52 protein-coding genes, 1 tRNA gene and 1 other annotated feature (1 of these 54 running past the window's edge) are annotated in these 57,671 nt (G+C 32.4%); of the genes, 45 read left to right on the top strand and 8 right to left on the bottom strand.

Annotated elements, in window-relative coordinates; translation table 11 throughout:
* The 4 genes from recF to dnaA form a co-directional block, all read right to left on the bottom strand.
* Positions 1-999, bottom strand: partial view of a DNA replication/repair protein RecF gene (recF, locus tag BM305_RS17000; protein ID WP_092563645.1) — the 5' portion only. Its footprint begins 102 nt before the window's first position; the window shows 999 of its 1,101 coding nt (coding positions 1-999); its start codon is at positions 997-999; its stop codon lies beyond the left edge, outside the window.
* Positions 1,000-1,015: 16 nt separating this feature from the next.
* Complete coding sequence (locus BM305_RS16995) at positions 1,016-1,228, bottom strand: RNA-binding S4 domain-containing protein (protein WP_092563642.1); 213 nt, start codon at positions 1,226-1,228, stop codon at positions 1,016-1,018.
* Position 1,229: 1 nt separating this feature from the next.
* Positions 1,230-2,342, bottom strand: a complete 1,113-nt coding sequence (gene dnaN, locus BM305_RS16990; protein ID WP_092563639.1) for a DNA polymerase III subunit beta — start codon at positions 2,340-2,342, stop codon at positions 1,230-1,232.
* 237 nt (positions 2,343-2,579) lie between these two features.
* Complete coding sequence (gene dnaA / locus BM305_RS16985) at positions 2,580-3,953, bottom strand: chromosomal replication initiator protein DnaA (RefSeq protein WP_092563636.1); 1,374 nt, start codon at positions 3,951-3,953, stop codon at positions 2,580-2,582.
* A 532-nt stretch (positions 3,954-4,485) separates the two neighbouring features.
* Between dnaA and rpmH the strand changes: the two genes are divergently transcribed.
* From rpmH to rsmG, 8 genes are all read left to right on the top strand, one after another.
* Entirely contained in the window at positions 4,486-4,620 is a 135-nt protein-coding gene (rpmH, locus tag BM305_RS16980; RefSeq protein WP_092563633.1) for a 50S ribosomal protein L34, read from the top strand.
* 46 nt (positions 4,621-4,666) lie between these two features.
* Entirely contained in the window at positions 4,667-5,020 is a 354-nt protein-coding gene (rnpA, locus tag BM305_RS16975) for a ribonuclease P protein component (RefSeq protein WP_092563630.1), read from the top strand.
* Positions 5,021-5,022: 2 nt separating this feature from the next.
* Complete coding sequence (gene yidD / locus BM305_RS16970; RefSeq protein WP_177214783.1) at positions 5,023-5,235, top strand: membrane protein insertion efficiency factor YidD; 213 nt, start codon at positions 5,023-5,025, stop codon at positions 5,233-5,235.
* 83 nt (positions 5,236-5,318) lie between these two features.
* Entirely contained in the window at positions 5,319-6,581 is a 1,263-nt protein-coding gene (locus BM305_RS16965; RefSeq protein ID WP_092563627.1) for a YidC/Oxa1 family membrane protein insertase, read from the top strand.
* Positions 6,582-6,583: 2 nt separating this feature from the next.
* On the top strand, positions 6,584-7,435 hold the full coding sequence (gene jag / locus BM305_RS16960; protein ID WP_092563624.1) for an RNA-binding cell elongation regulator Jag/EloR: 852 nt from the start codon (positions 6,584-6,586) through the stop codon (positions 7,433-7,435).
* 103 nt (positions 7,436-7,538) lie between these two features.
* Positions 7,539-8,918, top strand: coding sequence for a tRNA uridine-5-carboxymethylaminomethyl(34) synthesis GTPase MnmE (gene mnmE, locus BM305_RS16955; RefSeq protein ID WP_092563621.1), 1,380 nt, complete (start codon positions 7,539-7,541; stop codon positions 8,916-8,918).
* Positions 8,919-8,941: 23 nt separating this feature from the next.
* Positions 8,942-10,846: a tRNA uridine-5-carboxymethylaminomethyl(34) synthesis enzyme MnmG gene (mnmG, locus tag BM305_RS16950; RefSeq protein WP_092563618.1), complete on the top strand. Its 1,905-nt coding sequence runs from the start codon at positions 8,942-8,944 to the stop codon at positions 10,844-10,846.
* Entirely contained in the window at positions 10,847-11,560 is a 714-nt protein-coding gene (gene rsmG, locus BM305_RS16945; protein WP_092563615.1) for a 16S rRNA (guanine(527)-N(7))-methyltransferase RsmG, read from the top strand.
* 45 nt (positions 11,561-11,605) lie between these two features.
* Here rsmG and BM305_RS16940 read toward each other — a convergent pair whose 3' ends face one another.
* Positions 11,606-12,556, bottom strand: coding sequence for an alpha/beta fold hydrolase (locus BM305_RS16940; protein ID WP_092563612.1), 951 nt, complete (start codon positions 12,554-12,556; stop codon positions 11,606-11,608).
* Positions 12,557-12,736: 180 nt separating this feature from the next.
* On the opposite strand from BM305_RS16940, the gene BM305_RS16935 reads away from it, so the two are divergent.
* The 8 genes from BM305_RS16935 to BM305_RS16900 all read left to right on the top strand — a co-directional run bounded on the left by BM305_RS16935 (position 12,737) and on the right by BM305_RS16900 (position 21,525).
* On the top strand, positions 12,737-13,516 hold the full coding sequence (locus BM305_RS16935) for a sensor histidine kinase (protein WP_092563609.1): 780 nt from the start codon (positions 12,737-12,739) through the stop codon (positions 13,514-13,516).
* Entirely contained in the window at positions 13,513-14,148 is a 636-nt protein-coding gene (locus BM305_RS16930) for a response regulator (protein WP_092563606.1), read from the top strand. Before BM305_RS16935 ends, BM305_RS16930 begins: the two co-directional genes overlap by 4 nt.
* A 122-nt stretch (positions 14,149-14,270) precedes the next feature.
* Positions 14,271-15,038 carry a ParA family protein gene (locus tag BM305_RS16925; protein ID WP_092563603.1) on the top strand — a complete coding sequence of 256 codons (768 nt, stop codon included), beginning with the start codon at positions 14,271-14,273 and terminating at the stop codon, positions 15,036-15,038.
* A complete protein-coding gene (locus BM305_RS16920; RefSeq protein ID WP_092563600.1) occupies positions 15,038-15,937 on the top strand; it encodes a ParB/RepB/Spo0J family partition protein in 900 nt (299 codons plus the stop codon). Before BM305_RS16925 ends, BM305_RS16920 begins: the two co-directional genes overlap by 1 nt.
* 15 nt (positions 15,938-15,952) lie before the next feature.
* Positions 15,953-16,465 (top strand): DUF4446 family protein, encoded by a 513-nt coding sequence (locus BM305_RS16915; RefSeq protein WP_092563597.1) that lies wholly within the window; start codon positions 15,953-15,955, stop codon positions 16,463-16,465.
* Between the two features lie 20 nt (positions 16,466-16,485).
* Positions 16,486-17,541: an HD-GYP domain-containing protein gene (locus BM305_RS16910; protein WP_092563594.1), complete on the top strand. Its 1,056-nt coding sequence runs from the start codon at positions 16,486-16,488 to the stop codon at positions 17,539-17,541.
* Between the two features lie 62 nt (positions 17,542-17,603).
* Positions 17,604-17,814 (top strand) — a binding site (T-box leader).
* 71 nt (positions 17,815-17,885) lie between these two features.
* Complete coding sequence (gene serS, locus BM305_RS16905) at positions 17,886-19,160, top strand: serine--tRNA ligase (RefSeq protein ID WP_092563591.1); 1,275 nt, start codon at positions 17,886-17,888, stop codon at positions 19,158-19,160.
* 172 nt (positions 19,161-19,332) lie between these two features.
* Positions 19,333-21,525 (top strand): alpha-galactosidase, encoded by a 2,193-nt coding sequence (locus tag BM305_RS16900; RefSeq protein ID WP_092563587.1) that lies wholly within the window; start codon positions 19,333-19,335, stop codon positions 21,523-21,525.
* Here BM305_RS16900 and BM305_RS16895 read toward each other — a convergent pair.
* The gene (locus BM305_RS16895; protein WP_092563584.1) at positions 21,506-22,429 is read right to left on the bottom strand and encodes an AraC family transcriptional regulator; all 924 of its coding nucleotides are present in this window, start codon (positions 22,427-22,429) and stop codon (positions 21,506-21,508) included. The genes BM305_RS16900 and BM305_RS16895 overlap by 20 nt on opposite strands.
* A 125-nt stretch (positions 22,430-22,554) precedes the next feature.
* Here BM305_RS16895 and BM305_RS16890 point away from each other — a divergent pair, with 125 nt between their 5' ends.
* The 12 genes from BM305_RS16890 (at position 22,555) to BM305_RS16835 (ending at position 36,171) form a co-directional block, all read left to right on the top strand.
* The gene (locus tag BM305_RS16890) at positions 22,555-23,571 is read left to right on the top strand and encodes a LacI family DNA-binding transcriptional regulator (RefSeq protein WP_092563581.1); all 1,017 of its coding nucleotides are present in this window, start codon (positions 22,555-22,557) and stop codon (positions 23,569-23,571) included.
* Between the two features lie 416 nt (positions 23,572-23,987).
* Entirely contained in the window at positions 23,988-25,370 is a 1,383-nt protein-coding gene (locus BM305_RS16885; protein ID WP_092563578.1) for an ABC transporter substrate-binding protein, read from the top strand.
* Between the two features lie 73 nt (positions 25,371-25,443).
* A complete protein-coding gene (locus tag BM305_RS16880) occupies positions 25,444-26,439 on the top strand; it encodes a carbohydrate ABC transporter permease (RefSeq protein ID WP_092563575.1) in 996 nt (331 codons plus the stop codon).
* Positions 26,440-26,470: 31 nt separating this feature from the next.
* Positions 26,471-27,274, top strand: coding sequence for a carbohydrate ABC transporter permease (locus tag BM305_RS16875; RefSeq protein WP_242940574.1), 804 nt, complete (start codon positions 26,471-26,473; stop codon positions 27,272-27,274).
* Between the two features lie 35 nt (positions 27,275-27,309).
* The gene (locus tag BM305_RS16870; protein ID WP_092563572.1) at positions 27,310-28,323 is read left to right on the top strand and encodes a glycoside hydrolase family 130 protein; all 1,014 of its coding nucleotides are present in this window, start codon (positions 27,310-27,312) and stop codon (positions 28,321-28,323) included.
* Positions 28,324-28,382: 59 nt separating this feature from the next.
* Positions 28,383-29,567 (top strand): AGE family epimerase/isomerase, encoded by a 1,185-nt coding sequence (locus BM305_RS16865; RefSeq protein ID WP_092563569.1) that lies wholly within the window; start codon positions 28,383-28,385, stop codon positions 29,565-29,567.
* Complete coding sequence (locus tag BM305_RS16860; RefSeq protein ID WP_092563566.1) at positions 29,560-30,735, top strand: glycoside hydrolase family 130 protein; 1,176 nt, start codon at positions 29,560-29,562, stop codon at positions 30,733-30,735. Before BM305_RS16865 ends, BM305_RS16860 begins: the two co-directional genes overlap by 8 nt.
* A gap of 98 nt (positions 30,736-30,833) precedes the next feature.
* Positions 30,834-32,351 (top strand): sialate O-acetylesterase, encoded by a 1,518-nt coding sequence (locus tag BM305_RS16855; RefSeq protein ID WP_177214782.1) that lies wholly within the window; start codon positions 30,834-30,836, stop codon positions 32,349-32,351.
* Between the two features lie 34 nt (positions 32,352-32,385).
* Positions 32,386-34,110, top strand: a complete 1,725-nt coding sequence (locus BM305_RS16850) for a phospho-sugar mutase (RefSeq protein WP_092563559.1) — start codon at positions 32,386-32,388, stop codon at positions 34,108-34,110.
* Positions 34,111-34,309: 199 nt separating this feature from the next.
* Positions 34,310-35,194, top strand: a complete 885-nt coding sequence (locus BM305_RS16845) for a DUF3881 family protein (protein ID WP_092563667.1) — start codon at positions 34,310-34,312, stop codon at positions 35,192-35,194.
* 125 nt (positions 35,195-35,319) lie between these two features.
* A tRNA-Arg gene (locus tag BM305_RS16840) sits at positions 35,320-35,391 on the top strand.
* Positions 35,392-35,433: 42 nt separating this feature from the next.
* Entirely contained in the window at positions 35,434-36,171 is a 738-nt protein-coding gene (locus tag BM305_RS16835) for a hypothetical protein (RefSeq protein WP_092563556.1), read from the top strand.
* 16 nt (positions 36,172-36,187) lie between these two features.
* Here the strand turns inward: BM305_RS16835 and BM305_RS16830 are convergent, their stop codons facing one another.
* On the bottom strand, positions 36,188-37,093 hold the full coding sequence (locus tag BM305_RS16830) for a deoxyribonuclease IV (RefSeq protein WP_092563553.1): 906 nt from the start codon (positions 37,091-37,093) through the stop codon (positions 36,188-36,190).
* Between the two features lie 105 nt (positions 37,094-37,198).
* Between BM305_RS16830 and BM305_RS16825 the strand changes: the two genes are divergently transcribed.
* The 7 genes from BM305_RS16825 (at position 37,199) to rsmI (ending at position 43,250) form a co-directional block, all read left to right on the top strand.
* Positions 37,199-38,617, top strand: coding sequence for an aminotransferase class I/II-fold pyridoxal phosphate-dependent enzyme (locus BM305_RS16825; protein ID WP_092563550.1), 1,419 nt, complete (start codon positions 37,199-37,201; stop codon positions 38,615-38,617).
* A gap of 23 nt (positions 38,618-38,640) precedes the next feature.
* Positions 38,641-39,162 carry a hypothetical protein gene (locus tag BM305_RS16820; protein ID WP_092563547.1) on the top strand — a complete coding sequence of 174 codons (522 nt, stop codon included), beginning with the start codon at positions 38,641-38,643 and terminating at the stop codon, positions 39,160-39,162.
* 90 nt (positions 39,163-39,252) lie between these two features.
* Positions 39,253-39,693 carry a YaaR family protein gene (locus BM305_RS16815; RefSeq protein WP_092563544.1) on the top strand — a complete coding sequence of 147 codons (441 nt, stop codon included), beginning with the start codon at positions 39,253-39,255 and terminating at the stop codon, positions 39,691-39,693.
* Positions 39,694-39,711: 18 nt separating this feature from the next.
* Complete coding sequence (holB, locus tag BM305_RS16810; RefSeq protein ID WP_092563541.1) at positions 39,712-40,713, top strand: DNA polymerase III subunit delta'; 1,002 nt, start codon at positions 39,712-39,714, stop codon at positions 40,711-40,713.
* Complete coding sequence (locus tag BM305_RS16805) at positions 40,706-41,608, top strand: PSP1 domain-containing protein (protein ID WP_092563538.1); 903 nt, start codon at positions 40,706-40,708, stop codon at positions 41,606-41,608. The genes holB and BM305_RS16805 overlap by 8 nt, the downstream gene beginning before the upstream one ends.
* Positions 41,609-41,633: 25 nt before the next feature.
* Positions 41,634-42,374, top strand: a complete 741-nt coding sequence (locus BM305_RS16800) for a tRNA1(Val) (adenine(37)-N6)-methyltransferase (protein WP_092563535.1) — start codon at positions 41,634-41,636, stop codon at positions 42,372-42,374.
* A 27-nt stretch (positions 42,375-42,401) separates the two neighbouring features.
* The gene (gene rsmI, locus BM305_RS16795) at positions 42,402-43,250 is read left to right on the top strand and encodes a 16S rRNA (cytidine(1402)-2'-O)-methyltransferase (protein WP_092563532.1); all 849 of its coding nucleotides are present in this window, start codon (positions 42,402-42,404) and stop codon (positions 43,248-43,250) included.
* A 103-nt stretch (positions 43,251-43,353) separates the two neighbouring features.
* Here rsmI and BM305_RS16790 read toward each other — a convergent pair whose 3' ends face one another.
* Complete coding sequence (locus BM305_RS16790) at positions 43,354-43,611, bottom strand: AbrB/MazE/SpoVT family DNA-binding domain-containing protein (RefSeq protein WP_092563528.1); 258 nt, start codon at positions 43,609-43,611, stop codon at positions 43,354-43,356.
* Between the two features lie 425 nt (positions 43,612-44,036).
* Between BM305_RS16790 and BM305_RS16785 the strand changes: the two genes are divergently transcribed.
* From BM305_RS16785 to BM305_RS16740, 10 genes are all read left to right on the top strand, one after another.
* A complete protein-coding gene (locus tag BM305_RS16785; protein ID WP_092563525.1) occupies positions 44,037-44,621 on the top strand; it encodes a nucleoside recognition domain-containing protein in 585 nt (194 codons plus the stop codon).
* Positions 44,622-44,641: 20 nt separating this feature from the next.
* Entirely contained in the window at positions 44,642-45,166 is a 525-nt protein-coding gene (locus BM305_RS16780) for a spore maturation protein (protein WP_092563522.1), read from the top strand.
* An 80-nt stretch (positions 45,167-45,246) separates the two neighbouring features.
* Positions 45,247-47,859 (top strand): alanine--tRNA ligase, encoded by a 2,613-nt coding sequence (gene alaS, locus BM305_RS16775; protein WP_177214781.1) that lies wholly within the window; start codon positions 45,247-45,249, stop codon positions 47,857-47,859.
* 133 nt (positions 47,860-47,992) lie between these two features.
* Positions 47,993-49,582: a response regulator transcription factor gene (locus BM305_RS16770; protein ID WP_092563517.1), complete on the top strand. Its 1,590-nt coding sequence runs from the start codon at positions 47,993-47,995 to the stop codon at positions 49,580-49,582.
* The gene (locus tag BM305_RS16765; protein WP_092563514.1) at positions 49,582-50,991 is read left to right on the top strand and encodes a sensor histidine kinase; all 1,410 of its coding nucleotides are present in this window, start codon (positions 49,582-49,584) and stop codon (positions 50,989-50,991) included. Before BM305_RS16770 ends, BM305_RS16765 begins: the two co-directional genes overlap by 1 nt.
* 141 nt (positions 50,992-51,132) lie before the next feature.
* Positions 51,133-52,197, top strand: a complete 1,065-nt coding sequence (locus tag BM305_RS16760) for an ABC transporter substrate-binding protein (RefSeq protein WP_242940572.1) — start codon at positions 51,133-51,135, stop codon at positions 52,195-52,197.
* Between the two features lie 145 nt (positions 52,198-52,342).
* Positions 52,343-53,860, top strand: a complete 1,518-nt coding sequence (locus tag BM305_RS16755; protein WP_092563511.1) for a sugar ABC transporter ATP-binding protein — start codon at positions 52,343-52,345, stop codon at positions 53,858-53,860.
* Complete coding sequence (locus BM305_RS16750; RefSeq protein WP_092563508.1) at positions 53,853-54,926, top strand: ABC transporter permease; 1,074 nt, start codon at positions 53,853-53,855, stop codon at positions 54,924-54,926. Before BM305_RS16755 ends, BM305_RS16750 begins: the two co-directional genes overlap by 8 nt.
* 1 nt (position 54,927) lies before the next feature.
* Positions 54,928-55,953, top strand: a complete 1,026-nt coding sequence (locus tag BM305_RS16745) for an ABC transporter permease subunit (protein ID WP_092563505.1) — start codon at positions 54,928-54,930, stop codon at positions 55,951-55,953.
* Between the two features lie 31 nt (positions 55,954-55,984).
* Positions 55,985-57,671: glucuronoarabinoxylan endo-1,4-beta-xylanase XynC (locus BM305_RS16740; protein ID WP_143099207.1), on the top strand; the 1,687-nt coding region annotated here is incomplete at its 3' end.

Raw genomic sequence — 57,671 nt, 5'->3', positions numbered from 1 at the left:
ACAGGTAATAATGGTTTGAATATCATTAATATTATCAAGCAAATAGTTTTGTCTGTTTCTGTCTAGTTCAGATAGAACATCATCTAATAAAAGAACTGGCTTCTCGCCTGTTATCTGCCTAACCATTTCTATTTCAGCAAGTTTTAAAGATAAAGCAGACGTTCTTTGCTGTCCCTGTGATCCATATTTTCTTAAGTCAATATTTTTTATAAGAAACTGTATATCATCTCTGTGGGGTCCAATACTGGTACTTTTCAAAATAAAATCCCTATTTCTATTAGTATTAACTTTACTATAAAATTGATCTTTTTCTACATTGGGTTCATATTGGATTATTAGCTCCTCTTTTTCACCTGACAACCTTTTATGTATATTAAATATTATACTATTTAGTTGTTCAATAAATAAAGACCTTCTTTCAATTATTTGACTTCCAAAATAAACCAATTGTTCATCCCATATACTAAGTGTTTCCAATAATTCTTTCTGTAAACCTATTTGCTTTAACAAATGGTTTCTATGATTTAATACATGATTGTATTTTAATAAATTGTTTAAATATACTTTGTCCAATTGACAAAGCTCCATATCAATAAATCTTCTTCTTTCTCCTGGGCCATTTTTTATTATAGATAAGTCTTCAGGAGAAAAAAAAATTAAATTTATTAATCCTATTAATTGAGATGATTTTTTAATTGGAAGTCCATCTATTGCAATTCCTTTTGTTTTATTTCTTCTCAGATGCATATCTATCTTATGGGGAAATCCTTTCTTTTCAACTAACATCCGAATGTGAGCTTCCGGTTTTTCAATCATAATTAAATCTTTATCTTTACTGCCTTTATGAGACTTCGTAGTCCCTCCTAAATAAACAGACTCTAAAATATTTGTTTTTCCCTGGGCATTATCACCATAAAATATATTAACACATTCTGAAAAGCTGATATTTAAATGATTATAATTACGAAAGTCACTTAACTCTAAAGATTTTATTATCATTTAGCACACCTAAAAACTATTCCTTTATAACTTTTATTTTTTGCCCATTGAATTCAATGATATCTCCAGAAATAATTTTTTTTCCCCTCTGCAATTCCACTTCACCATTTCTTAATACTTTTCCATCTATAATTGCAAATTTTGCCTCAACACCATTTTCAACTAAACCAGCTAATTTTAGCAGCTGTCCTAATTTAATAAAATCATCTTTTATTACTATTTTTTCCATTCTAGTTCACTCCTGCATTAAAATTTACTGGTAAGATCAAGTATATATATGTCTCATCTTTATCCTTTATAAAACATGGTGCCTTTGGGTTAAATAAATAAATTGTTACATCTTCATCATCAATAACCCGTAATGCATCTATTAAGAATTTAGGGTTAAAACCAATTAAAATATCTTTTCCTTCTTTTTTAATATCAATTTCTTCATTCATTGATCCTATAGAAGTATTCATTCTAAGTTCCATTTGAACGCTACTAATATTAATAATAATTGGTTTTTTTTCATTTTCTTTTACTAATAAAGTTGCCCTGTCAATACAATTTAATAGTTCTTTTTTATTTGCAATAATTTTTGTTTCATAGTCATTTGTCAACATTTGATCAATTTTGTAATATTCCCCTTCAATTAATCGGGATACAACAATTGTATTATCAAATTCAAAAATCACATGCTTTTCTGTAAAATACATGTAGACAAGATCATCTGTTCCTCCTGATAATACCTTGTTAATTTCTATTAGTGCTTTTCCTGAAACAATTACTTTTATTGGTTCATAGCTATCTTTAAGCTGTAGTTTGCGAATAGATATTCTATGACCATCTAAGGAAACGACTTTAAATTCTGATTCGCTAATTTCAAATAACTCCCCTGTCATTATTTTATTTGTTTCTGTATCCGAAATAGAAAAAACAGTTTGTCTTATTAAATCCTTTAATGCAAATTGTGATAAAGTAACTTTATTGTTTCGTTTAATTTCTGGTATTCCTGGAAATTCATCTGTTGTCTTTCCCATAATACTAAATTTTGATTTTTCACACTTAATTGTTACTTCATACTTTTCATTTGTAGTGATCACTACTTCACTATCAGGAAGTTTTCTAATAATTTCTAATAATATTTTAGCGTTAATTGCAACTGAACCTTCTTCCTTAATTTCTCCATCCAGTATAGTTTCAATTGCTAATTCCATATCATTTGCAGTTAACTTAATACAATTAGCTTTTGCACTAATTATTAAACACTCTAATATCGTCATTGTTGTCTTAGATGGAACAGCTTTCTGAGCAATATTTACACTGTTTAATAGTGTACTTCTGTTACATATAATTTGCATGTGTTGATAACTCCCTTCAAGTTTAAAAATAAAGATATATATAATAAAACTTAGTAGTAGTAGTAATAGGCGGTGTTAAGTTGTTCATAACCACTCTTAGGCCTTTAAAATCAAGGTGTTTACTTAAGAATAAGTATCTTTATGTTTCATGTATAAGGTGTTAATGAATGTGTATAAATCCACAAAAAAAAATTAATCTGAATTACTTAACAACAAAATCACATAGTTATAAACATATTATTGAGGATTAATTTTCTTTTTAAGTACACCTATTGTATTTTGTAAAGAATCATCAGTTTCAAGATCATTTTGTATTTTCATTATACCATGTAATACGGTTGTATGATCTCGATTCCCAAGCTTTTTACCTATATCTTTCAAAGAAAGATCAGTCAGTTCACGGCATAAATACATACTTATTTGTCTTGGATAAGCTATATTACGGCTTTTCTTACTGGAAACAATATCTGTTGGCTGAATACCAAAGTGCTCTGCAATTATTTCTGAAATAAGCTCAACTGTAATATCTCTTTTATTGTTAGGAGATATAAGATCTTTTAAAGCCTCTTCAGCTAATACAACATCTACATCTTTATTCTTTAACCGGCTTAAAGCAACGATTTTTGTTAAGGCACCTTCCAGTTCACGTATATTTGATTTAATATTTGTTGCAATATATTTCAATACTTCATTATCTATTGATAAACCATCTAGTTCTTCTTTTTTCTTTAAAATAGCCATACGAGTTTCATAATCAGGAGATTGAATATCTACTGGAAGCCCCCATTCAAACCTTGATCTTAAACGTTCCTCTAGCGTTTCAAATTCTTTAGGCGGTTTATCAGATGATATTATAATCTGCTTTTTAGATTCGTGTAATGTATTAAAAGTATGAAAGAACTCTTCCTGGGTACTTTCCTTTCCTATAATAAATTGTATATCATCAATTAAAAGTACATCTATATTTCTGTATTTTTTTCTAAATTCAGCAATAGAAGTGGTGTCTGATCTATTTCTAATTGCTTCGATCAATTCATTTGTAAAGGTTTCACTTGTAACGTATAAAACTTTTGTATTAGGATTTTGTGCTAATATATAATGTGCAATAGAATGCATTAAATGTGTTTTACCTAATCCAACACCACCATAAATGAAAAGTGGATTGTAAACTTCTGCTGGTGCTTCTGCTACAGCTAACGAAGCGGCATGGGCTAAACTATTATTATTACCTACGACAAATGTTTCAAAAGTATATCGAGGATTTAAAAATGGGTATTTTAAATCATTGGATGGCTCTTGCTTAGATTTAACTAATGCGGCAGGAGCAGGCTGACGGTTCTTTAAATCACTTGAAAGTTCAAATTCAATATCAAAACTTTCCCCAATAATTTCTTCAATTGAAACTTTTAGTGGAATACCAAATTTATTAACAATGTATTTTTTGCTATCACCGATCTTACTATCATTAATTGATATCGTTATTAAGTGGTCTACAACAGAAAAAACATCCAGTGCCTGTAGCCAAGTCCTAAAAGAGACATCTGTTATACCGTGTTCTATTTTGAGATACTCCAATATCTCGTCCCATTTTTTTTGAATAATGTCTTCCATTGTAACCTCCCATAAGTAAAAAAACATACATACATATATATTATATCATTTTTCTTAATATTTCAATATTTCATTTAATGAGTTTGTGGATAATTTGGATAAGATCAGTATTTTACTTGATCATTAAGAAAAAAACAAGACCAAAAACACAATATTTTAACAAGTTATACACAGATCAGGATTATATATGCACATGAGTGTGTAATTTTAATTCAATTTATCCACATGATTTAACGTAAACATTTACTCGCAACCAAATAAAAAATAAATAGTTAAAAACAAAATATGTGTAAAGTTATCCACAAGTTATCCACAAAATGTTGATAACTTTATTTTTTTAAATGTTTATATGTGATGTAAAGCGCATAAATGGTTAGTTTTGTGTGTATAAATACGTTTTTTGTATGCAAAAAAATAATTACTTGACGAAACCTTTAATAACTAATATAATTAACTTTGATATTTAAATTAGAATAGATAAAATACGCCTACTTTATTAAATAGAGTTGGCAGTGCAAGGAGGTGTATTGATATGAAAATGACATTCCAACCAAAAAAGAGATCAAGATCAAAAGTACATGGTTTTCGCAACAGAATGAGCAGTGCAAATGGTCGTAAAGTTTTATCTAGAAGAAGAGCAAAGGGAAGAAAGAGATTATCCGCATAGGTCGCAGTTATGTGGCCTTTTCTTCTCTTTAGCAGATTAGGGGATTTTGAAATTGTCAGAATCAATTAAGAAGAATAAGGATTTTCAGATGGTTTACAGGAAAGGAAAATCCTGTGCTAATCATTACTTAGTAATGTATGTATTGAAAAATGATTTTAGTTTTAACAGAGTTGGTATATCAGTTAGCAAGAAAGTCGGTAATAGTGTAGTAAGACACCGAGTTACAAGACTTATTCGAGAAAGCTACAGGCTAAATGGAGAAAAATTTTATAGTGGCTATGATATAGTTGTTATTGCAAGAAATACTGCTAAGGGAAAGGATTATACCGACATTAGCAGTGCTTTGTTGCATTTAGGAAAAATTCATAAGATCTTAAAAAAAGAGATGATTCAGTCGTGATTATGAAGCGATTTTTAATATTGTTACTGAAGTTTTATAGAAAATTTATATCTCCTTTAAAAGGAAGGCCCACTTGTATTTATACGCCTACCTGTTCTTTATATGCAATACAAGCAATTGAAAAGTATGGGGTTTTAAAAGGTGGCTATCTTGCCATAAGGAGAATATTAAGATGTCATCCGTTTCATAAAGGTGGTTATGATCCAGTACCTTAATTTTTCAAAATGCAGTATTATATGAAGAATATATCATTTATTTAAGATTAATAATGAAAGTAGCTTGAAAAGGAGGATATAGATTGGGTATTTTGTTTTTGACACAGGATCAAGGCAAGTTGTTAGGTCCATTTGTATGGCTTTTAGGAGTTGTATTAAATGCATTATTTAATTTTTTAGAAATGTTTCATATAGATAATGCAGCTGTTGCCATTATTTTATTTACATTTTTGGTTAATGCATTAATGATACCTATGACTGTTAAGCAACAAAAATGGTCAAAGCTTCAATCACGAATGTCACCTGAGTTAACTAAGATACAACAAAAATACAAAGGAAAAACTGATGAAGCATCAATGAGGTCACAGCAGGCAGAGACAAAAGCAGTGTATGAAAAGTTTGGGACAAGCCCTACAGGGGGTTGCTTGCCAATGCTGATAACACTTCCAATACTTTTGGCATTATATAGAGTGATTGGAAATATACCTGCATATGTTGATTCAATTAAAGTTGTTTATGAGGGTGCTGCAGAAGCAATTAAAGGCTGTGATGGGTATGTGCAAGTTATGAGTCAGTATGTTGAACAAGTTAAAATTTCAACAAAAAGCTGGGGAGATATTAGTACTGCCTTATCTACAGATGCGAATTCTACAAACTACATTATTGATATATTGGCAAAATTTAAGTCTGATCAATGGAGTGATTTAGCATCACAGTTTCCAGCAATTGGTTCAACTATAACTGAAACAGCAAGTAAGATTAGTCATGTAAATTCATTTTTTGGAATGAATATTGCTGACAGTCCCAAGATTAATTCAATGTCTGTTGTAATACCAATATTTTCGGTTTTGACACAGTTATTGAATACTAGAATGATTATGCCACCAAAGACAGATTCCGTTGATAATCCAGCTGCAGCTTCTATGCAGACAGTAAATAACGTTATGCCGTTTGTATCTGGATTTATGTGTTTTATGTTGCCAATTGGTGTAGGTATTTATTGGGTAGCTGGCTCAGTATTTAGAATTACCCAACAGTTTTTTGTAAACCGCTATATGCGAAAAATTGATGTTGATAGTATTATTGAGAAAAATTTAGAGAAGGCAAATAAGAAAAAAGCTAAATTAGGTAGTGTAAATAGTGAATCCGTACAAAAAGTAGCTATGCAGCGTACCAGTACCATTCAAGATAAGTCTAATGCAGTAAAAAATTCCAATAATAAAGTGGTTAATGAGCCAAAGGAAGTAAAGGATTATAAAAAAGGAGAAACAAATTATGATCCAGGAAGTATATCTTCCATAGCAAATATTTTAAGTGGTAAAAAGGATTCAAGCAAGGGGGAATAGAGATGGATTGGGTTGAGTTCACGGCAAAAACTGTAGATGATGCTATAACAGAAGCCTTAATTAAATTGGAAACAACCAGTGATAAGGTAGAGTGGAAGGTTATCGAAAAAGAAAGCAGAGGAGTTTTGGGATTATTTAGTAGACCTGCAAGAATTACAGTGCGCTTAAAAGCTGAGGAACAGGAAGAAAAGGTTAATGTAGTTGAGAATGTAATTAGTAAAACAGTAGGTAATGCAGTTTCCAATTATGAAGCTGTAGCTAGTGAATTTTTAAAAAATGTATTGAGAGAAATGAAAATTTCGGCTAATGTTGAAACAAAGCTTGTAGATGAGAATCAATTAGATATTAATATTGATGGACAAGACATGGGAGTTCTAATTGGAAAAAGAGGACAAACCTTGGATTCTTTACAATACCTGACTAGTTTAGTAGTGAATAAAGAAAGTTCTGCATATATTAAGGTTAAAATTGATACTGAGAATTATAGAGAGCGCAGAAAAGAGACATTAGAAAATTTGGCAAAGAATATTGCATTTAAAGTTAAAAGAAGTAAACATTCAGTATCACTGGAACCAATGAATCCATATGAAAGAAGAATTATTCATTCGGCGTTACAGCATGACAAATTTGTTGAAACTCATAGCGAGGGTGAAGAGCCTTATCGTAAAGTAGTTGTTACGTTAAAATCAGGTGTTAGAGACAATTCTCATAGAAACAACAGAAAAGGTTATCAAGGTAATTATAATAGTCATAATAATAGTAATCGTGGAAATCGTGACAGTAGAGACAATCGTAGTGGCACATATAGAAAGAATCCTCGAGTGCCAAGAGAAAATAATAATCAGCAGTTATAATTGCTGTTAAGAGCCTGAGCGATTAACGAAAGTATCATAGAGTGATAGACTCTGTTATACTTTCGTTTTTTAATATATTTATAAATTTAGAAAGGAATTTTAAATGAAGACGAATACTATTGCTGCAATTGCAACAGCAGTTAGCAACTCTGGAATTAGTATAATAAGAATTAGTGGTAGTAAAGCAATTGAAATAGCAGATAATATTTTTGTTTCAAAAAGAGGAAAAAATAAAATAGCAGATGCTAAATCACATACTATTTTATATGGATATATTGAAGAACAGGGAGTAACAATTGATGAGGTAATTGTGCTTATTATGAGGGCACCAAATAGCTATACATGTGAAGATGTTGTAGAAATACATTGCCATGGAGGAATTCTTGTTACAAAAAAAATTTTGGAATCTCTTTTTAAAAATGGCGCTATACCAGCTGAACCAGGAGAGTTTACTAAAAGAGCTTTTTTAAATGGAAGAATTGATCTTTCTCAGGCAGAGGCAGTAATGGATTTAATAAAATCAAAAAGTGAATATGCTTTAAAGAGTTCAATCAATCAGTTAAAAGGAAGTGTGTATACAAAAATTAGTAATTTACGTAGAGAAATAATAAGAGATATTGCTTATATTGAAGCTGCGTTAGATGATCCGGAACACATTGATATAAATGGATTTGGAAATGATTTGTACGATAAGACAAAAGAGTATATCAATCAATTGGAAGATTTGCTCAAGTCAGCAAGTCACGGAAAATATATGAAGGAAGGAATTCAGACAGTTATAGTAGGCAAGCCAAATGCGGGAAAATCCTCTTTACTTAATATATTAGTAGGACATGAAAAAGCAATTGTAACTGATATAGAAGGGACAACAAGAGATATTATTGAAGAAACAATACAATTAGATGGTGTGTGTTTAAATATTATTGATACAGCAGGTATAAGAAATACAGAAAATGTAGTAGAGAAAATTGGTGTTGAAAAGGCTAAAAGTTATGTGGAATCAGCTGATCTTGTGTTATTTGTTATGGATGCATCAAGACAGTTAGATGAAAATGATTATGAAATTATTCCATTATTAAAAAATAAAAGGTCAATTATTTTGTTGAATAAAATTGATTTAGATTCTATAATGCTTAGTAAAAGTGAAATTGAAAAAATTACAGAAAAAGATGTAATAGAAATATCTGTAAAAGAGGAACGTGGGGTTGATCTTTTAAAGACATATGTAAAGCAGTTGTTTTTTAATGGTGAGATTGAGTTTAATGATCAGATTTTTATTACAAACGAAAGGCAGAAGAATGCTATTAGGGATAGTGTAGAAAGTTTAAAACAGGTATTGGTATCAATTGAAAATCAAATGCCAGAAGATTTTTACTCTATTGATCTTATGAATGCATATGAAAAATTAGGAGAAATTACTGGTGAATCAGTTGGTGAGGATTTAGTAAATACAATTTTTTCGGAATTTTGTATGGGTAAATAGACGTTTAGAAGGAGACGAAAGAAATGTCGTATGAATATGAGAGTTACGATGTGGTAATTGTAGGTGCAGGTCATGCAGGATGTGAAGCAGCTCTTGCTTGTGCGCGTATGTCACTTAATACTATTATGTTTACTGTTAGTATGGATAGTGTTGCTTTAATGCCATGCAATCCTAATATTGGGGGAAGCTCAAAGGGGCATTTGGTTAGAGAGGTAGATGCTTTAGGCGGCGAAATGGGAAAAGTTATTGATAAAGCTTATATTCAATCTAAAATGTTAAATAAATCCAAGGGTCCTGCTGTGCACTCACTGCGAGCGCAGGCGGATAAACAGGATTATACAAATGAAATGAGAAGGGTATTGGAAAATACACCAAACTTAACGTTAAAGCAAGCTGAGGTTACAAAAATTTTGGCTGAAGATAATACAATTACTGGGATAGAAACGTTATCAGGTGCTATTTATAGATGTAAGGCTGTTGTTCTTTGTACAGGAGTATACTTAAGGGCAAGATGTGTATACGGTGAAGTAAGTAATCATACCGGTCCAAATGGACTGGCAGCTGCTAATCATTTATCAGATAGTTTAAAAGAAATTGGAATAGAATTATATCGTTTTAAAACAGGTACACCTGCAAGAATCGATAAAAGATCAATAGATTTTTCAGTAATGGCAGAGCAAACAGGTGATGAAAAGGTAGTACCATTTTCATTTACTAATAAATCGGAGGATATTGAAAAAGATCAAGTTTCGTGCTGGTTAACTTATACAAATGAGGTGACTCATACTATTATTCGTGAAAATTTGGATCGTTCACCGTTATTTTCAGGATATATAGAAGGTACAGGTCCAAGATATTGTCCTTCTATTGAGGATAAAGTTGTACGCTTTTCTGATAAAGACAGACATCAGGTTTTTATTGAACCTGAAGGAAATTATACAAATGAAATGTATATTGGGGGAATGTCATCATCACTTCCTGAAGATGTACAGTATAAGATGTATCGTTCTGTAAAGGGGCTTGAAAATGCAAAGATAGTAAGAAATGCTTATGCTATAGAATATGATTGCATTAATCCTATGCAGTTAAAACCTACTTTGGAGTTTAAGCAGATAAAAGGATTATTTAGTGCTGGTCAGTTTAATGGTAGTTCCGGCTATGAAGAGGCAGCTGCACAAGGGATTATTGCTGGAATTAATGCAGGGCTAGAAATATTAGAAAAGGAACAGATTGTTCTTGATCGATCTCAAGCTTATATAGGTGTGTTAATTGATGATCTTGTTACAAAAGAAAACTACGAACCATATCGAATGATGACATCAAGAGCAGAGTATCGCTTGATTTTAAGACAAGATAATGCTGATCTTAGACTATCAAAAATAGGATATCAGGTTGGATTAATTTCTCAAGAAAGATATGAACAATTAGTTTTGAAAGAACAAATGATTTATGCAGAAATAGCTAGACTTGAAGAAACTATAGTTGGTGCTACAAAGGAAGTTCAGGAATTATTAATAAAAAATAATAGTACTCCTATTAATTCTGGTGCTACATTAGCTGAATTAGTAAAACGACCTGAACTAAATTATGATTTACTTGAACCAATAGATGTAAAAAGAAAAAAATTACCAAAGGATGTAACGGAGCAGGTTTCAATTAATTTGAAATATGATGGTTATATAAAAAGACAGTTAAGGCAGGTAGAACAATATAAAAAGCTTGAAAATAAAAAAATACCTGAGAATATTAATTATAATGATGTAAATAGTTTAAGAATAGAAGCAAGACAAAAACTTACTAAGATACGACCAATATCTGTTGGACAGGCATCAAGAATATCAGGAGTGTCACCAGCTGATATTTCTGTTTTACTTGTATATTTAGAGCAAAACAGAAGGGTAAAAAATTGTGAAAGGAATATGGAATAAATGAATATAGAATATTTTAGTAGATTAAATGATTTAATTCATATTTCTTTAACAGAGAATCAATATCGCCAGTTTGAAGTATATTATGATTTATTAATTGAAAAAAATAAGGTAATGAATTTAACAGCAATTACGGAAGAAAAAGATTTTATACTAAAACATTTTGTAGATAGTATTTTGTTAGCAAAGTATTATAATCTTAATAATAAGAAAATTATAGATATGGGTACTGGTGCAGGTTTTCCTGGAATTCCATTAAAAATAGTTTTTCCTGATACTGAAATTGTTCTTATGGATTCATTAAATAAAAGAGTTAAATTTTTATCTGAGGTAATTAATATTTTAGAACTAAAAAATATAGAGGCTGTTCATTCCAGAGCAGAAGATCTTGGAAGGGATACTAGATATAGAGAGAAGTTTGATGTATGTGTATCAAGAGCTGTTGCTAATTTATCAACTTTATCAGAGTACTGTATACCATTTATAAAGGTTAATGGTATATTTATTTCTTATAAATCTGGTAACATAAAAGAAGAATTAGATCTATCTAAAAATGCAATCTTAAAGTTAGGTGCTGAAATTGATAAAGTGGAGGAATTAGAGTTACCTGATTCAGATATAAAAAGAACTTTTATATTTTTAAAAAAGAACAGTTCAACATCCAATGTTTATCCAAGATTAGCTGGAAAGCCAGCAAAAGAACCCATAAAATAGGTTGACAGCTTATTGAAATAAATTATTATTTCAATAAGCTGTTTTTTATAAATATATTTCACATATTTTTAAAAATTCACTTGGACATTCTATGTGTGGTAAATGTTTTGTATTTGGTATAACTTCTACTTCAATGGACGAATTCATATTTAAATACGATTCCTGTATTTCTGTCATATTAATTTCATGCTGGCCAAGCAAGATATAAATATTGTTATTAATTTCTTTTAGTGCATGATTAATATTAATATTTGTATAGCGGCTTGACATGCTTGAAAGTAAATATTTTGCGGAAAAACCGTTAAGATGTGCTGCTTCATAGTAGGCGTCAATGATCCTGCTTTTCAACTTTTTACTTGCATAAAAATTATTTTCTAAAAATTCGTTTCTAATTGCAAATTTGTTTGCCTTAGTATTATAAATTAAAGTACCTATAATAGGAGTTTCTATTAAATGCTTCAGTAGTTTGTTCGAATACGTTGGAAACTTGGTTGTATTCGAAATATCTTCTGGATTTACTAATATTATATTTTGAAATAGTTGTGGCTCAATGTAGCAAGTCATTATTACAGCAGGTGAACTGTTGCCTGTAACAATAACAGATGTTTTATGTTTTATTACATTTTTCACAAAATCTGTTATTAACTGAACATATAAATAGTTTGTATATGTCATTTTAGGTTTGTCAGAACGACCACAACCAATTAAATCAATAGTATAGACAGTATGATTTTCTGAAAGTGAATTAATAACTTCTTTCCATTCATAGTCTGAACTCATATAATTTAGTTCGTGTATTAGTAAAAGCGGGTTTCCGTTACCTCTTTTAGTATAATAAATCTTACCAAATCTCCAACTATAAAAATTATTATTATTTGACGGTAGTTTTTCTTTTATTGTTGCAAAAAAGAAAATAATTTTATTTGTAAAATGTATAACTGTAGTACATATTAAAATAATAGTAATTATAATAGATATCTTTTTCTTATTATTCAAACTAATACTCCTTTCATTTTGTACAATCACTAATAATATTATATGTTAAAAGTGGTACAGATACAATTAAAAATTGTAATATTTTTTAATATATTTAGTAAAAAAAAATACCTCTATATTGTTTTACATCAAAGTACATTTAGTATATAATAATAATATATTAATACATTGGGGGTTATTATGGAGAAAAATGCAGATTTGCATAATAAAGTTAATCAAAATGATAAATCTCTATGCAAACAGATAAAAGAAAATGCAAATAATAATTTGGTAAACATGTATTCTGTCAGTAATAATCTAAGCTTATTGCAGGCTCAGGAGAAAGAAAGGGCGAGGGTTGCTAGAGAACTACATGATTCTGTTGTACAAAATTTATCTAGCCTTGTCCATAAAGCAGAATTTTGTATGAGACTAATGGATAGTGATAGTATTAGGGTTAAATTAGAGTTACAAATTATTATTGCAACATTGCAAAGTACAATTAAAGAAATTAGAGATGTTATATATGATTTAAAACCTTATAATCTTGTTGAACAAAATTTGACAGAGTGTATAGAAAAATATATAAGTAGTATAAATTTTTCACAAGGTGAGACGGTTTTTATATTTAAAGTTACAGGAAAAGGTAACTATTTAAAAGATATATATATCTTGACAATATTTCGCATTTTACAAGAGGCATGCAATAATATATTGAAACATGCACATGCAAAAAATGCTTTTATCTATTTGAATTATAATAAAGACAGCATTGAATTAAAGGTTGAAGATGATGGTGTGGGATTTGATTTAGAAGATATGACTAAGCGTGATGAAGTTATTAAAAATTTTGGACTTTCAATTATGAAAGAGCGGATTAATTTATTAAACGGTATATTTGATATTTCTTCTAAAAGGAATGAAGGTACTAGTATTTATGTGAAAATTCCAAAAAAATTATTAAAAGGAGACATGGAATGACACCTATTAAAGTATTGTTAGCTGATGACCACTTAATGGTGCGAGAGGGGCTGCGCCAGATCCTAGAGTTGGAGGAGGATTTAGAAGTAGTTGGTGAAGTTGGAGACGGCATTCAATGTATAGATGAGGTTTACAATTTAACTCCAGATATTTTACTATTGGATATTAATATGCCAAAATTAAACGGGATTGAAGTTCTTAAGATGTTACGTGAGAAAAAAAATGGTACCAAAATAATTGTGCTTACATTTTATAGTGATATAGAAATACTAGAAGAAGCTATTGAATTTGGTGCAAATGGATTTGTTTTAAAGGAGTCAGAATCGTCTTTACTAAAAAAGGCAATTAATGTTGTCTATAATGGAGAAAAATATATTCAGCCATCACTGGCAGCAGTAATGAGAAAAAGGCAGTTTCAAAAAAGCAGTAATCTAAGCATTTTAACAAAAAGAGAACTGCAAGTTTTGAAACTAGTTGTTGAAGGGTTATATAATAAGGAAATTGCATATCAATTAAATATTAGCGAGAAAACGGTAAAAAATCATATTTCTAACATATTTAGAAAAATTGATGTGTCTGATAGAACACAAGCAGCTGTTTATGCTATAAGAAATAATCTCGTTAGTATATAATGTTTCACGTGAAACATTATTGCATTTAAATATTAGTAAAATATAATATAGATTAATTACTATATAAATGTTATAATTACACTGAAGTTTTTTATATGCATTATTTTTAGAAAGGTGATTTAATGAGCCGTATAATAGCAGTATCCAATCAAAAAGGTGGTGTAGGAAAAACAACTACAGCAATAAATTTGTCTGCATGTCTTGCAGAAAAAGGGAAAAAAGTACTAGTTGTGGATGTCGACCCACAGGGAAACACAACAAGTGGATTTGGAGTCGATAAATATAATATTGAATATACAATTTATGAGTTAATGGTTGGAGAATGTACATTAGAGGACTGTATTGTACCTAATGTAATTGAGAACCTTTCACTAATACCTGCAAATGTAAATTTGGCTGGTGCAGAAATTGAATTGATTGACGTGGATGAAAAAGAATATATATTGAAGAAGCAAATTGATAAAATATCAAAGTATTATGACTTTGTTATTATTGATTGCCCACCGTCACTAAATGTATTGACTGTTAATGCAATGACAACGGCAAACACTGTATTAGTTCCAATACAGTGCGAGTATTATGCATTAGAGGGATTATCTCAGCTTATACATACAATTAATTTGGTTAGAGAAAGACTAAATGAAGAACTTGAAATAGAAGGTGTTGTATTTACTATGTACGATGCAAGAACTAATCTTTCTCTGCAAGTTGTTGAAAATGTAAAGGCAAATCTAGAGCAAAATATATATAAGTCAATCATACCTAGAAATGTAAGATTAGCAGAAGCGCCAAGTCATGGGATTCCTATAAATATATATGAGCCAAAGTCAGCAGGAGCAGAAGCATATCGGTATTTAGCTGATGAAGTTATTGAAAGAGAGGAGAACTGATGACAGTTAAAGGAAAACATGGATTAGGTAAAGGTTTAGATTCTATGATTCCAGCTAAAAAAGAAAAAATAGTGGAGACCGTAAACGTAGATAATAATGTTTCACGTGAAACATTAATTGATATTAATAGCGTTGAACCAAATAGGGATCAGCCTAGAAGAAAATTTAATGAAGATAGTTTACATGAGTTAGCAGAATCAATAAAGGAGTTTGGTGTAATACAACCTTTAATTGTTCAAAAAAAAGAAGACTACTACGAAATAATAGCTGGTGAGAGAAGATGGAGAGCGGCAAGAATTGCTGGGATAAAAACGGTTCCAGTAATTATTAAAGACTATTCTCCACAGGAAGTAATAGAAATTGCATTAATAGAAAATATACAACGGGAAGATTTAAATCCAATTGAAGAGGCAATGGCATATAAAAAGCTAATAGATGATTTTTCACTTAGGCAAGACGAAGTTGCTGATAAGGTTTCAAAAAGTAGAGTTTCTATTACAAATTCACTTAGATTATTAAAGTTGGATAAAAATGTACAGCAAATGTTAATAGATGATATGATTTCAAGTGGACATGCCCGCGCATTATTAGCGTTGACTGATTTAAGCTTGCAAAATGAAATTGCTATGACAATTATTGATGAAAAACTAAGTGTTAGAGAAACCGAAAAATTAGTAAAACAAATTTTACAGCCAAAAGAAGTTAAGAAGAAAGTTATTAAAAAACAAGATAATTCAATTTATAGAGATTTGGAAGAAAAACTAAAAAATTCAATAGGTTCAAAAGTCAATATTAATAGAAAGAACAATAATAAAGGCAAAATTGAAATTGAATATTATTCGGAGGAAGATTTAGAAAGAATTGTTGAACTATTCTTTTTATGCAAAAACAATGGGTAACAAGGAGAAATTGAAATGAATATTTTTAATCGTCTTGGACTAGACCTTGAATATGTAACTATTGGTCTGACGGGAATAATGATTTTATTAATAATTCTAGTGCTTGCATTATTTATAGGGTTTTATAAACAAAAACACAGACTAAGCAAGTTTATGCTTGGTTCTGATGCAAGTAGTTTAGAGGAAATTATTAAAAATAAAATTAGTGATGTTGAAAAAATAAAATTAGATATTGATAGTATTAATGGTAAAATTAGCAATATTGATGATATACTATTGTCCACATATAGAAAAATAGGTATAGTAAAGTATGATGCTTTTAAAGAAATGGGAGGAAAACTAAGTTTTGCATTGGCATTACTAAATGACAGAAATGATGGTTTTATTCTTAATTCAATGCATAGTAGTAGAGAAGGTTGTTTTACATATGTAAAACAAATTATTAATGGGGAAGCATTTGTAGTTTTAGCAGAAGAGGAAAAACAAGCGTTAAATGAAGCTATAAACAGTACAAATTATATGGAATAGTTATAAAGTAGGGTTGGTTAATGAGAAAAATATCAGTAGATCTAATTAGAGGAAATGAAGTATTAGCAAGAGATATTTATAGTAGTACAGATACAATTTTAATGGCAGCAGGCACCATTCTCAAAAAAGATTATATTGAAAAATTTTCAATGCTTAACATTAAGTTTGTTTATATAGAAAGCGAAAATAAAGAACTTGATGAAAGTGAAAAAGAGTTTTTAGAATCCAAAATAAAGAAAGAATGTCAGTCTGCTGTAAAAAATATTTTTGAAAAGTATTCGTATTGTGGAAATGCCGAGCTTGAAAGATTAGTGATTATTGCACAACAGTTAATCGAAGATATTCTTCAGAGTAAAGAAGTACTTTATAGTGTTGATGTAGTAAGACAAAAAAGTGAAAGTGTGTATGTTCATTGTTTAAATGTATGTGCACTATCAGTTTTAGTTGCATTAAAAATGAATTTGCCTATGAAAACAATTAATGATATTGCAGTGGGAAGTTTATTACATGATATAGGGTATAGTTTCTTTTTATCTCCAGTGGATGAGATAGTGAATGATAGCGAACTGAATTCAGAAGTTAAAAAGCACGTTGTTTATGGGTATTCAATTGTAGAAAAGGAAATATGGCTTTCAAAAGAAGCTAAAAATGTTATATTATATCACCATGAACGTCTAGATCATACAGGATATCCTTTAAAAATTGGAGATAGCCGAATAGGGCTAGAAACCAGAGTTGTATCTGTTTGTGATGAGTTTGAAAGATATGTTTTTAGAAATAATAAGCCTGTTGTAAAAGTACATGAAGCCATAGAATATATTATTTCTCAAGCAGGAATTAAATTTGATTATAAAGTTGTAATGCTTTTTAAAGAATCAGTTGCTGCATATCCAAATGGAACAATGATTATTACAAATGAAGGGGAAAAGGGAATTGTACTTCGTCAAAACTCTGGATTTCCAACAAGACCAGTTATTAAGTTATTATTTGATAAAAGTAATATAGAGTTAGAGAACCCTATAGAAAAAGATTTAACTAAAGAATTATCTTTATTTATATACGATGTTATTATGTAATGGTAAAAAAATGGACTTGCAATATTGTAATAAATAGTCTATAATATTAGTTAATTAAAAATGAAAAAGCATGAGAAAAATAAAATTATATAAGTTTTTTAGAGAGTTGATGTTTGGTGGAAATCAATAAACTTAATAATTGTTCCAGTTTCTCGCATTAAAATAATGCATGTTCTGTGTAATGACAGAAGGTAGTACCCTTTATCGTACATCAAGAGGAAAAGTTATTTACTTTTCAATTTGGGTGGCAACGCGGAATCTTTCGTCCCATGTAAGTGGGAGGAGAGATTTTTTTTTGTAGTAGAAAAATTATATTTTATAAATACTAATAAAGGAGTGTAAACATGTTAGATATTAAACTATTAAGAAATAATTTTGATGAGGTAAAAGAAAAATTATCAAATCGTAATGAGGAATTTGACTTAAGTCAGTTTAAGTCACTTGATGAAAAGCGTAGAACATTATTGCTAGAAGTTGAAAAATTAAAGAATGAGCAGAATATAGTTTCAAAGCAAGTGCCAATATTAAAAAAAGATGGAAAAGATGTAACGGAGATATTAGCACAAATGAAAGAATTATCTGAGAAAATAAAAGAATTAGATATTCAGGTAAAGGCAGTGGATAGTGAATTGGATAACTGGATGTTAACTATTCCTAATATTCCGAATTCTGAAGTTCCACAAGGTAAAACCGATGAAGATAATGTTGAAATAAGAAAATACGGTGTTCCAACCACGTTTAATTTTGAACCAAAAGCACATTGGGATTTGGGAAGTAATTTAGATATTATTGATCCTGAGACAGCTGCTAAAACAACAGGAGCAAGGTTTACATTTTATAAAGGGTTAGGAGCAAAACTTGAGAGAGCAATTACAAATTTCTTTTTAGATGTCCACGAAAAGCAAGGGTATGAAGAAGTATTTCCACCATTTATGGTAAGTCGTGAAAGCATGACAGGAACTGGTCAACTTCCCAAATTTGAAGAAGATGCTTATAAGGTATCAGGAGATGGAAAAGAGTACTTTTTAGTACCGACAGCAGAAGTACCTGTTACAAATATGTATAGAGAATCAATTTTGGAGGGAACAAAATTACCAATTATGCATTGTGCATATACGGCTTGTTTTAGAGCAGAAGCAGGTTCAGCAGGTCGTGATACTAGAGGTTTAATTAGACAGCACCAATTTAACAAAGTAGAACTGGTAAAATTTACAAAGCCAGAAGATTCTTATGCAGAGTTGGAAAAACTAACATTAGATGCAGAAGAAGTTTTAAAATTATTAGGATTGCCATATCGAGTTGTTAAAATATGCATTGGTGATCTTGGATTTACAGCGGCGTTAAAGTATGATATTGAAGTATGGATGCCAAGTTATAATAGATATGTAGAAATTTCTAGCTGTAGTAATTTTGAAGAGTTTCAGGCAAGACGTGCTAATATTAAATATAAAGATAATATTAAGGATAAAGCTAAATTTGTCCATACACTAAACGGAAGTGGTGTTGCAGTAGGAAGAACTACAGCAGCTATTTTAGAAAATTTTCAACAGGAAGATGGAAGTATTATAATTCCTGAGGCATTACGACCTTATATGGGCGGAAGAGAAATTATAAAATAGTATAAAAACAGACTCTGATTTATTTAGCAAAGTAAATAGAGTCTGTTTTTGATTACATAATAAATAAATTTTGTTGACATTTATTACTGTTTAATATAGACTAAAAATAAGTTACATTTTACTTAATAATCAACTAATTTAATGAAAAATATAAGAGCTTGGAGAGTATAGTATGGGAATAAATTATTATGAAAAAAGTAAAGTATTTAAGTTAGACAGTAATAATACATCTTATATAATTGCTATTGTTGATGAGGAACAGTTTATTGGTCATGTGTATTTTGGAAAACGGATAGTAGATAGTAATTTGAATTACTTATTAAGAACAAATGAACCACCGTTTGTTCCAACTGTTAATGGCAGGGACAGAATATCCTTTATGGACAGTTTTTCATTTGAGTATCCTGGAAATGGACTTGGTGATTTCAGAGAAAGTGCTATAAGTGTTGAAACTGAAAAAGGAAGCCAATGCACTTCATTAACCTATTTATCACATAAGATTTATCAAGAAAAATTTACTTTAAAGGGATTACCAGCCACATTTGGAAAAGAAGAATGTAGTACATTAGAAATAACCTGTATAGATAAACAACTACATCTTGAAGTTGTGTTATTGTATAGTACATTTGAAAATTTGGATGTTATTACAAGAAGCGTACGAGTTAAAAACTTAGGAGAAAGTAGTATATTTATAAATAAAGTGTTATCTGCTTGTGTGGACTTTGATGGAATAGACTATGATTTAATAACACTTCATGGTTCCTGGGCGAGAGAAAGAATTATACAGAGAAGAAAAGTAGGATATGGAAAGTACATTACTTCTTCCAACAGAGGGGCTTCTAGTCATCAAGATCATCCATTTATGGCGCTTTTGGACTCAGATGCAACAGAAGATACAGGCAATGTATATGGCTTTAGCTTTGTTTATTCGGGTAACTTTATGGCATTAGCTGAAGGGGGACAGTTTAATACCACTAGAATAGAAATGGGAATTAACCCTGCATGTTTTAAATGGAAGCTGGAAAAGGACGAAGAATTTGTTGCTCCAGAAGTTGTAATGGTATATTCAGATAAAGGACTTGGAAAAATGAGCCGGACTTTTCACGATTTATATAGAAATCATTTAATACGTGGAAAATATAAAGATTTAAAAAGGCCAATTTTAATAAACAATTGGGAAGCAACCTATTTTGATTTTGATACAGAAAAACTTTTAAATATTGCCAGAGAAGCATCGAAACTTGGCATTGAAATGCTAGTAATGGATGATGGATGGTTTGGAACCAGAAGCAGTGACAACTGTGCACTAGGTGATTGGGTTGTAAATGAAGAAAAGATTAAGGGGGGGCTTAAGTATCTTGTTGATGAAGTAAATAAGATGGGAATGAAGTTTGGTATATGGTTTGAGCCGGAAATGATTTCTCCTGATTCAGATTTATATCGAAAACATCCTGACTGGGCAATTAAGGTTCCAGAGCGAGAAGGAAGCTTATCAAGAAATCAGTATGTATTAGATATATCTCGTCAAGAAATACGTAATCATATTATGGACAAGATGAGAGAGGTTTTACGCAGTGCAAACATTGAATATGTAAAGTGGGATATGAATAGACCATTAAGTGATTTGGGAAGTGTCAATTTACCGGCAGACAGGCAGGGTGAATTATCTCACAAATATGTATTAGGTGTATATGAAATGATGGAGCAATTAACCAAAGAGTTTCCTGATTTATTATTAGAAAATTGTTCTGGTGGCGGGGGAAGATTTGATCCTGGAATGCTGTACTATAGTCCTCAAATCTGGTGTTCAGATGATACGGATGCAGTAGAAAGATTAAAAATTCAACAGGGAACAGCTCTTGTATATCCATTATCTACTATGGGTGCACATGTTAGTGATTGTCCAAATCATACAGTAGGAAGAACGACTCCTTTTGGAACGAGAGGATATGTGGCACTTGCAGGGACATTTGGATATGAATTAGACGTAACAAAAATTTCACAGGCAGACCGAGATATTATTCCAAAGCAGGTGGAGCTGTATCATAAATATAATGATTTAGTGAGAACTGGTGACTATTATAGAATTAATAATTATTTAGATAATGGTGCGTTTGATTGCTGGCAGGTTGTTTCAAAAGATAAAAAGGAAACGCTTATTACTTTTATTCAAGTTTTGGCAAAACCAAATTATCATAGTACAAGAATCAAGGTAAAAGGGCTAAATGAAAGTAAAATGTATAAAAATCTGGAGACTGGCGAGGTTTATTCAGGAGGAGCACTTATGTATGCTGGCATTAATATAACAGGCATACATGGAGATTTCACCGGAAAATTACTTCACTTTAAGGAACATCAGGAGTAGTACAGGTGTTTTTCTGATTGCGGTATTGTAAAGGAGTTAATCCAATACGTTTTTTAAATAAATTAATAAAATGTGTTGGATTATCTATTCCTATATTCAAAGCAATTTCATTTACTGGAAGATCGGTATTTCTCAGTAAATCCTGTGCAACTGATATTCGACGTTGTATTAAATAATCTATGGGTGATGAATGAATATATTTTGAAAACTCTCTTGTCAATGTAAATTTACTTACGTGAAACTGAGCAGATAGCAAGTGCAGGGTATAATTGTCCTGGTATTTTGTATCAAATAGTTCTTTGATTTTCAGAACATAAGCTGGAATTTTTTCATCTACAAGGTATGATGTTTCCTTTTCAAGTATCAAATGTGTTAACAAATTTGTTATTAGCATAGAAGTAATAAGTTCCCCTTCAGTTATTTTTAAGGTTTCAATACTAATTAACTTCTTAATTAGATTTGGTATTTGAGAAAGAGGTTTTAATGAAAAAACAGGATTTGCTTTCTGACAGTACAAATTGAAGTAGGTCTGAATCTGAAACCCATTTAAATATATCCAGTCAAAAGACCAGTTACTTGATTCAAATAACTCAAGTTTAAAGTAGTTAGAACAATTAATAAATAATACAGTGTCAGGATGCAAAATATAAAATTCATTTTTATAAGAAAGTTTACCTTTTCCACTCTTGGTGTAAAGCACTAGGTAAGAATTAAAATGTTCTAGTTCTAATAGAAATGGATATTGAGTATCACGAGTACCAAAGTTTTGCATATAGAAAAGGTTTTGTAATGCAAAACAGGATACGGAAACAAATTTTAATGAAAAAGGAGAATTTTTTGCGGATAATATAGGCTCTCGTTTGGTAATTACTGCATTAAGATATTCTTTTTCAAAGTTTTGCATTAGCTTGTCACCTCAACATTTTTTACAAATTATATATCAACCGAAAAGGAAAATCAAGTTTTAGTAGTGTTTAAAAGACAGAATTCAATGGTTACAAAGGTTTAAATTGAACGGAGGAGAGTAAAATGAAAAAAAACGTTACACTAAAGGACATAGCTGAAAGAGTTGGGGTTAGCGCAGTTACTGTTTCCAAGGCATTATCGGATAAAGATGGTGTAAGTGATGAAATTAGAAAAACAATTAAAGAAGTAGCAAATGAATTAGGATACCGGTATGGAAATAATACAGTACTTCAGTGTGAAAGTGGAAATATTGGTGTTGTAATTGCAAATCGATTTGTTAGAGAAGATGAAAATGCATTTTATTTAAAAATGTATCAGAATCTAGTTCAGGCATTAGCAAGATATAATTTTTATGGAATTATGGAAATTGTGACGTCAAAGGATGAAAAGGAATTAGTTATGCCTAAGCTGCTTGAAAATAATAAAGTAGATGGATTAATTTTGTTAGGACAATTTAGTTCTTCCTATACGGATATGCTAATACATGCTGAACAAAATGTTTTGTTACTTGATTATTATGATAAGAAGCAAAGCGTGGACGCTATTATAAGTGATTCTGTATATGGGAGTTATAAAGCCACTAATTATTTGATTAGCAATGGGCATAAAAGGATTGGTTTTGTTGGAAGCATATTTGCTACCAATAGTATTTTGGATCGATATATTGGTTATTATAAAGCACTTATTGAAAGCAGCCTGGATGTTGAAAAGAAATGGATTCTCGAGGATAGAGATGAAGAAGGTAATTTAATTGAAATATTATTGCCAGATTTAAATGATATGCCAACAGCATTTGTATGCTGCTGTGATAAAGTTTGCTATATTTTAGTAAAAAAATTAAAAGCAATGGGGTATAAAGTACCAGAAGACATATCTGTGGTAGGCTATGACAATTTTATTTTTTCAACACTATCAACTTTAAAGTTTACAACTGTAGATGTAGATATTGAGGCAATGACAGAAGCAGCAGCAGATCTTATTATAAAGAAAGTAAGGGGACAGCATCATACAACAGGAATGAAGATTATAGAGAGTAAATTAATTATTCGAGAAAGTGTTTGTAAAGTCAATAATAAGTAACAGTTATTAGTTAAATATAAGTACTTTAAGGCGTGCTTCTATTAAAAGTAATAGTTAAAATATTATTTTTAAATGAATTCAGGCCTTAATTTATAATTGATGTAAAGTAATTTAGTGAAGCATTAAGTAATATTATTTGCTAATTTAACAAGTTAAATTAAATTACAAAGCTTTTAATGTTAAACATTAACATATAATAACTTTTTGATGAATCATTTCTTTAAAAAATTAACAAAATAGTAAAAATAATATTAAGTTTTATAACTATTAATTACAAATAGTGCAAGATAATATGATTATTAGCAAGATAAATTGATGATTTTTTGAGTAAAATAAGTTAATATATATTTAAGTTAATTAAATGAACTTTTAACCTAAATAACTTAACAATTAATTATGTAATAAGGAGGGCAATTATGAAAAAAACAACAAAAAGATTTTTAAGTCTATTCTTAGTTTTAGTTTTTTCACTATCTATGGTTTCTTGTGGTGAGAAGAAAACAGAAAAAGAAGAAACAACTGATAAGGAAGGAACACCATCTTTTTCTGAACTCAAATTAGGAGAGGATTATACTGACTTATCAGCAGATATTAAGTTTCTTTCTCATAGAACAGATCTGCAAGATACTGTATTTCAAGATTACATTAAGCAGTTTAATGAGCTTTATCCAAATATCAAGATTACGTATGAAACAACAACTACTTATTCTGATGATATGCCAACAAGACTGACAACAGATGACTGGGGCGATATCTGTATGTTACCAACATCAGTAGATAAAAATGAATTTCCAGATTTATTTGTATCTTTTGGTGATAAAGAAACTTTGGATCAAACATATGATTTCTTAAATGATAAATCATATCAAGGACAGGTATATGGTATACCATCTGTAGCTAATGTACAAGGTATTGTATATAATAAAAAAGTATTTGAAGCAGCTGGAATTACAGAAATGCCAAAGACTCCAGATGAGTTTTTAGATGCATTGCAAAAAATTAAAGATAACACAGAAGCAATTCCAATGTATTCTAACTTTGCAGCAGCTTGGACAATGGGTGCGTGGGATGCATATTTAGGTGGTTCTGCAACTGGAGATCCTGATTTTATGAATAATAAATTAGTTCATTCTTCAAATCCATTTTCAAAAAAGGACGATATGACAGGACCTTATGCTGTATATTATGTATTATATGAGGCTGTATCAAGAGGATTAATTGAAGATGACCCAACAACAACTGACTGGGAAGGCTGTAAGGGTATGATTAACAGAGGTGAAATTGGTACAATGGTACTTGGTTCATGGGCTGTAGTACAAATGCAGGATGCAGGTGATAATGCAGATGATATTGGATATATGCCATTCCCTATTTCTGTAGGTGGAAAACAATATGCCAGTGCTGCTCCGGATTATTGCTATGCAATTAATTCAAAAATATCTACTGATGAACAAATTGCATCTATGTTATATATTAAATGGTTGACAGAAAAATCTAATTTTGCTTTTGATCAAGGTGGAGTTCCAATTGTAAAAGGTTCTCAATTACCAGCAGTATTGGATGCATTTGATGGTGTGGAATTAGTAGTAGATAATCCTGCTCCAGAAGGTGAAGAGTCTCTATTTAATGAACTTAACAGAGAGTCAGAAGTAGGTATTAATACAGATAATACGCCAGATTGTCTAATTTTAGAGAATGCATTAAATGGTACAGCTACTCTTGATGAAGTAATGGATGAGTGGAATCAAAAATGGTCTGATGCACAATCATCTTTAGGAATTGAAGTAACTGAGGAATAGAGGATACAATACTTTTTATAAAATAGTGAGCTAGGGGATTTATTCCCTGGCTCATGATTAACAGGAGGTTAACATGGGAGAGAACATTAGTAACACGTCAAAAAGTAAAAAACCTTTTAACCTGTTAAGTTGGTTAAAGAGTGGAAAAGGTCAAAGAGCCACTATAATTATTTTATTTATGGCAGTACCATTATTCCTGTTATTAACTTTTACGTATGTTCCATTTGCCAAAATGGTTCAGTTTAGTTTTTACAAAATGAAATATACAGGTCCAAGAACTTTTGTTGGATTAGATAATTACGTGGACGTTTTTAAAAGAGATGATTGTTTCAGGGCGTTGTGGCTGAGTTTATATTATATGGGAGGAGCTTTTTTACAATTAGCATTGGCATTGTATTTTGCTACTCTGTTAAGTTTTAAAGTAAAGGGAGGAAACTTTTTTAAAGGAGCAATGTTTTTTCCGTACCTTGTTTGTGGGATTGCAGTAGGATTTATTTTTAAATTCTTCTATACAAGAGGATTTGTTTTAGATACTGTACTTAGTTGGCTTGGATTTAATTTGGAAAATTTGCCTTATTGGCTTAAAGATACAAAAATAAATAATTTTTCTCTTGCAGCGTCATCCATATGGAGATATATGGGACAAAGCATGGTGTTATTTATTGGTGCAATAATGTCAGTAGATAGTGAATTATATGAAGCATCATCATTAGATGGTGCAAATAAGTGGCATCAATTTAAATTTATTATTTTGCCATCTATTAAAACAATTGTTGTATTAAATTTAATTCTATCAATTACTGGTGCTCTAAGTGCCTTTGAACCTCCTTATGTAATTACAAATGGTACTTTGGGTACAGCAACTTATTTCTGGGTTATGAATAAAGTAGCGCATACAAACCAGAAGGTAGGATTGGCGTCTGCAATGGCAATTGTATTGTTAGCTATTATATTTATTGCAACTATGATACAAAAGTTTGTAATGTTAAAAGTATTAAACGATGATAATGATAGTGTTTCAAAGAAAACGCATAGAAAACTTGCAAAACGCAACGGGGGGGTGGCATAACGTGATTAAGAAGATATTTTTTAGGATAATTATGTACTTTTCTTTAATAGTAGGAGCTTTTATTTCGGTTTTGCCTGTTGCTAGTTGTGTCATTACTGCTTTTAAAACAGACGATGAGTATTATAACACAAATGTAATGCAGCTTCCAAAGAACTGGCTGAATTTTGATAATTTCATAGCAGTATTTAAAAATGCAGATATGCTTCTGGCGTTTAAGAATTCAGCTATTATTTTGGTTTTTGTATTATTGGGCTCTATACTATTTGGAACAATGCTTGCATATGTATTAAATCGATTTAAGTTTTTAGGAAATGGTTTGATTCGGAATTTGTTTTTATTTGCTACATTAATTCCAGGTATTGCAACCCAAGTAACAGTCTATCAGATTATGTATAGTGTTGGACTTGTAGATAAACTAGTAGGATATATGATTTTGATGATGGGTACAGATATTATATCAATTTATATATTTCTTCAATTTTTTGAAAATATTCCAGTATCAATTGATGAATCAGCAATTATTGATGGAGCAAGTTATTATGGTGTATTTTTTAAAATTCTATTTCCTCTTTTAAAACCAGCAATTGTAACGTGTATGATTTTAAAGGGAGTAGGAACCTACAATGAATACTATATGGCTAATTTGTATTTACAATCAAAAGATAAATTAGTTACAGTAGCAACATCACTGTATAAATTCACAGGGCCAGTTGGAAGCCAGTACAATTTAATCTGTGCAGGTGTTCTTATTACCATGGCACCAGCATTTCTTATATTTATATTTTGTCAAAAGCAAATATATAGTGGATTAACAAATGGTTCTGTAAAGGGCTAGTATAAATATGAAATAAAAGAAGAGGAGACTTAAAAATGAAGATAATTGGAGAAGCACTACCTAACATGCCTTGGCAAGAAAAACCAGAGGGACTAAAAAATGCACCTGTCTGGAGATTTAACGAAAATCCTATTATTGAAAGAAATCCATTGAAAAATGTAGCAAGAATTTTTAACAGTGCAGTCATGCCTTATAATGGGGAATTTATAGGAGTTTTCCGTGGAGAACAAACAAACGGAATTTCATATATATACTTAGGTCATAGTAAGGATGCAGTTCACTGGACATTTAATGAAGAAAAAATTCATTTTGTTGACGAAGATGGAAACGATTTTATGCCAAATTATGCGTATGATCCTAGATTAGTAAAAGTTGAGGATACATATTATATTATGTGGTGTACAGATTTTTACGGAGCAGCTATTGGATTAGCAAAAACAACAGATTTTAAGACATTCGTACGTTTGGAAAATCCATTTATTCCATTTAACAGAAATGCTGTTCTATTTCCAAGAAAAATAAATGGTAATTATATGATGCTGTCACGACCAAGTGATAGTGGTCATACACCTTTTGGAGATATTTTCCTTAGTGAAAGTCCTGATTTAGTTTATTGGGGTAAGCACAGACATGTAATGGGAAGAGGAGCTGAATGGTGGGAATCCGTTAAAATTGGTGGAGGAGCAGCACCAATTGAAACAGATGAAGGCTGGCTGATGTTCTATCATGGTGTAAGTGGAACATGTAATGGTTTTGTTTATAGTATTGGTGGTGCAATTTTAGATATTGATAATCCATCTATTGTAAAATATAGATGTGAAAACTTTTTACTTACTCCAGAAGAGTGGTATGAAGAAAGAGGATTTGTACCTAATGTATGCTTTCCATGTGCAACTTTACATGATGCTGATACAGGAAGAATTGCAATTTATTATGGAGCAGCAGACAGCTATGTTGGTTTAGCTTTTACTCAGTTAGAAGATGTTGTGAATTATATAAAAGAAAATAGTGTATTGACAACACAGGATACGGAAATAGGAAGAAGATAAACAGTGTTAATTAGGGATACAGATTCTGTATCCCTATATTAAAATCTAGATGTAGGAGGATGACAAAATTGCTGATTGAGCAGGTTAAAGAACATGTTATTTCTGGAATTTTACCATTTTGGTCTAAATTAAGGGATAATGAAAATGGTGGATATTATGGTCTTGTAGATTTTAATTTAAATATAGATAAAACGGCACCAAAGGGTGTTATTTTGCATAGCCGTATATTGTGGTTTTTTGCCAATGCATATCTTATGTTTGGAAAAAAAGAATATTTGGAAGATGCAAGACATGCATATGAATATATAAAAAATTATTGTTATGATAAAGTTAATGGTGGTGTTTTCTGGTCAACCTCATATCAAGGAGAAGTTTTAGACAGTACAAAACATACGTATAACATGGCATTTGCCATTTATGCCTTGTCCTCATATTACGATGCTTCAAAAGAGGAAGAAGCAATTAAGTTAGCCGATGAAATATATCATGTAATTGAAGAAAAATGTTGTGATAGTGTAGGATATTTAGAAGCATTTGATTTAAAATTTCAACCAGTTGAAAATGACAAGCTATCTGAAAATGGTGTTATTGCTGAGAAAACAATGAATACATTACTGCATGTATTTGAGGCGTACACGGAGTTTTATCGTGTTACAAAGAGAGAAGAGATAAAAAGCAGATTGGAGTGGATGTTAGATACATTTGCAGATAAGGTTTTTAATCCGGAATTAAATCGACAAGAGGTATTTTTTGATAAGGATATGAATAGTATTCTTGATTTACATTCCTATGGACATGATATTGAAACAGCATGGCTGATTGATCGGGGCTGTGAAGTGCTGGGGGAACGTAAATATATTGAAAAGCTTCAGCCTATTACAAAAAAACTGACGCAAAAAATTTACGAAACAGCTTATCACAAAAATTCCTTATGGAATGAATGTGATCGTGGAGAGGTAGATAAGAAAAGAATCTGGTGGGTACAGGCGGAAGCTGTAATTGGATTTTTAAATGGGTATGAAAAGGAACCACAGCGGACAGAATATTTGAATGCCGCTAAAAATATATGGGAATACATTAAGGAAAATGTTATTGATAAGAGAAAAAATTCTGAGTGGTTTTATGAGCTAGATAATAATGGAGTTCCTACAGAGAATCAAAAGGAAATAGTAGGTCCATGGAAGTGTCCGTATCACAATGGTCGTATGTGCTTTGAAATTATTAGGAGGAACATAGATGTTTAACAAAAAATATTATATTGAAAATGAAAAATACGAAGCTCTTATTAATCGGAAAAATGTTAAGAGTAATATTTATAATGGAATTTATGATAGATGGGAATATCCTGTATTAACAAGAGAGCATATTCCGTTGACATGGAAATATGATTTAAATCCTAAGACAAATCCATTTTTCATGGAGCGTCTAGGAGTAAATGCAGTGTTCAATTCAGGTGCAATTGAATTAAATGGAAAATTCTATTTGGTAGCACGAATTGAAGGAAATGATAGAAAATCTTTTTTTGGTATTGCAGAGAGTGACAATGGTGTAGACGGTTTTCGTTTTTGGGACTATCCAATTCTACTAGATGATACCTGTCCTGAAGAAACAAATGTATATGATATGAGACTTACCAAGCATGAAGATGGTTATATTTATGGCGTTTTTTGCTCTGAGAGCAAGGATACAACAGTAAATGATTTATCAGCAGCAGTTGCAGCAGCAGGCATTGTAAGAACAAAAGATTTAAAAAAGTGGGAAAGACTTCCTAATCTTAAAACGCTGAGAAGTCCACAGCAACGTAATGTTGTGCTGCATCCAGAATTTGTTGATGGTCAGTATGCTTTTTATACAAGGCCTATGGATGATTTTATTGACACTGGTTCTGGGGGTGGTATAGGCTTTGGATTATGTAAGGATATAATGAATCCTGTTATTGATGAAGAAACCATGACAAGCAGGAGAAAATATCACACAATAACAGAAGCTAAAAATGGTGCTGGTGCAGTTCCATTTAAGACAGATAAGGGGTATATTCATATTGCCCATGGTGTAAGGAATACAGCAGCAGGACTGCGATATGTAATATATGCATTTGCTACGGCTTTAGATAAACCATGGGAAGTAATCGCAGAACCATCAGGATTTTTAATTGTACCTCGGCTAGAGGAGAGAATTGGTGATGTATCCAATGTAGTATTTACAAATGGAGCAATTGCAAGAGATAATGGGGAATTGTATATCTACTATGCTTCTTCTGACACAAGATTACATGTTGCAACAACAACAATAGAAAAAATTATTGATTATGTATTTAATACACCAGAAGATCCATTGCGTTCAGTAGAATGTGTTGCTCAAAGATGTGAGTTGATAAGAAAAAATTTAGAGTATATCAATGAACAGAGATAATATGATATAATACGAATAATGATTGAATAGTAGGGAGATTATATGTGGATGTAATAACAGATATAGCCTCCCTGTTCTATAGGAAAGGATTGTTTAAAATGGAATTTGCAAATGAATTAAGAACAGCACAAATTTTTAGTAATAATATGGTGTTACAGAGAAATAAGCAGGTTTTAGTGTGGGGAACTGGAAAAGATAATACAACAATAGAAATATCTATTGCTAATCATAAAGTAAGGACAATGGTAAGAAATAACCAGTGGAGAGCAGAAGTACCTTGTATGGAGGCAGGAGGCCCTTATGTTATGAGTATTTCTGATGGAGAAAAAAACATTTCATATGAAAATGTTATGGTAGGAGAGGTTTGGTATGCAGGTGGGCAGTCAAATATGGAATTAGAATTACAGAACTGCAAAGATGGTGCCAAGGAGGTAGAAAGTGCAGATTGGAATTCTATACGTTTTTATAATGTTGCAAAAATTCCTACTTTAGAAACACATAATCTTGAAGAAGAAGGAAGAAGGCATTGGGAAGTTGTAAAGCCCACAACAGCAGCAACCATGTCGGCAGTTGCTTATTTTTTTGCCAGAGAAGTTAGTCAGACTTTAGGAATAACAGTAGGTATTATTGATTGTTACTGGGGAGGCACTTCTATTTCCTGCTGGATGAGCAGAGAATATTTATCTTCTGACGAGGAAGCCAATACATATATTTTAGATTGGAATGAGTTAGTAGGAGATAAAACTGATGAAGAGTATGAAAAGGAAAAGGCTATTTGGGATGTAGAGTGGAAAGCATGGAATGAACATTCGGAACAGTTAAGAAAAATTAAACCGGATATTTCATGGGAGGATATTAATAAAAAAGCTGGAATTTGCCCTTGGCCAGAGCCAGCAGGAAAGAAATCAGGATTTCGTCCAGGCGGATTGTATGAAACTATGGTTCAAAGAGTGGCTCCTTATACAATTAAAGGTTTTTTATGGTATCAGGGGGAAGAAGATGAAAAGAAACCAAAGATTTATGATAAAATGCTGACAAAATTAATTTCACAGTGGAGAAGTGACTGGAGTGATGATGAATTACCTTTTGTTATTACACAGCTGCCAATGTGGATTGAAAAAGGATGTGCTGATACAAAATCATGGGCGATACTAAGAGAAAATCAGAGAAAGGTCTCTCAAACCATTAAGAATACAGCATTGGCAGTCTTAATTGACTGTGGTGAATATGATAATATTCATCCTTTAGATAAAAAAACAGTTGGACATAGGTTGGCACTTCAGGTTCTAGAAAAATTTTATAATATAAATAATTTATATGCAAATAGTCCAATGTTAAAAGATATGGATTTAAATGAGGATAATATTGTGTTATACTTTGACTATGTATACGGAGGTTTTGAAGTAAAGGGAAACGATGAAATAGCATTATTTGAAATTGCAGGAGAGGATGAAGTGTTCTATCCCGCAAAAGCCGTTGTAAACGGAGAGTCAATTATAATTTCTAATGCCAAAATTAAAAATCCTAAATATGCCCGGTATGCATGGACCAATTATGGTATTGTTAATTTATATAACATTAAAGGATTGCCAGTAGCACCTTTTGTTACGGTATAGGCGTCAAGAAAACAGTTATAGAAAGGAAATGAATATGGACTACAAATTGAGATATGAAAAATGGTGCCAAGACCCTTATTTTGATGAGGCGACTAGAACTGAGCTGATTAATTTAAAAGGAAATGAAGCTGAAATTGAAGACCGCTTTTACAAAGAACTTGACTTTGGAACTGGCGGATTAAGGGGCGTAATAGGAGCAGGAACAAACCGTTTAAACATTTATACTGTTCGTAAAACAACGCAGGGATTAGCTAATTTTATTATTAAGGAAAATGGTCAGGAAAAAGGAGTTGCAATTGCATTTGATTCTAGAAGAATGTCTCCTGAATTTGCTGAAGAGGCAGCGCTTTGCCTTGCAGCTAATGGTATAAAAGCATATGTTTTTGAATCATTAAGACCAACACCAGAATTATCTTTTGCGGTACGGACACTAGGTTGTATTGCAGGTATTGTAATTACTGCAAGTCATAACCCACCAGAGTATAATGGATATAAGGTTTACTGGGAAGATGGCGCACAGATTACATTTCCAAAAGATAACCAGATCATTACCGAAGTAAATGGGGTAACAGATTTTGCTAATGTGAAATCCATGACAAAAGAGGAAGCTATTGCAGCAGGACTATTAGAAATAATTGGTGCTGAAATTGATGATAAATACATCGCTGAACTGAAAAAACAGGTAGTTCATCCTGAAGTGATAAAAGAAGTAGGAAAAGATATAAAGATTGTTTATACACCTTTACATGGAACAGGAAATATTCCTGCGCGAAGAGTATTACAGGAACTTGGATTTGAGAATGTTTATGTGGTTCCTGAGCAGGAACTACCTGATGGAGAGTTTCCAACAGTAAGTTATCCTAATCCAGAGGATGCTAAGGCTTTTACGTTAGCATTAAAATTAGCTAAAGAAGTAGATGCAGATATTGTTTTGGCAACTGATCCAGATGCAGACAGGCTTGGTGTATATGCAAAGGACTCAAAAACTGGTGAGTATATGTCCTTTACAGGTAATATGTCAGGTATGCTTATCTGTGAATATTTAATGTCAGAAAAACAAAAACTAGGAATACTACCTGAGAATGGTGCGTTAATTAAGACAATCGTATCAACTAATATGGCTGACGCGGTTGCGAAAAATTATAATATGAAGTTAATTGAAGTGCTGACGGGATTTAAGTATATAGGTGAGCAAATTAAATTATTTGAACAAAACAATACATATGAGTATGTATTTGGTTTTGAAGAGAGTTATGGATGTCTTGTTGGAACTCATGCAAGAGATAAGGATGCAATTGTTGCAGTTATGTCGTTATGTGAGGCAGCAGCTTTTTATAAAAAGCAGAATTTGTCATTATGGGACCAGATGATTTGTATTTTTGAAAAGTACGGATTTTATCGAGAGGGACTTGAAACTATGACCTTAAAAGGCATTAGCGGCGCTGAGCAGATCAAAGAAATATTAGAAAAAATGCGCAATAATCCTCCAAAACAATTAGGAAAGTATAAGGTACTTCAGGTAAGAGATTATCAATATGAGCAAATGAAGAACATGGAGACAAATGAAGTAGTTCCAACTGGTTTACCAGTTTCAAACGTTTTATATTATGATCTAAGTGAAGAAGCATGGTGCTGTGTTAGACCATCTGGAACGGAGCCAAAAATTAAATTCTATTTTGGAGTAAAAGGACAAAGCTTTGAGAATTCTAATGAGTTGCTGGAAGGTTTGACAAGTGCAATGTTAGAGTATGCAAAATAAGAATTATTTGGATGGTAGAGTTCACTATCGGTGAACTCTATTTATCTCTAGAATACAATAAAAAATAAGGAAAACAATTGACAGTATAGATATTTCATGATATAAGTATATAACATTATTGCAATTTTTGTAAAACTAATTTAGTATATAAGTATGGAGAATGATAGGATACATTTTCAATAGAAAGGATGGTGGATTTATGCACAGTTATTTGAGAGCAGTAGGATTTAGCCAAGTACAAAACAGGAAAGATTTAGATAGAATTCTTGGTATTATAATGGATCGACCTATTGAAAAAAATATGAGGAAACTTAATCCTACCACGACTTTAACGGAAATGAAAATGGATTTTGCTGAGCATATGGGAGTCACCATTCGTGGAGAGTACGATGAGAAAGGCTTTTTTCATTTGGAGCATTATTTCCCATATTTTCAAGGGAGAAAAATTTCAATTAAAGAAGAAGTTACGATTAACAAGAGAGTTGATACAGAAGCTTACACAGGGATGTGTGATGACTTACGATTAGGTGTTTCTTTAATTTTTTATTTGCAGAATTCCATGGAGTGCAGCAGGAAAAGTAATATGACCAATACCAATTCTAGATACTTGCAGGTTGCGTTATCTGGACTTTCAGTAGAAGGGAAAATATTACTTGGTTTAACATCTGATGAGGCTAAGCAAAAAAAGCAGACAGCAGAAGCAAATTTAAGAAAACAATTGATTGCAGAAGCGAAAATGGGGAATCAGGATGCCATTGACAGCCTGACGATTGATGATATAGATTTGTATGCCATGATATCAAGGCGTTCTAAAAATGAGGATATTTACTCTATTGTAGAAACCAGTTTTATTCCATATGGAGCAGAGTCAGATAATTACTCTATTATAGGAACTATTTTAGAATATAATTTATTGATTAATTCTATGACAGGTGAAGAGGTTTACGATATAGTCGTTAGTTGTAACGATATTATATATGATGTTTGTATTAATAAAAAAGATTTGGAGGGAGAACCTCAGGTAAACAGACGATTTAAAGGAAATATATGGATGCAGGGATACGCATATTTTCCTAGCTTTTAAAATAGAAATATACATAGGGCATTTTTCATATTTTAATTAGTATGAAAATGCCCTTGTTGGTTGACATTTTTATAAAATAAGTTATAATAGATATTGCGTTAAAACAAAAGTTTACAGTTATGTTTGCTCTCATAGTTAAATGGATATAATAAACCCCTCCTAAGGGTTAGTTGCAGGTTCGATTCCTGCTGGGAGTGTTTCTTGTTTTTATGGAAAATATATGACCGGATTGTTAAATTATGAAAAATGTGCAAAAAAAAAGTATAGAAAATGAATCTGAATCAACATCTAGGACAATAGGAACTTTAAAAGAAAAGACATTACATGCTGCATTAAAGGACTACTTGGAACCAGATGTTGATAAGCAGGAAATTAAAATTGGAAGATATCACGTAGATATTTTGAACGAACAAGGAATCATTGAAGTACAAACCCAGAACTTTAATTTATTGCGCAATAAACTGGAAAAATTACTTCCAGATTATACGGTGACGGTTGTTTATCCAATTACCCATGATAAGTGGCTTTATTGGGTTGACAATGAAACTGGCGAGGTATCTAAGAAAAGAAAATCTCCCAAAAGGGGAACATATTATATAGCTTTTTTTGAGTTGTACAAAATAAAGATGCTTTTAAATAACCCAAATTTAAGAATAAAATTAATGATGATTAATATGGAAGAATTTAGACTGTTAAATGGTTGGAGTGAAAATCGCAAGCGTGGTTCTTCCCGACATGACAGAGTACCAGTAGAGATTGTGGAAGAATTAATTTTACAGGATTCTAGAGATTATTTGAAGTTGATTCCTAATGAATTAGACCAAACTTTTACATCAAAAGACTATGCGAAGTCCTCTAAGTTACATATTTCACAGGCGCAGACAGCGCTAAATGTATTACATTATGTGGGTGCAGTAGATAGAGTAGGTAAAGAGGGAAACGCATATGTCTATTGTCGTAATAAGTCATTAATTTAATGTTTACGTTTATATATCAGCGGTGGTTAGCAATAATTAATTCCTTTAGTTCTGGATTAAAAACACCTGAACGAATCATTTCAATTTCTTCTTTATAGGGCGGATAAGATTTTGATTTATCATCAGGATCTGGGATATATGGTGTTTCCAGTATCTTTGGTACATGCATAAAATCAGGATACATAATAACCTTATACAAAGCATCAAAGCCAATGTGGCCAAATCCAATATTTTCATGACGGTCTTTATGAGATTCCTTACCATTTTTGCTGTCATTAATATGAAAAACAGCAATTTGTTCTTTGCCTAAAATCCGATCAAATTCTTCTATCACGCCTTCAAAGTTATTTACAACGTCATACCCGTTGTCATTGGTATGACAAGTGTCAAAACATACCCGAAGCTTATCATTGTAATGAACACCATCATAAATAGCAGCTAATTGTTCAAAAGAACGGCCTATTTCACTACCCTTTCCAGCCATGGTTTCTAAAGCAATATTGACAGGTGTATCCGCAGTGAGAACAAGGTTAAGTCCACTAATAATTTGCTTTAAGCCTGTTTCTTCTCCGGCATTAACATGAGAACCAGGATGCAATACAAGTGTTTTACTTCCTAAAGCAGCAGTACGTTCTATTTCAATCTGCAAAAAATTCACAGCTAGCTCGTATGTCTCTTGCTTAATAGAATTGCCAAGGTTAATAATATAAGGGGCATGTACAACAAAGTCATCTATTCCATGCTCCTTCATATACGCTTGTCCTGCTTCTATATTTAATTCATTAATGGACTTTCGTCTTGTATTCTGAGGTGCACCAGTATAAATCATAAATGTGTTGGCACCATAAGATACTGCCTCTTTTACAGAATTCAAAAACATCTCTTTACCGCTCATACCAACATGAGAACCAATTTTTAACATAGAATACCTCCATAATCTTGAAAAATAGGTAATGATATTATACACTAGGATTAATAAATTTACAATCATTTGTAAAAACCTCATAAAAAGGAGAATAGAGAAAAAATGTTTCTTTACTATAAATTAAAGAATTACCAGAAGGAAAATATTTATCCATTTCATATGCCAGGACACAAAAGAAATACAAAAATTATGCCAGTAATAAATCCCTATGAAATAGATATTACAGAAATTGATGGATTTGATTATCTGCATAATGCAAAAGGTGTAATTAAAAAATCCATGGAACGGGTTCAGATAAAATTTCGTTCCACACATTCATTTTATTTAGTAAACGGCAGCACAAGTGGAATTTTGGCAGGAATTTTAGGTAGTACAAACAAAGGTGATACCATATTAGTGGCACGCAATTGTCATCAATCGGTTTATAATGCAATTGTGTTAAACCAATTGGTTCCTGTTTATTTATATCCACAAATGGACAAAAATTTTGAAGCGGCCTGTGGATATAATGCTGAATATATTGAAACAATGTTAATAAAACATCCAGATATTAAATTAATTGTTTTAGTATCACCTACTTATGAGGGGCTGGTATCTGAAATAGATAAAATTGTAGTGGCCGCACATAAAAGGAATGTACCAGTTTTGGTGGATGAGGCACATGGTGCACATTTTTGTTTTTCTAATGCATTTCCTAAAAGTGCGGTAGAGCAGGGAGCGGATATTGTAATTCATAGTGTACATAAGACACTGCCTGCCTTTACACAAACAGCATTAATGCATGTTAACAGCAATTTGATTTCACTTGAAAAAGTAGAGTATTATAGTTCAGTTTTTCAGAGTTCCAGTCCGTCTTATGTGCTTATGGCAGGAATTGATCAATGTATGAACATTCTGGATCAGCAGGGTAACCAGTTATTTCAGATATTAGTTAACCGCCTAAATAAATTTTATAAAAAGTCCGAAGAATTAAAGCACCTACGGGTAATGGGAAAAGCAGAAAACAGGGATTTTTCTAAAATTATTATTTCTTGTAGGGAAACAGAAATGACAGGAATAGAACTTTATGATATACTGTTAAATAAATATAAGCTTCAAATGGAAATGGTGTCAAAAGACTATGTACTTGGAATTGCAACTATCTGTGATACAGAAAAAGGCTTTGAAAGACTGGAAAAGGCACTATTTGAACTGGATCAGCAGTGCTTTCATAGGAAAAATAGAACTTTGTTATGTCAGACAACAGAGTGGGATGTGAGCAGTATAAAAATGAACATGCCTCCATATAGAGCGTCCTGTTGTGACAAGGAAGAAATATATTTAATAGACAGCATAGGAAAAACAGCAAGTGAATTTGTTTTTGTTTATCCTCCAGGAATTCCTCTTATTGTGCCTGGTGAAGAGATTAGTGAAGCGGTTGTGAATCAAATTATTAATCTACAGCATGAAGGACTAGAGCTAAAAGGAATAGGTGATGGTAACAAAATTAAAATCTGTTGCAAAAACAGCAGTGAAGAATAAGTGATAAAAGCAGGATGAAAAACATGGAGAAACTAGTTATAATAATTAATGGAAGAGGCGGAGTTGGAAAAGATACATTGTGCAGCATTACAGAAAAGTATTATAGAATATTAAATGTGTCTTCCATTACGCCAATTAAAGAAATTGCGTTCCAATGCGGATGGAATGGAGAAAAAGATGACAAGGCACGTAAGTTTTTATCAGACTTAAAGACTATTTTAGTAGAGTTTAATAATCTACCTCAAAAGTACCTTGAAAAGCAATACAACGAATTTCTAAACAGTAATAATCAGATTATGTTTGTTCAGATACGAGAAGGGTCAGAAATAATTAAATTTAGAAATAGTGTATCTACTCCCTGCATTACGTTATTAATTAAAAGGTCTAATGAAATTATTTCTCAATGGGGAAATACATCGGATGATGAGGTTGAAAACTTTAAGTATGATTATTGCTATGATAATGTGAAAAGTCTTGAAAATGCAGAACAGGATTTTATGGTTTTCCTAGATAGGGTATTAAGTGATAGAGCCTTGCACATATGATATTTAGAGTGATATTCTTAATTTAGTATGTTATAATAAAAATGTGGGTTATAATTTCGGTATCTTGTAAAAGGAAGGGAATAGTCAGATATGGATATTAAAATCAATCAAATGCAACAAATCAATCAGGTTGTACAAAAACAGAATATCCAGGAGGGTGATCAAAGTTTTAAATTCACTTTGGCCAGTAATATTGAAGAGAGCTCATTACAGGCAAGACTGACTCTTCTGATGGAGGATATTGTTCAGCAGGGGAAGAAAATAGCCAAGCATACGGATGTCAGGGATATGAAAAAATATCGTCAGCTGATTAAAGATTTTATGAATGAAATTGTGAATCGCTCACATAAGTTCAGCCGTGAGAATTTTCTTGATCGGAAGGGGCGGCATAGGGTTTATGGTATTATTAAGCTAGTGGACAATACATTAGATGAACTGGCACAAGAACTGATTAAGGATGAAAAAGATCAAATTGTCATACTGGGAAAAATTGACGAAATTCGGGGACTCCTTTTGGATATTTTAACATAGAGAAATGGGGTGTTAGGGATGAAAGTATTTGATAATATTATTGGACATGATAAAATTATTGAAAATATGATGAAATCAGTAGAGTTAGGTAAGATTTCACATGCTTACATTTTAGAGGGGGAACCAGGTTCAGGTAAAAGTATGCTTGCAGGATTATTTGCAAAGGCATTACAGTGTGAAAATGAAAATCAGGAGGACAAACCTTGTGGAAGATGTAAGTCTTGTTTACAGGCAGTTTCAAATAATCATCCTGACATTATTAAAGTAATACATGAAAAAGCCAGTATTGGGGTAGATGATATCCGGATACAGGTGAATTCTGATATAGGGGTTAAGCCTTATAGCAGTCCATATAAGATATATATTATAGATGATGCAGATAAAATGACTGAGCAGGCACAAAATGCTTTGTTGAAAACAATAGAGGAGCCTCCTGGATATGGAGTTTTGCTGCTTTTAGCAAGTAATGCAAGTAAGCTTTTGCCTACCATTTTATCAAGATGTGTAATACTAAAATTAAAGCCGGTATCTGTTTCAGATATTAAAAAGTATCTGATGGAAAAGCATCAGGTTCCAGATTATATGGCAGAAATTAGTGCTAAGTTTTCTCAGGGAAATGTAGGGAAAGCCATACGTTATGCTTCTTCTGAGGAATTTATTGAGGGAAAGAATGAGGTATTGCATTTACTAAAGTATGTAGATGAGATGAAAACTTATGAGCTTTTAGAAGGCATTAAAAGATTGACAGAACGAAAGCTGGAGATATATGATTACATTGATTTAATGATTTTATGGTACAGAGATGTTTTACTATTTAAGGTGACAAATAATCCAAATTTATTGTTATATCGTGAGGAGTTTGCTTTTATTAAGAAGGATGCTCAAAAATCCAGTTATGAGGGAATAGAAGAAGTTATTAAAGCTATGGAAAAGGCAAAAGAGCGCTTAAGATCCAATGTTAATTTTGAAATTGCAATTGAATTAATGCTGCTAGTAATAAAGGAGAATGGGAATGGTTAATGTTATAGGCGTCAGATTTAGAAGGGCAGGAAAGGTGTATTTTTTTGATCCGGTAGACCAAATTATTGAACCAGGGTGTAATGTCATTGTTGAGACAGCCCGAGGGATTGAGTATGGAGAAGTTGTAATAGGAAATCGACAGGTTGAGGACGAGAAAATTATTCAGCCGCTTAAACCTGTTATACGAATTGCTACACCAGAAGATGATAGAATTGAAGATAATAACAGAAGAAAAGAAAAAGATGCATTTCAGGTTTGCTTAGAGAAAATTGCAAAGCATGGATTAGAAATGAAATTAATTGACTCAGAATACACATTTGACAATAATAAATTATTATTCTATTTTACAGCAGATGGAAGAATTGATTTTCGTGAGCTGGTAAAAGATTTAGCAGCTGTATTTAAGACAAGAATTGAATTGAGACAGATTGGTGTTCGAGATGAAACTAAGATTGTAGGTGGAATTGGTATTTGTGGAAGACCTTTATGCTGTAATACCTTTTTAAGTGAATTTGATCCAGTATCAATAAAAATGGCAAAGGAACAAAATTTGTCTTTAAATCCTACCAAGATATCGGGGGTGTGCGGACGTTTGATGTGCTGTCTGAAAAATGAGCAGGAGGCCTATGAGGAGCTGAACAGTAAGCTGCCGAATGTAGGGGACATGGTTACCACAGTGGATCAATTAAAGGGTGAAGTCCAGAGTGTCAGTGTGTTGAAACAATTGGTGAAGGTAATTGTTACAGTAGATAATGATGAAAAGGAAGTACGTGAATATAAAGTAGAAGATCTTACATTCACTCCAAGAAAGAAGAAAGAGAAGATTGCTATTGATGCGGAGCTGAGACATTTGGAAATGTTAGAGGCTAAAGAATCAGGCTCTATGATCGATTAAAACTGAAACAGCAAAGGAAATTACAATGGATGACAATATCTTAAAGAATGGTGAAAGGCTGGACGAGCTTCAGCGAAATGGGTATAAAATAATTCAGAATCCTAGTAAATTTTGTTTTGGAATGGATGCGGTTTTATTATCAGGATTTGTACAAGTAAAGCCTGGCGTTAAGATTCTAGATTTGGGTACTGGAACTGGAATTATACCTATTTTATTAGAAGCAAAGACGAAGGCCAGACATATTACAGGTCTTGAAATACAAGAAGAAAGTGTGGACATGGCTAAAAGAAGTGTGGCTTATAATCATTTGCAGGATAAAATTGAGATTGTAAATGGAGATATTAAAGAGGCCTCTCGCATTTTTGGAGCGGCTTCTTTTGATGTAATTACAACGAATCCTCCGTATATGACAGGTCAGCATGGATTAGTCAATCCAGAGGTTCCAAAAGCAATTGCCCGGCACGAAATATATTGTACGTTAGAAGATGTTATTCGGGAAGGTGCTAAGCTTTTAAAGGTGAATGGAAAGTTTTTTATGGTGCACAGGCCATTTCGTTTGGTGGAAATTATTAATACATTATCTAAGTATAAACTGGAGACAAAAAGAATGCAGCTTGTTTACCCATATGTGGACAGGGAACCTAATATGGTTCTCATAGAGGCAGTTAAGGGCGGTGGTGCCATGTTGAAGGTGGAAAAACCATTAATTGTATTTCAGTCGGAAAATGTTTATGCAAGTGAAATTAAAGATTTATACGGTTATTGATGAAATGAGTTAGTAAAGGAGATATGTATGCCAGGTACATTATATTTGTGTGCAACACCTATTGGAAATCTTGGGGATATGACTTATAGGGGAGTTGAAACATTAAAAACAGTGGATTTAATTGCAGCAGAGGATACAAGAAATAGTATAAAGCTATTAAATCATTTTGAAATTAAAACACCTATGACGAGTTACCATGAGCATAATAAAATTGAAAAGGCAAAATTTCTGGTTGAAAGGCTGTTGGAGGGAAAAAATATTGCTGTTATTACAGATGCAGGAACCCCAGGAATTTCAGATCCAGGTGAGGAGCTTGTGCGTCAGGCAATACATGCAGGGATACAGGTAACAGCAATTCCAGGAGCAGCGGCATTTACAACAGCACTTATTATATCAGGTCTTCCTACAAGAAGATTTGTGTTTGAAGCTTTTTTGCCATCAGATAAAAAAGAACGTCGTGAAGTAGTAAAGGAACTGGTGAATGAGACTAGAACTATTATAATTTATGAAGCGCCCCATAGACTACAGAAGACTTTGCAGGAATTGTATGATGTTTTGGGAAATCGTAAAATTTCAATTTGCAAGGAGCTTACAAAAAGGTATGAAAATGTGTTTTGTACAGAACTGGAGCAGGCAGCAGCTTTTTATGATAGTAATGAACCTAGAGGTGAGTATGTCATGATTATTGAAGGAAAGTCGCGTAAGGAACTGGAGCAGGAAAGCATAGAGAAATGGGACAATATATCGCTGGAAGAACATATGAATATATATTTGGAAAAGGGAATTACAAAAAAGGAAGCAATGAAGTGTGTTGCTTCAGATCGTGGTATTGCAAAAAGAGATGTGTATAAATTACTATTAGATGGGGAATCATAAATTATAGTTAATAATATAATAAGCAGATAAGAATTTAGGGGATTGCTTATCTGCTTATTATGAGGGGAGTTAATAATTCTTTTAATTTGTCTGTTGTGAATTATTATTCAATAATACCTGCAATTTTTGCAAGCTGAACAATAGAATCTTTTGATACTTTCTTACCGCAAAAATCAACTAAGTCGCTCTTTTCACCTGTAAAGATATCAGTAGGCTCATATTTGGTTAAGATAATCTTATCTTCGTCAACATAGATTTCCAATGGATCTCTTTCGCCAACACCTAATGTTCTTCTTAATTCGATTGGTAAAGTAATACGACCAAGTTCGTCTAGCTTTCTAACAATTCCTGTACTTTTCATTTGTCAATGCTCCTTTTAAAATTACTTAAATAAATGTTTATTTATGTTTAAAATATAACATGTAAGGAGACTTTAGACAATTTAAATTATTATGACGATATAGCACAATTTTAATCACTGAGAAGTAAAAAAACAGAAAAAAATGTAAAATGGAAAAGATTTACAATAGGTATATATTGTATGTATTGTTCCTGAAAAGTCCATAAATAAAGGAATTTGTCTACATTTGCATTTGCAAAAAAATAATAATTTGGAGAATATTCAATTTGATTTACATTTTATAATAAGCAAAAACTATTTAGTTATTTACAATTAATCTTGCATTACATTAAAAAAATCCAGTTAGACTTTTTACAAAAATCGAATAATTTTTAGGTGATCCTAAATAAACTAGTATTATTATACTACAAAAAAGGGGAACGTCAATGCTAAATTATTTGTGGGGCATTATGATTATTGTTGCAATTATTTTTGGGGCTGTAAATGGAAGAATAGAAGAGGTCAGTACAGCTTTTATTAATTCTTCAAAGGAGGCAGTTACGTTGTGTATTACAATGCTGGGTGTCATGTCCCTTTGGACTGGATTAATGCAGGTAGCAAAAAAATCTGGAATTATTGATTCTCTGACAAAGGTATTTCGGCCAATTATTCGTTGTTTATTTCCTGACATTCCAAAGGAGCATATTGTAAATGAGTATATTGCATCTAATATGATTGCCAATGTTTTAGGACTTGGCTGGGCTGCAACTCCCTTTGGCCTTAAGGCAATGCAGGAACTTAAAATTTTAAATAAAGGGAAGGAGACAGCCAGTGTTGATATGTGCACCTTTCTTATCATAAATATATCATCTCTTCAGCTTATTCCGGTAAATATCATTGCTTATCGGAGCCAATATGGTTCTGTAAATCCAGCAGAAATAATTACAGCGGCTATTTTGGCTACATTGGTTTCAACTGGAGCTGGCGTAGCTTTTTCTATTGTTGCACGCAAATTAGCGAAAGTTTCTTAGTTTAAGCAGGGAGGTGCTTTATGAGTTTTTTACTTTATATATCAAGCTTTATTATTCCTTTAGTTGTTTTATATGTAGTAGGGTATGGTTTTTTGCAGAAAGTACATATTTATGATGAGTTTGTAAAGGGGGCAGAGGATGGGTTTAAAGTGGTAAAAGGAATTGCTCCTACATTAATTGGGTTAATGGTTGCAATCGGTGTTTTAAGGGCATCAGGGGCATTAGATATGCTGTCATCCATAATTCAGCCAGTTACAAATATATTGAAATTCCCGTCCCAGCTTGTGCCACTGGTAACCGTTAAGATGTTTTCGTCTTCCGCAGCTACCAGCCTTTTATTAGATATATATAAGGAGTATGGGCCAGATTCCTATTTAGGGAAACTGGGTTCGATTTTAATGAGTTGTTCAGAAACTATTTTTTATACACTATCTGTGTATTTTATGACAGCCGGAGTAAAAAAAACAAGATATACCCTGGCAGGGGCATTAGTGGCAACAATGGCTGGTGTTGTGGCAAGCGTGATTGTAACCGGGTGGATGTAGGAATATTGATTTTATTATTGTAAGCAATATCTAAGTATGCTATAATACTTTATTAATACCCAAAAATGGAGGAAGCAAAAATGTATTGTATTACTAGTGACGAAATAAGAAATATATTTTTGGATTATTTTAAAAAGAATAATCATATGCAAATATCAGGCTCTTCGATTATTCCTAAAAATGATCCTACGTTATTGTTCATTAATTCTGGTATGGCTCCACTTAAAACGTATTTTACGGGAGAAGAAATACCACCAGAAAAAAATCTGTGTAATATTCAGCCATGTATTCGAACAATTGATATAGATGAAATCGGTGACAGACATCATTTAACTAGTTTTGAAATGTTAGGAAGCTGGTCCTTTGATAATTATTTTAAAGAGGATGCCATTAAACTTGCATTTCGCTTATTAACAGAAGGGTATAAAATTCCGAAAGAAAAGCTGTATGCTACTGTTTTTGCAGGCTCTGAAAAATTAGGATTAAGTATGGATCAGGAGTCTGCTGATATCTGGAAGGAAGCAGGCATGGATCCAGCACATATTGTTCCTCAGCCATTTGAAGATAACTTTTGGGGACCAACAGCTGAAACAGGACCATGTGGACCATGTACAGAGGTTTTTTATGATACAGGAGAAGAATTTGGGGAGGCCTATGTTCCAGGTGGTCATTTTGATACGAAAAAGCGATACATTGAAATTTGGAACGCTGGTGTTTTTATGCAATTTAATAAAAACACTAAAGGGGAATATGAGAATTTAAAGTTTAAAAGCGTGGATACTGGTGCAGGGCTGGAACGACTGACAATGACTTTAAATAAACTAAATTCTGTATATGAAATCGATTCTCTTAAGCCAATAGTTGACTTGATTCAGGAAGAAATGAAAGGTACAGAAGTTGCAGAGCGAGATGTTCATGTAATGACGGATCATTTCCGTACATCTACTATTTTGCTTGCAGCTGGTGTACAGCCATCCAATACTGGAAGAGGATATATTCCAAGAAGACTAATTAGAAAGTGTTGTACCATTATCCATAAGTATCAGGTTGAGAACTTTAATTATGAAAAAATAGTGGACAAGGTAATTAAGCATTACGCTAAGTATTATGATCATTTTGAAGCTAATAGGGCAAATATTTTAAAAATGTTACAACAGGAAATTAGCAGTTACAATGAAATTTTAAAAGAAGGCATTCAACGTATTGAAAAAATATGTGAGAAATCTGGTGACATTGTATCTGGTAATGATGCTTTTGTTTTAGTAACCACATATGGACTTCCATACGCACTTGTGGAAGAGTATGTAAATAAGTGTGGCAAAAAAGTAGATAAAGAAGGTTATAAGAAAGCTGAAAATCATCATAAGGAAATTTCAAGAAATGAGTCTGCACATGATAAGGATGATTCTCAAATAAGTAATCAAGAATTAAAAGATTTGGAAAGCAGTCTGGAAGAGATTGTAGAAACTGATTTTTCTGGTTATGAAAAATTAAGCTGTGAGGCAAAGGTTTTATTTATTAGCCAAAATGGAGAAAAAAAGGATACCCTTGCAGAAGGAGAGAAGGCAGCAGTTGTATTTAATACTTCCTGCTTTTATGCAGAAAGTGGCGGACAAGTTGCAGATACTGGTGAAATTTCTAACCAGTCAATGACAGGTAAGGTACTGGATGTTAAAAAAGTCAAAGGAAAATTTGTGCACTTTGTTCAAGTTGAGCAAGGAGTGCTGAAATGTGGTGACCAGTTGCAATTAAATGTAAATGGTGAAAGAAGAACTAAAATTGAAGCCAACCATTCAGCAGTACATTTATTACAGTATGCCCTTAGAGAGGTATGTGGAAAAGATGTAAAACAAGCAGGTTCCCTGGTAACAGATGAAAGACTTCGTTTTGACTTTTATTGTGATGAAAAATTGCAGGATGAGTTGGATGTGGTAGAAAAGCTGGTTAATAAAACAATTCAGCAGAACCTTTCCAAGGATATAAAGCTCACCACTTATGAAGATGCAATTAGAGAAGGTGCATTGGCATTTTTTGAAAATAAATATGGAAATGAAGTGCGTCTGGTTAGCTTTGGCGAAATCTCCAGAGAACTGTGTGGAGGAACACATATTGAATCTACTGGAAAAATTGGCTTGTTTAAGATATTATCGGAAGAAAGTGTTGGAAGGGGCATTCGCAGAATTACGGCTGTAACTGGGGAGTGTGCTTTAGATTATGTTCAGAGTGAACTGAAAATATTAAGAGAAGTATCAAAGAAGCTGAAAGTAAGTACAAATCAGATTTTAGCAAAATTAAATTCTTTTGATGGTAAAAAGCAGGTAGCAGCAGAGAATAAAAAAATCCAGCTGACTAAGGAAGAGGTTTCCAAGCTTATTAAGCAAAGCAGTGGAAATATTAAATATGTTTTTTATCAGGAAGATGAGTTTGTTGAGAATTTAAATAACGAAGCCATTAGGATAGCAAATGATATACAAGGGGTAACGTGTTTGTTAGCTGTTGCAGATCAAAGCGTTAAGATTGCAGTTGCTGTTCCAAAGGCAATGACAAAAGAGATAAATGCAGGGAATATTCTAAAGAAAGCAGTCACTTATATTGATGGTAAAGGTGGCGGAGCACCTCATTTAGCTATGGGTGGCGGCAGTAATGTAGATGGGATTAAGAAGCTTGAAGAAGACTTTGGTTCACTGTTTTAAACATGAAGTTTTGCTTTGCATAATAAAAAAAATGCTGTATGTATTGTTTAGCAATACATACAGCATTTTTTATTATATAATAGGTTTAAGTAGTACTTATTATCTGATTAACTAAATGGAGGAAAAAATCATTATGATTAAGGTTTTCTTAGTAGAGGATGAAATAGTTATTCGTAATGGAATTCATCGTATGATTCCGTGGACGGAATATGGATATGAATTTGTGGGAGAGGCTGGAGATGGTGAAATGGCACTTCCCTTAATTCGTAAAATTAAACCAGATGTAATTATTACAGATATAAAAATGCCCTTTTTGGATGGTCTTGCACTAAGTAAATTAGTAAAAAAAGAATTGCCTGAAACAAAAATAGTTATTGTAAGTGGATATGATGATTTTGAATATGCACAGCAGGCTATTTCGTTAGGTGTAGAACGTTATCTTTTAAAACCAATCAGTAAAAATAATTTTATTGAAGTATTAAATGAAATTAGAATGAAGTATGAACATGAGAATGCCCAAAAGATTTATTATGAAAAGTTTAAAAATGAAATTCAGGAGTATGAACAATATTCAAGAAGAGAATTTTTTGAAGCACTAATATCGGGACATGTTAGTATACAGACTGTATATGAAAAAGCAGAAAAACTTCAAATGGACATTACAGCACCATGCTACAATATAGTGCTTTTTACCATGGACTCAATTGAAAAAAAGCAGATATTTCATAGTACATATTCGCAAAAAATAGCTGAATTACAAAATCATTTAGACCAGTTATTTTGTAATATGCCTGATTGTATTTTATTTCGAAATCAGATATTTAGTTATGCTGTTTTGGTAAAAGGTGAAAAAATGCAAATCGAGCAGCAGGTAGAAAAATGTGTACATGAATTACAAAATTTTTTTTCCCAGGGAGGTGAGCAGATTGACTGGTTTATATGTACAGGTAAAATAGTAGAGAGGTTAAGTTTATTATCTGAAAGCTATCAGGATGCCATGCATACCTTTACGTCAAGATATATTAATAAATATAAAGTAAATGAAATGAATCTTAAAAATTTAGATATAAGCGCAATTAATCCTGAAATTATATTAAATTTTTTAAGCAATGCTTTATCAGATGAAGTCAATGATTTTGTAGGCAACTATTTTCAAATGATTGGAGAAGATGCGTTGGAGTCAAGTATATTTCGCCAGTATATTCTTTTAAATATTCATTTTAGTACAGTGTCGTTTATTCAAAGTTTAGGGTTTCAGAAAGAAGAATTAGATTGCTATTTGCCACTTGTCTGTTTAAATGATACATCTTCTGTTGAAAGTGTATCTCTGGTAGTTCAAAAAATTCTTACAAAGGGAATACAGCTTAGAGAAGAAAGTACAAAAAGCAGATATAAAGGAGTTCTTGAGGTTGCAACAGAATTTATTAATAAAAACTTTATGGATGATACACTTTCGTTAAACAAAGTAGCATGCTCGGCTAATGTTAGTGCAAATCATTTTAGTGCATTATTTAGCAGAGAAATGAATAAAACGTTTATTGAATATTTAACAGAATTGCGAATGAACAAAGCGAAACAGTTACTTCGTTGTACAGATATGAGATCCGGAGAAATTGCATTGGAGGTTGGATATAAGGATTCACATTACTTTAGTTTTATATTCAAAAAAACACAGGGATGTACACCTAGTGATTACAGAAATGGAAAGGGAGGAGGAGTATAATGAAAGGTGGAAGTATAAACTTAAGCAAGAAATTAAGAAAAATTATACTAAGTATGATATATCCATTTATTCTTTTGGTAATTGTAATATTGTTTATTTTTGGGTATTATATAGTGAAATATAAGCAAATAACACATAATGTATCGGTAAGCAGCGCATTTAATATAGACTTTAAAAGTTCAATTGACTTAAAAATGTACTATTATACAATTGGAAATAAACAGCAAACGACACTTCCCATCTCTGATGTGGAGGATGCTATTACACTTGCTGAGTCGTTAAAGGAGACAACCTACCGGAAAGAGAGTATAAAAGCTTTACAAAATATTTTAGAGTATTGTAGTAATTTAAAAAAGAAAATGCGTATGATAGCGGAAACAAAAGATTATGACAACAGGAAAGTCCAGTTGGAAAATAATATTTATGTACTTACTATGCTAATACAAGGAAAAATGAGTGATTATATCTATTATGAGGCAGGGTATATGGCATCTCTTGAAAAAGAGAAAACAGAATATATTAAACTGGTAATGGCATTAACATGCATCATCTTATTAGGGACAATTATGTATTTATTGTACTATGGCCTAAGGTTTTCAAGAAGTATTACTGTTCCAATTGGTGAGTTGTGTGAAAATGTTAAGAATGTGGGTGATGGAGTCTTTGCAATTCCAGAAGTAAATTCAAATTATTGTGAGATTGATCAATTAAATACAGGAATACAGCAAATGGCAACAAGAATAGATGCTTTGCTGGAAAATGTAAAGGAAGAGGAAAAAATGCAGCATATGATGCATCTTCAGCTTCTTCAGGCTCAGATTAACCCACATTTTTTATACAATACGCTGGACACAATAATATGGCTGGTTGAAACAGAGAAATACGGGGATGCCGTAACAATGCTTACTAATCTTTCTATGTTTTTCAGGGGTATTCTCTCAAAAGGAAATGATATTATAAATTTAGAGGAAGAAATAAATCATATTCATTGTTATCTTGATATTCAGCAGGTCAGGTATCAGGATATTATGGAATATAGTATTAATGTTCCTGAACAGCTAAAGAAAATTAAAGTGCCGAAGTTAATATTGCAGCCTTTGGTGGAAAATGCGTTATACCATGGAGTAAAAGAGAAAAGAGGAAAAAGCACCATTACTATTACTTGTTCTGACCAGGGGGAAGATATACTGATTACAGTAGTGGATAATGGAATAGGAATGATCGCGGAAAAATTAAATTTTGTAAAAAATTCTTTGAAAAATTCGGAGCGTGTTGGATTTGGACTGACAGCTGTACATGAAAGATTAAAGTTGTACTTTGGAGGAAGCTATGGGGTGGATATTCATTCTGAGTATGGAGTGGGTACAACAGTTAAAGTACAAATCCCTAAAGAATTTGAACAAAAATAATAAAAAAACCAACTTATATAAAATATTAATAAATTATTAAACACAATGAATAAGATAGTTTAAGGGAAAATACGTAAAATTGTTTTATAATAATGTTACAATAATGGGTTAGTAAGATATTTTATATGAGGAGGAGCTATTGTGAAAAGAAGGGTATTTTTTAGTATTATGGTGGTATGTCTGATTGCTACATTAACAGCATGTAAGGCAAAGTCAGATTCAACAGTTGGCACAGACGTTTCAAATTCATCAGGGGATTTAATTAAAGTTGGTTTTTCACAGGTTGGGGCAGAGTCAGACTGGCGAACGGCAAATTCTGAGTCAATGAAAAAGACGTTTAGTGAAGAAAATGGCTATGAGCTTATTTTTGATGATGCACAGCAGAAGCAGGAAAATCAAATTGCTGCAATCAGAAATTTTATTCAGCAGGATGTGGATTACATAGTTCTTGCACCTGTTACAGAAACAGGGTGGGATACGGTTTTACAAGAAGCTAAAGATGCTGGAATTCCAGTAATTATTGTGGATCGTATGGTAAATGTTTCAGATGAAGGTTTATACACTGCCTGGGTTGGTTCTAATTTTGAACTAGAAGGTAAGAAAGCAGCCGCTTGGTTAGATGCCTATTTGAAAGCAGCAGGAAAAGGTGAGGATTCAATTAATATTGTAGATATTCAAGGAACGATTGGAGCATCAGCGCAGATAGGACGTACTGCTGGACTAGAAGCTGGGGTTAATGAGCATAGTAATTGGACTTTGCTGGTAAAGACAACAGGGGAATTTACCCAAGCAAAGGGACAGGAAGTCATGGAGTCTTTGTTAAAACAATATGGAGATAAAATCGATGTGGTTTATTGTGAAAATGATAATGAAGCATTTGGAGCAATTGATGCAATAGAGGCTGCTGGTTATAAAGTTGGTTTAGATGGAGATATGATAGTAATGTCTTTTGACAGTACAAATGCAGGTTTAACAGACACGCTAAGTGGAAAAATTTCATTAAATACGGAATGTAATCCTCTTCATGGTACTCGTGTAGAAGAAATTATCAAAACCCTTGAAAAGGGAGAAACACCTGACAAGAAAAAATATGTAGAGGAAGAAATATTTTCTTTTGACAATTCTGTGCCATCTGTTACGGTGGATGGAACAGATTATACAGTGACACAGGTAACACAGGAAGTCATTGATTCAAGAGCATATTAGTATAGTATTGGTATAAAAACACATTTTACTCAAAAAGGCAAGGTGGCACGATATGGAGAATTCAAATGAACTGACTATATCGTGCTATTTTGCACTATAAATATAAATTGTTTTTTGCTGTTTAGGAAGCAGGTGTAAACGTATAATGAATAAAAAAATTGTATTGTCAGTGAAAAATATAAGTAAATCATTTTCTGGAACTAAAGCGTTGTCAAGTGTAGATTTTTCTTTGCAAAAAGGTGAAATACATGCACTGATGGGTGAAAACGGGGCAGGAAAATCAACATTAATAAAAGTAATTACAGGAGTTTATAAGTATGACGAGGGTGAGATACATATAGGTGAAAGAAAAATTTGCAATCATTCCCCTCAAGAGGCACAGGAAAATGGAATTAGTACAGTATATCAAGAAATAAATTTGTGTCCAAATCTGACGGTTGCTGAAAACTTGTTTATAGGACGTGAACCTAAAAGAATGGGATTTATTAATTGGAAATTAATCAATCAAAAGTCTGAGGAAATACTTAGAAACCTAAACATTGAGGTTTCACCAACACAAATGCTTGCAGAATGTTCAATTGCAATTCAGCAGATGATAGCTATAGCAAGAGCTGTTGACATGCGGTGTAAAGTGCTGATATTAGATGAACCCACATCATCTTTAGATAAAGAAGAGGTAGAAAAACTATTTGAATTAATGAAACATCTAAAAAAAGAAGGTGTTGGAATTGTTTTTGTTACTCACTTTTTGGATCAGGTTTATGAGGTATGTGATAAAATAACTGTTTTAAGAAATGGAAAATTTGTAGGTGAGTATGAAACAGATAAGCTGCCTCGTGTGCAATTGGTGGCAAAAATGATGGGAAAAGACTTGGATAGTATTTCCAATATAAAAGGTGAAAGAAAAGAATTTTCGGGAAAGAGAATACCGTTTATTGAAGCAGAAGGATTAGGTCATCAAGGAACAATTAAGCCTTTTTGCTTAGCAATTCATAAGGGAGAAGTAATTGGATTAACAGGTTTATTAGGATCAGGACGTTCTGAAATGGTTCGGGCAATCTATGGTGCAGATAAGGCTGATAGTGGGAAGCTTAAAGTCAATGGAAAAGAAGTTAAAATTCATGCACCTATAGAAGCTATGAAGCTTGGAATGGGATATTTACCAGAGGATCGAAAAAGGGATGGAATAATAGCGGATTTATCAGTCCGTGAAAATATAATTATTGCAATGCAGGCAATAAGAGGTATGTTAAAGCCAATGAGCAAAAAGGAAATGGAAGAAGCTGCAAATACATATATAGATTTACTGAAAATAAAGACAGAAAGCCGTGAAACCCCAATAAAATATTTGTCAGGAGGAAATCAGCAAAAGGTTATCATTGGCAGGTGGCTTTTGACAAATCCACAATACTTAATTTTGGATGAACCAACCCGTGGTATTGATATTGGAACAAAAACGGAAATTCAAAAATTAGTTTTGGAGCTTGCAGAGAAAGGAAAGGCAGTAACATTTATTTCATCGGAATTAGAAGAAATGCTGCGTACCTGTTCAAGGATGGTTGTGTTGCGGGATGGTGGTAAGGTTGGGGAAATAGAGAGTGATGACTTAACGCAGGACAATATTATGAAAACAATAGCAGGGGGCGAACAGGAAAATGATTGAGAAGGTAGGGAATAGAAAGCATTGTTATAAAAAAATTACAGAACGCCGTCTTTTTATGCCGTTAGTCTGTTTATTCATTGTTTTGCTGGCTAATGTAATTAAAACTCCCGATTTTTTTAAAGTATCTATTAATAATGGAGTTTTATATGGATACACAATTGATATTTTGAATAGGGGTTCTGAGCTTATTATACTTTCGATTGGAATGACACTTGTAACAGCAGCATCCGGCGGGCAGGATATTAGTGTAGGAGCAGTTATGGCAGTAGCAGCTGCCGTATGTTGTCAAATACTTTCAGGAGGAGCGGTTACAACTAATACATTTGAAAATCCACTTATAATTGCCATACTAGCAGCTTTTACCGTATCTATTTTATGTGGTATGTTTAATGGCTTTTTAGTTGCCAGGCTGCACATTCAGCCGATGGTTGCCACATTAATTTTATATACGGCAGGAAGGGGTATTGCTCAGTTAATTACAAAAGGTCAAATTACATATATTCGTGTAGATAATTATAAGATATTAGGAGGTTACATTGGAAGCTGCCCAGTACCAACACCAATATTTGCAGCAATAATGACGGTCATAATCGTTTTCTTGGTAATTAAGAACACAGCGCTGGGCTTATACATTGAATGTGTTGGAATAAATGGTTCAGCATCAAGACTAGTGGGATTAAATTCTGCTATGTTAAAGTTCCTTACCTACATAATTTGCAGTCTTTTGGCAGGAGTTGCAGGAATTGTTGCTTCAAGCCGCATTTATTCTGCTGATGCCAATAATATAGGATTAAATTTGGAAATGGATGCTATATTGGCAGTTGCGTTAGGGGGAAATATTTTAAGTGGTGGAAAATTTAGCCTGGCAGGTTCTGTAATTGGAGCGATTACCATTCAGGCATTAACTACTACTTTATATGCAATGAAGGTTTCAGCAGACCAGCTTCCAGTATACAAAGCAATAGTAGTAATTGTCATAGTAATACTTCAAAGTCCTATCTTTAAGAAATATGCTGCTGGTTTAGTATCAAAAAGAGCAGCTGAAGGAATAGAAGGTGCAAACTAATATGAAAAATAGAAGATTAAAAAAAGGAATAAACAGCAGTACTTTTTTACTGATGATTACAATTATTTTATTTTTTACTATGTATATAGCAGGCATGATTATATACAGCGATAATGGATTTGCAAAACCACAAATGTTTTTAAATCTCTTAATTTCTAATGCAGGGCTTATCGTAATAGGGTGTGGAATGACATTGGTTATGATTACTGGTGGAATTGATATTTCGGTTGGTTCCGTCACTGCACTGGTATGTATGTCTGCCGCATACGTCATGGAAAATAAGGGGTGTAATATTTATGTTGCCGTAGCAATTTCAATTGTATTGGGAGGAGTATTTGGAATTGTTCAGGGCTATCTGATTGCATATCTTGATATACAGCCGTTCATAGTAACGCTTGCAGGCATGTTTTTTGGGCGTGGAATGACGGCGGTTATTAGTACAGATATGATCTCAATTAAAAATGAGTTATTTCTCAAGTGGGCCAATTGCAAAATATATCTGCCATTTGGCTCCGTGAACAGAAAGGGGGTGTACCAGCAGGCTTATATTTATCCTACCGTCATTATAGCGTTAGCTATTGTTATTATTCTGTCTTTTGCATTAAAGTATACAAAATTTGGAAGAAGATTATATGCAATAGGAGGTAATCAGCAAAGTGCTTTAATGATGGGGCTTAACATTAGAAAGACAAAAATGCAGGCCTATATTTTAAATGGATTTTTAACGGGTATTGGAGGTTTTCTATTTTGCCTGAATAGCTGTGCCGGATTTGTGGAACAGGCAAAAGGAATGGAAATGGATGGGATTTCAGCAGCAGTCATTGGAGGAACATTATTAAGTGGTGGAGTTGGAACGGTAATAGGTACTTTATTTGGGGTTTTAATTAAAGGAACCATATCTTGCCTGATAACAACACAAGGAACGCTGTCCAGCTGGTGGGTAAGAATTGTTTTATCTGCATTGCTTTGTTTCTTTATTGTACTGCAATCAGTTCTGTCATCATCAAAAAAGAAGAATAGTAGATAAGTAAATATTTTTATGAGAAAGGTGAGAATGTATGTTTAAGAGTGTAAAAAAAACTATCGGTATGTTACTGGCATGTGCAACTGCGTTGACGCTTATGTCACCAGTTCCAACGCCTGCTAACATATCTGCCGCAAGTGACGTAACAGTTAATTTGTCATCAGAAAAGCAAGTAATTCGGGGATTCGGGGGTATGAATCATCCAACTTGGATTGCAGATTTAACAGAAACTCAAAGGAATACGGCTTTTGGAAATGGGGCAAACCAATTAGGTTTTTCCATTCTAAGAATTCATGTAGATGAGAATAAAAGTAATTGGTCAAAGGAGCTGGCAACAGCAAAAAGTGCTGTTGCGCAAGGAGCAATTGTTTTTGCATCGCCATGGAATCCGCCAAGTGATATGGTTGAGACCTTTACACGTAATGGGGTTGCAGGACAAAAAAGACTTAAATATAGTAAGTATGCTGCATATGCGCAGTACCTTAATGATTTTGTTACATATATGAAGAATAATGGCGTGAATTTATATGCCATTTCAATTCAAAATGAACCAGATTATGCACATACATGGACTTGGTGGACACCACAGGAAATGCTTAATTTTATGAAAAACTATGCAGGCTCTATTAATTGTAAGGTAATTGCACCAGAATCATTTTCTTATTTAAAAAATATGTCCGACCCTATTTTAAATGATTCTCAGGCTCTTGCAAATATGGATATTTTAGGCGCTCATTTTTATGGTACAAGTGTCAGCAATATGTCTTATCCTCTTTTCCAGCAAAAAGGATCTGGAAAGGATCTCTGGATGACAGAAGTATATGTTCCAAATAGTGATGCTAACTCAGCAGATCGCTGGCCAGAGGCAATAGATGTTGCGTATAATATTCATGGTGCAATGGATAATGGATTTCAGGCATATGTATGGTGGTATATCCGCAGACAGTATGGTCCAATGAAAGAAGACGGTACCATTAGCAAACGTGGTTATATGATGGCTCATTATTCAAAGTTTATACGACCAGGATATGTAAAGGTTAATGCAACAGCAAATCCAAATACTAACGTTTATACTAGTGCGTATAAGGGAGATAACAAAGCGGTTATTGTTGCAATTAATAAAGGAACTTCTGCGGTTAGCCAGAAATTTGTTCTAAATGGTGGAACAGCATCTAAAATCACTACATATGTAACTAACAGCAGTCAAAATCTTGCGTCTGGTTCCATTAATGCATCTGGAACTTCTTTTACAGCGCAGCTTCCTGCTCAAAGTGTTACAACGTTTGTTATTAATTTGGGGACTTCAGCAACTACAACACCAACAGCAACTTCAACACCTAATCCTGGCATAGGTAGTACTGTAAAATTAACAGATGGCTGGTACTATATTAAGAATGTAAATGCTCAGAAATATCTTCAGGTAACAGATAATACAGGAAAAGCTGGACAAAATGTTGAAATTGGTACAGGTACAGGTGTTGCTGGTCAAAAGTGGTATTTAACCAATACTTCAGACGGCTACATAACATTAACAAGTGCATTAGGAAATTACATGATTGATGTAGCAAATGCATCTGATACAGATGGTGCCAATATTCAGATTTATAATGGCTATTCTGGAAATGCACAAAAATTTGTGATTAAGTCAACCACTACAAATGGTGTTTATACAATTGGTACAAAAGCAAGTGATTCCACAAAAATGTTAGATGCATATAATT

Origin of the sequence: Anaeromicropila populeti, from assembly GCF_900112775.1 — a bacterium.
Classification (GTDB): Bacteria; Bacillota; Clostridia; order Lachnospirales; family Lachnospiraceae; genus Anaeromicropila_A; species Anaeromicropila_A populeti.
The sequence above is the reverse complement of the archived record's forward strand: the minus strand, read 5'-3'. Positions and strand labels throughout refer to the sequence as shown.

Bases quoted from the DNA above. Each gene is read 5' to 3' on its own strand.
- BM305_RS16995 (WP_092563642.1), bottom strand. From the start codon at position 1,228: ATGGAAAAAATAGTAATAAAAGATGATTTTATTAAATTAGGACAGCTG.
- dnaN (WP_092563639.1), bottom strand. From the start codon at position 2,342: ATGCAAATTATATGTAACAGAAGTACACTATTAAACAGTGTAAATATT.
- dnaA (WP_092563636.1), bottom strand. From the start codon at position 3,953: ATGGAAGACATTATTCAAAAAAAATGGGACGAGATATTGGAGTATCTC.
- rpmH (WP_092563633.1), top strand. From the start codon at position 4,486: ATGAAAATGACATTCCAACCAAAAAAGAGATCAAGATCAAAAGTACAT.
- yidD (WP_177214783.1), top strand. From the start codon at position 5,023: ATGAAGCGATTTTTAATATTGTTACTGAAGTTTTATAGAAAATTTATA.
- jag (WP_092563624.1), top strand. From the start codon at position 6,584: ATGGATTGGGTTGAGTTCACGGCAAAAACTGTAGATGATGCTATAACA.
- mnmE (WP_092563621.1), top strand. From the start codon at position 7,539: ATGAAGACGAATACTATTGCTGCAATTGCAACAGCAGTTAGCAACTCT.
- mnmG (WP_092563618.1), top strand. From the start codon at position 8,942: ATGTCGTATGAATATGAGAGTTACGATGTGGTAATTGTAGGTGCAGGT.
- rsmG (WP_092563615.1), top strand. From the start codon at position 10,847: ATGAATATAGAATATTTTAGTAGATTAAATGATTTAATTCATATTTCT.
- BM305_RS16935 (WP_092563609.1), top strand. From the start codon at position 12,737: ATGGAGAAAAATGCAGATTTGCATAATAAAGTTAATCAAAATGATAAA.
- BM305_RS16930 (WP_092563606.1), top strand. From the start codon at position 13,513: ATGACACCTATTAAAGTATTGTTAGCTGATGACCACTTAATGGTGCGA.
- BM305_RS16925 (WP_092563603.1), top strand. From the start codon at position 14,271: ATGAGCCGTATAATAGCAGTATCCAATCAAAAAGGTGGTGTAGGAAAA.
- BM305_RS16920 (WP_092563600.1), top strand. From the start codon at position 15,038: ATGACAGTTAAAGGAAAACATGGATTAGGTAAAGGTTTAGATTCTATG.
- BM305_RS16915 (WP_092563597.1), top strand. From the start codon at position 15,953: ATGAATATTTTTAATCGTCTTGGACTAGACCTTGAATATGTAACTATT.
- BM305_RS16910 (WP_092563594.1), top strand. From the start codon at position 16,486: ATGAGAAAAATATCAGTAGATCTAATTAGAGGAAATGAAGTATTAGCA.
- serS (WP_092563591.1), top strand. From the start codon at position 17,886: ATGTTAGATATTAAACTATTAAGAAATAATTTTGATGAGGTAAAAGAA.
- BM305_RS16900 (WP_092563587.1), top strand. From the start codon at position 19,333: ATGGGAATAAATTATTATGAAAAAAGTAAAGTATTTAAGTTAGACAGT.
- BM305_RS16895 (WP_092563584.1), bottom strand. From the start codon at position 22,429: ATGCAAAACTTTGAAAAAGAATATCTTAATGCAGTAATTACCAAACGA.
- BM305_RS16890 (WP_092563581.1), top strand. From the start codon at position 22,555: ATGAAAAAAAACGTTACACTAAAGGACATAGCTGAAAGAGTTGGGGTT.
- BM305_RS16885 (WP_092563578.1), top strand. From the start codon at position 23,988: ATGAAAAAAACAACAAAAAGATTTTTAAGTCTATTCTTAGTTTTAGTT.
- BM305_RS16880 (WP_092563575.1), top strand. From the start codon at position 25,444: ATGGGAGAGAACATTAGTAACACGTCAAAAAGTAAAAAACCTTTTAAC.
- BM305_RS16875 (WP_242940574.1), top strand. From the start codon at position 26,471: ATGTACTTTTCTTTAATAGTAGGAGCTTTTATTTCGGTTTTGCCTGTT.
- BM305_RS16870 (WP_092563572.1), top strand. From the start codon at position 27,310: ATGAAGATAATTGGAGAAGCACTACCTAACATGCCTTGGCAAGAAAAA.
- BM305_RS16865 (WP_092563569.1), top strand. From the start codon at position 28,383: ATGACAAAATTGCTGATTGAGCAGGTTAAAGAACATGTTATTTCTGGA.
- BM305_RS16860 (WP_092563566.1), top strand. From the start codon at position 29,560: ATGTTTAACAAAAAATATTATATTGAAAATGAAAAATACGAAGCTCTT.
- BM305_RS16855 (WP_177214782.1), top strand. From the start codon at position 30,834: ATGGAATTTGCAAATGAATTAAGAACAGCACAAATTTTTAGTAATAAT.
- BM305_RS16850 (WP_092563559.1), top strand. From the start codon at position 32,386: ATGGACTACAAATTGAGATATGAAAAATGGTGCCAAGACCCTTATTTT.
- BM305_RS16845 (WP_092563667.1), top strand. From the start codon at position 34,310: ATGCACAGTTATTTGAGAGCAGTAGGATTTAGCCAAGTACAAAACAGG.
- BM305_RS16835 (WP_092563556.1), top strand. From the start codon at position 35,434: ATGAAAAATGTGCAAAAAAAAAGTATAGAAAATGAATCTGAATCAACA.
- BM305_RS16830 (WP_092563553.1), bottom strand. From the start codon at position 37,093: ATGTTAAAAATTGGTTCTCATGTTGGTATGAGCGGTAAAGAGATGTTT.
- BM305_RS16825 (WP_092563550.1), top strand. From the start codon at position 37,199: ATGTTTCTTTACTATAAATTAAAGAATTACCAGAAGGAAAATATTTAT.
- BM305_RS16820 (WP_092563547.1), top strand. From the start codon at position 38,641: ATGGAGAAACTAGTTATAATAATTAATGGAAGAGGCGGAGTTGGAAAA.
- BM305_RS16815 (WP_092563544.1), top strand. From the start codon at position 39,253: ATGGATATTAAAATCAATCAAATGCAACAAATCAATCAGGTTGTACAA.
- holB (WP_092563541.1), top strand. From the start codon at position 39,712: ATGAAAGTATTTGATAATATTATTGGACATGATAAAATTATTGAAAAT.
- BM305_RS16805 (WP_092563538.1), top strand. From the start codon at position 40,706: ATGGTTAATGTTATAGGCGTCAGATTTAGAAGGGCAGGAAAGGTGTAT.
- BM305_RS16800 (WP_092563535.1), top strand. From the start codon at position 41,634: ATGGATGACAATATCTTAAAGAATGGTGAAAGGCTGGACGAGCTTCAG.
- rsmI (WP_092563532.1), top strand. From the start codon at position 42,402: ATGCCAGGTACATTATATTTGTGTGCAACACCTATTGGAAATCTTGGG.
- BM305_RS16790 (WP_092563528.1), bottom strand. From the start codon at position 43,611: ATGAAAAGTACAGGAATTGTTAGAAAGCTAGACGAACTTGGTCGTATT.
- BM305_RS16785 (WP_092563525.1), top strand. From the start codon at position 44,037: ATGCTAAATTATTTGTGGGGCATTATGATTATTGTTGCAATTATTTTT.
- BM305_RS16780 (WP_092563522.1), top strand. From the start codon at position 44,642: ATGAGTTTTTTACTTTATATATCAAGCTTTATTATTCCTTTAGTTGTT.
- alaS (WP_177214781.1), top strand. From the start codon at position 45,247: ATGTATTGTATTACTAGTGACGAAATAAGAAATATATTTTTGGATTAT.
- BM305_RS16770 (WP_092563517.1), top strand. From the start codon at position 47,993: ATGATTAAGGTTTTCTTAGTAGAGGATGAAATAGTTATTCGTAATGGA.
- BM305_RS16765 (WP_092563514.1), top strand. From the start codon at position 49,582: ATGAAAGGTGGAAGTATAAACTTAAGCAAGAAATTAAGAAAAATTATA.
- BM305_RS16755 (WP_092563511.1), top strand. From the start codon at position 52,343: ATGAATAAAAAAATTGTATTGTCAGTGAAAAATATAAGTAAATCATTT.
- BM305_RS16750 (WP_092563508.1), top strand. From the start codon at position 53,853: ATGATTGAGAAGGTAGGGAATAGAAAGCATTGTTATAAAAAAATTACA.
- BM305_RS16745 (WP_092563505.1), top strand. From the start codon at position 54,928: ATGAAAAATAGAAGATTAAAAAAAGGAATAAACAGCAGTACTTTTTTA.